Source organism: Enterocloster clostridioformis (assembly GCF_020297485.1).
Taxonomy (GTDB): Bacteria; Bacillota; Clostridia; order Lachnospirales; family Lachnospiraceae; genus Enterocloster; species Enterocloster clostridioformis.
In genome coordinates this window covers 3,918,279-3,975,949 of record NZ_JAIWZC010000001.1, presented here as the reverse complement: position 1 = coordinate 3,975,949, position 57,671 = coordinate 3,918,279, and the positions used below count along the sequence as shown (strand labels likewise).

Annotated in this window: 59 protein-coding genes and 1 riboswitch (2 of these 60 cut by a window edge); of the genes, 17 read left to right on the top strand and 42 right to left on the bottom strand. The window is 48.8% G+C overall.

What is annotated here, in order from left to right:
- Window positions 1–64 carry the 5' portion of a methionine--tRNA ligase gene (gene metG / locus LA360_RS20035; RefSeq protein WP_022202932.1) on the bottom strand. 1,934 nt of this gene lie to the left of the window's left edge, so the window shows 64 of its 1,998 coding nt (coding positions 1–64); its start codon is at window positions 62–64; its stop codon lies beyond the left edge, outside the window.
- Between the two features lie 275 nt (window positions 65–339).
- On the opposite strand from metG, the gene LA360_RS20030 reads away from it, so the two are divergent.
- On the top strand, window positions 340–2,220 hold the full coding sequence (locus LA360_RS20030; RefSeq protein ID WP_057571314.1) for a DUF885 domain-containing protein: 1,881 nt from the start codon (window positions 340–342) through the stop codon (window positions 2,218–2,220).
- A gap of 45 nt (window positions 2,221–2,265) precedes the next feature.
- Here LA360_RS20030 and spoVT read toward each other — a convergent pair whose 3' ends face one another.
- From spoVT to LA360_RS20015, 3 genes are all read right to left on the bottom strand, one after another.
- On the bottom strand, window positions 2,266–2,814 hold the full coding sequence (spoVT, locus tag LA360_RS20025) for a stage V sporulation protein T (RefSeq protein WP_002588952.1): 549 nt from the start codon (window positions 2,812–2,814) through the stop codon (window positions 2,266–2,268).
- A gap of 117 nt (window positions 2,815–2,931) precedes the next feature.
- Window positions 2,932–3,999: a [FeFe] hydrogenase H-cluster radical SAM maturase HydE gene (hydE, locus tag LA360_RS20020; RefSeq protein ID WP_022202930.1), complete on the bottom strand. Its 1,068-nt coding sequence runs from the start codon at window positions 3,997–3,999 to the stop codon at window positions 2,932–2,934.
- Window positions 3,999–4,193: a hypothetical protein gene (locus LA360_RS20015; protein WP_225537631.1), complete on the bottom strand. Its 195-nt coding sequence runs from the start codon at window positions 4,191–4,193 to the stop codon at window positions 3,999–4,001. Before LA360_RS20015 ends, hydE begins: the two co-directional genes overlap by 1 nt.
- Window positions 4,194–4,690: 497 nt before the next feature.
- Here LA360_RS20015 and LA360_RS20010 point away from each other — a divergent pair, with 497 nt between their 5' ends.
- The gene (locus tag LA360_RS20010) at window positions 4,691–4,942 is read left to right on the top strand and encodes a TM1266 family iron-only hydrogenase system putative regulator (RefSeq protein WP_022202929.1); all 252 of its coding nucleotides are present in this window, start codon (window positions 4,691–4,693) and stop codon (window positions 4,940–4,942) included.
- Window positions 4,943–4,959: 17 nt separating this feature from the next.
- Complete coding sequence (locus LA360_RS20005; RefSeq protein WP_002595822.1) at window positions 4,960–5,277, top strand: DUF1622 domain-containing protein; 318 nt, start codon at window positions 4,960–4,962, stop codon at window positions 5,275–5,277.
- Here the strand turns inward: LA360_RS20005 and LA360_RS20000 are convergent.
- The 4 genes from LA360_RS20000 to LA360_RS19985 form a co-directional block, all read right to left on the bottom strand.
- A complete protein-coding gene (locus LA360_RS20000) occupies window positions 5,252–6,103 on the bottom strand; it encodes an MBL fold metallo-hydrolase (RefSeq protein ID WP_002585490.1) in 852 nt (283 codons plus the stop codon). The genes LA360_RS20005 and LA360_RS20000 overlap by 26 nt on opposite strands.
- Window positions 6,104–7,609 carry a tripartite tricarboxylate transporter permease gene (locus tag LA360_RS19995; protein WP_022202928.1) on the bottom strand — a complete coding sequence of 502 codons (1,506 nt, stop codon included), beginning with the start codon at window positions 7,607–7,609 and terminating at the stop codon, window positions 6,104–6,106. It abuts the gene before it with no gap.
- 12 nt (window positions 7,610–7,621) lie between these two features.
- Window positions 7,622–8,086 (bottom strand): tripartite tricarboxylate transporter TctB family protein, encoded by a 465-nt coding sequence (locus tag LA360_RS19990; RefSeq protein ID WP_022202927.1) that lies wholly within the window; start codon window positions 8,084–8,086, stop codon window positions 7,622–7,624.
- Between the two features lie 78 nt (window positions 8,087–8,164).
- Complete coding sequence (locus tag LA360_RS19985) at window positions 8,165–9,157, bottom strand: Bug family tripartite tricarboxylate transporter substrate binding protein (RefSeq protein ID WP_022202926.1); 993 nt, start codon at window positions 9,155–9,157, stop codon at window positions 8,165–8,167.
- Window positions 9,158–9,314: 157 nt separating this feature from the next.
- On the opposite strand from LA360_RS19985, the gene LA360_RS19980 reads away from it, so the two are divergent.
- Entirely contained in the window at window positions 9,315–10,229 is a 915-nt protein-coding gene (locus LA360_RS19980) for a LysR family transcriptional regulator (protein ID WP_022202925.1), read from the top strand.
- Window positions 10,230–10,374: 145 nt separating this feature from the next.
- Here the strand turns inward: LA360_RS19980 and mfd are convergent, their stop codons facing one another.
- The 3 genes from mfd to LA360_RS19965 form a co-directional block, all read right to left on the bottom strand.
- Complete coding sequence (gene mfd / locus LA360_RS19975) at window positions 10,375–13,977, bottom strand: transcription-repair coupling factor (RefSeq protein WP_112481511.1); 3,603 nt, start codon at window positions 13,975–13,977, stop codon at window positions 10,375–10,377.
- A 19-nt stretch (window positions 13,978–13,996) separates the two neighbouring features.
- Complete coding sequence (pth, locus tag LA360_RS19970; RefSeq protein ID WP_022202595.1) at window positions 13,997–14,647, bottom strand: aminoacyl-tRNA hydrolase; 651 nt, start codon at window positions 14,645–14,647, stop codon at window positions 13,997–13,999.
- A gap of 234 nt (window positions 14,648–14,881) precedes the next feature.
- Window positions 14,882–15,595: a biosynthetic peptidoglycan transglycosylase gene (locus LA360_RS19965; RefSeq protein WP_057571309.1), complete on the bottom strand. Its 714-nt coding sequence runs from the start codon at window positions 15,593–15,595 to the stop codon at window positions 14,882–14,884.
- Window positions 15,596–15,833: 238 nt separating this feature from the next.
- A riboswitch (purine riboswitch) is annotated at window positions 15,834–15,929 on the top strand.
- Window positions 15,930–15,988: 59 nt separating this feature from the next.
- On the opposite strand from LA360_RS19965, the gene LA360_RS19960 reads away from it, so the two are divergent.
- Window positions 15,989–17,398 (top strand): NAD(P)/FAD-dependent oxidoreductase, encoded by a 1,410-nt coding sequence (locus LA360_RS19960; protein WP_022202597.1) that lies wholly within the window; start codon window positions 15,989–15,991, stop codon window positions 17,396–17,398.
- A gap of 221 nt (window positions 17,399–17,619) precedes the next feature.
- Here LA360_RS19960 and spoVG read toward each other — a convergent pair whose 3' ends face one another.
- From spoVG to LA360_RS19945, 3 genes are all read right to left on the bottom strand, one after another.
- Entirely contained in the window at window positions 17,620–17,907 is a 288-nt protein-coding gene (gene spoVG, locus LA360_RS19955) for a septation regulator SpoVG (protein WP_022202598.1), read from the bottom strand.
- A 77-nt stretch (window positions 17,908–17,984) separates the two neighbouring features.
- Complete coding sequence (gene glgD / locus LA360_RS19950) at window positions 17,985–19,106, bottom strand: glucose-1-phosphate adenylyltransferase subunit GlgD (protein ID WP_022202599.1); 1,122 nt, start codon at window positions 19,104–19,106, stop codon at window positions 17,985–17,987.
- Window positions 19,103–20,377, bottom strand: a complete 1,275-nt coding sequence (locus tag LA360_RS19945) for a glucose-1-phosphate adenylyltransferase (RefSeq protein ID WP_022202600.1) — start codon at window positions 20,375–20,377, stop codon at window positions 19,103–19,105. The genes glgD and LA360_RS19945 overlap by 4 nt, the downstream gene beginning before the upstream one ends.
- 381 nt (window positions 20,378–20,758) lie before the next feature.
- Between LA360_RS19945 and asnS the strand changes: the two genes are divergently transcribed.
- From asnS to LA360_RS19930, 3 genes are read left to right on the top strand one after another with little or no spacing between them, the layout of a single operon-like run.
- Window positions 20,759–22,150 carry an asparagine--tRNA ligase gene (asnS, locus tag LA360_RS19940; protein WP_022202601.1) on the top strand — a complete coding sequence of 464 codons (1,392 nt, stop codon included), beginning with the start codon at window positions 20,759–20,761 and terminating at the stop codon, window positions 22,148–22,150.
- Between the two features lie 28 nt (window positions 22,151–22,178).
- Window positions 22,179–23,249: a metallophosphoesterase family protein gene (locus LA360_RS19935; RefSeq protein ID WP_022202602.1), complete on the top strand. Its 1,071-nt coding sequence runs from the start codon at window positions 22,179–22,181 to the stop codon at window positions 23,247–23,249.
- 4 nt (window positions 23,250–23,253) lie between these two features.
- Window positions 23,254–25,119, top strand: a complete 1,866-nt coding sequence (locus LA360_RS19930) for an ATP-binding protein (RefSeq protein ID WP_022202603.1) — start codon at window positions 23,254–23,256, stop codon at window positions 25,117–25,119.
- A 45-nt stretch (window positions 25,120–25,164) separates the two neighbouring features.
- Here LA360_RS19930 and LA360_RS19925 read toward each other — a convergent pair whose 3' ends face one another.
- The 8 genes from LA360_RS19925 to LA360_RS19890 all read right to left on the bottom strand — a co-directional run bounded on the left by LA360_RS19925 (window position 25,165) and on the right by LA360_RS19890 (window position 32,686).
- On the bottom strand, window positions 25,165–25,665 hold the full coding sequence (locus LA360_RS19925; protein ID WP_022202604.1) for a TRAP transporter small permease: 501 nt from the start codon (window positions 25,663–25,665) through the stop codon (window positions 25,165–25,167).
- 13 nt (window positions 25,666–25,678) lie between these two features.
- Window positions 25,679–26,362 (bottom strand): cyclase family protein, encoded by a 684-nt coding sequence (locus tag LA360_RS19920; protein WP_022202605.1) that lies wholly within the window; start codon window positions 26,360–26,362, stop codon window positions 25,679–25,681.
- 17 nt (window positions 26,363–26,379) lie between these two features.
- Window positions 26,380–27,408: a TRAP transporter substrate-binding protein gene (locus tag LA360_RS19915; RefSeq protein WP_022202606.1), complete on the bottom strand. Its 1,029-nt coding sequence runs from the start codon at window positions 27,406–27,408 to the stop codon at window positions 26,380–26,382.
- Window positions 27,409–27,427: 19 nt separating this feature from the next.
- Window positions 27,428–28,705, bottom strand: a complete 1,278-nt coding sequence (locus LA360_RS19910) for a TRAP transporter large permease (protein WP_112481510.1) — start codon at window positions 28,703–28,705, stop codon at window positions 27,428–27,430.
- 348 nt (window positions 28,706–29,053) lie between these two features.
- Window positions 29,054–29,989, bottom strand: coding sequence for a sigma-54 interaction domain-containing protein (locus LA360_RS19905; protein ID WP_242997615.1), 936 nt, complete (start codon window positions 29,987–29,989; stop codon window positions 29,054–29,056).
- Window positions 29,990–30,212: 223 nt separating this feature from the next.
- The gene (locus LA360_RS19900; protein ID WP_225537629.1) at window positions 30,213–30,992 is read right to left on the bottom strand and encodes a PrpR N-terminal domain-containing protein; all 780 of its coding nucleotides are present in this window, start codon (window positions 30,990–30,992) and stop codon (window positions 30,213–30,215) included.
- A gap of 106 nt (window positions 30,993–31,098) precedes the next feature.
- Window positions 31,099–32,205 carry a hypothetical protein gene (locus tag LA360_RS19895; RefSeq protein ID WP_022202609.1) on the bottom strand — a complete coding sequence of 369 codons (1,107 nt, stop codon included), beginning with the start codon at window positions 32,203–32,205 and terminating at the stop codon, window positions 31,099–31,101.
- A gap of 127 nt (window positions 32,206–32,332) precedes the next feature.
- A complete protein-coding gene (locus LA360_RS19890) occupies window positions 32,333–32,686 on the bottom strand; it encodes a family 4 glycosyl hydrolase (RefSeq protein WP_416824156.1) in 354 nt (117 codons plus the stop codon).
- A gap of 28 nt (window positions 32,687–32,714) precedes the next feature.
- On the opposite strand from LA360_RS19890, the gene LA360_RS30060 reads away from it, so the two are divergent.
- The 4 genes from LA360_RS30060 to LA360_RS19870 all read left to right on the top strand — a co-directional run bounded on the left by LA360_RS30060 (window position 32,715) and on the right by LA360_RS19870 (window position 35,768).
- Complete coding sequence (locus LA360_RS30060) at window positions 32,715–33,134, top strand: AraC family transcriptional regulator (RefSeq protein ID WP_318653992.1); 420 nt, start codon at window positions 32,715–32,717, stop codon at window positions 33,132–33,134.
- A 75-nt stretch (window positions 33,135–33,209) separates the two neighbouring features.
- The gene (locus LA360_RS19880; protein ID WP_002585465.1) at window positions 33,210–33,476 is read left to right on the top strand and encodes a hypothetical protein; all 267 of its coding nucleotides are present in this window, start codon (window positions 33,210–33,212) and stop codon (window positions 33,474–33,476) included.
- Between the two features lie 15 nt (window positions 33,477–33,491).
- Complete coding sequence (locus tag LA360_RS19875; protein WP_022202611.1) at window positions 33,492–34,319, top strand: MerR family transcriptional regulator; 828 nt, start codon at window positions 33,492–33,494, stop codon at window positions 34,317–34,319.
- A gap of 78 nt (window positions 34,320–34,397) precedes the next feature.
- Complete coding sequence (locus tag LA360_RS19870; RefSeq protein ID WP_057571302.1) at window positions 34,398–35,768, top strand: MATE family efflux transporter; 1,371 nt, start codon at window positions 34,398–34,400, stop codon at window positions 35,766–35,768.
- A 186-nt stretch (window positions 35,769–35,954) separates the two neighbouring features.
- On the opposite strand, the gene LA360_RS19865 is transcribed toward LA360_RS19870, so the two are convergent.
- From LA360_RS19865 to LA360_RS19850, 4 genes are all read right to left on the bottom strand, one after another.
- Complete coding sequence (locus LA360_RS19865) at window positions 35,955–37,304, bottom strand: glucose-6-phosphate isomerase (protein ID WP_002585462.1); 1,350 nt, start codon at window positions 37,302–37,304, stop codon at window positions 35,955–35,957.
- 154 nt (window positions 37,305–37,458) lie between these two features.
- Window positions 37,459–38,208 carry a hypothetical protein gene (locus LA360_RS19860; RefSeq protein ID WP_022202614.1) on the bottom strand — a complete coding sequence of 250 codons (750 nt, stop codon included), beginning with the start codon at window positions 38,206–38,208 and terminating at the stop codon, window positions 37,459–37,461.
- Window positions 38,209–38,445: 237 nt separating this feature from the next.
- Complete coding sequence (locus LA360_RS19855; protein WP_057571300.1) at window positions 38,446–39,027, bottom strand: transposase; 582 nt, start codon at window positions 39,025–39,027, stop codon at window positions 38,446–38,448.
- Window positions 39,028–39,536: 509 nt separating this feature from the next.
- Window positions 39,537–40,232: a 5'-methylthioadenosine/adenosylhomocysteine nucleosidase gene (locus tag LA360_RS19850; RefSeq protein WP_057571298.1), complete on the bottom strand. Its 696-nt coding sequence runs from the start codon at window positions 40,230–40,232 to the stop codon at window positions 39,537–39,539.
- Window positions 40,233–40,376: 144 nt separating this feature from the next.
- Here LA360_RS19850 and LA360_RS19845 point away from each other — a divergent pair, with 144 nt between their 5' ends.
- Complete coding sequence (locus LA360_RS19845; protein WP_112481509.1) at window positions 40,377–40,619, top strand: TIGR03905 family TSCPD domain-containing protein; 243 nt, start codon at window positions 40,377–40,379, stop codon at window positions 40,617–40,619.
- Window positions 40,620–40,748: 129 nt separating this feature from the next.
- Here the strand turns inward: LA360_RS19845 and LA360_RS19840 are convergent, their stop codons facing one another.
- Both LA360_RS19840 and LA360_RS19835 read right to left on the bottom strand, forming a co-directional pair.
- Window positions 40,749–41,306 carry a DUF6147 family protein gene (locus tag LA360_RS19840; RefSeq protein WP_112481508.1) on the bottom strand — a complete coding sequence of 186 codons (558 nt, stop codon included), beginning with the start codon at window positions 41,304–41,306 and terminating at the stop codon, window positions 40,749–40,751.
- The gene (locus LA360_RS19835; RefSeq protein ID WP_022202811.1) at window positions 41,284–42,057 is read right to left on the bottom strand and encodes a hypothetical protein; all 774 of its coding nucleotides are present in this window, start codon (window positions 42,055–42,057) and stop codon (window positions 41,284–41,286) included. Before LA360_RS19835 ends, LA360_RS19840 begins: the two co-directional genes overlap by 23 nt.
- Window positions 42,058–42,233: 176 nt before the next feature.
- On the opposite strand from LA360_RS19835, the gene LA360_RS19830 reads away from it, so the two are divergent.
- Entirely contained in the window at window positions 42,234–43,298 is a 1,065-nt protein-coding gene (locus tag LA360_RS19830) for an undecaprenyldiphospho-muramoylpentapeptide beta-N-acetylglucosaminyltransferase (RefSeq protein WP_002585454.1), read from the top strand.
- Between the two features lie 2 nt (window positions 43,299–43,300).
- On the opposite strand, the gene LA360_RS19825 is transcribed toward LA360_RS19830, so the two are convergent.
- From LA360_RS19825 to LA360_RS19760, 14 genes are all read right to left on the bottom strand, one after another.
- Entirely contained in the window at window positions 43,301–43,852 is a 552-nt protein-coding gene (locus LA360_RS19825) for an RNA polymerase sigma factor (RefSeq protein WP_022202812.1), read from the bottom strand.
- A gap of 5 nt (window positions 43,853–43,857) precedes the next feature.
- The gene (locus LA360_RS19820) at window positions 43,858–44,274 is read right to left on the bottom strand and encodes an HIT family protein (protein WP_002585452.1); all 417 of its coding nucleotides are present in this window, start codon (window positions 44,272–44,274) and stop codon (window positions 43,858–43,860) included.
- 42 nt (window positions 44,275–44,316) lie between these two features.
- Window positions 44,317–44,937 (bottom strand): rhomboid family intramembrane serine protease, encoded by a 621-nt coding sequence (locus LA360_RS19815; protein ID WP_022202813.1) that lies wholly within the window; start codon window positions 44,935–44,937, stop codon window positions 44,317–44,319.
- 179 nt (window positions 44,938–45,116) lie between these two features.
- Window positions 45,117–46,577 carry a DUF6382 domain-containing protein gene (locus tag LA360_RS19810; protein ID WP_112481507.1) on the bottom strand — a complete coding sequence of 487 codons (1,461 nt, stop codon included), beginning with the start codon at window positions 46,575–46,577 and terminating at the stop codon, window positions 45,117–45,119.
- A complete protein-coding gene (locus tag LA360_RS19805) occupies window positions 46,567–46,959 on the bottom strand; it encodes a hypothetical protein (RefSeq protein ID WP_002585449.1) in 393 nt (130 codons plus the stop codon). The genes LA360_RS19810 and LA360_RS19805 overlap by 11 nt, the downstream gene beginning before the upstream one ends.
- The gene (locus tag LA360_RS19800; RefSeq protein WP_002585448.1) at window positions 46,956–47,507 is read right to left on the bottom strand and encodes a hypothetical protein; all 552 of its coding nucleotides are present in this window, start codon (window positions 47,505–47,507) and stop codon (window positions 46,956–46,958) included. Before LA360_RS19800 ends, LA360_RS19805 begins: the two co-directional genes overlap by 4 nt.
- A gap of 21 nt (window positions 47,508–47,528) precedes the next feature.
- Entirely contained in the window at window positions 47,529–48,524 is a 996-nt protein-coding gene (locus LA360_RS19795) for a hypothetical protein (RefSeq protein WP_112481506.1), read from the bottom strand.
- A gap of 55 nt (window positions 48,525–48,579) precedes the next feature.
- Window positions 48,580–50,559, bottom strand: a complete 1,980-nt coding sequence (locus LA360_RS19790; RefSeq protein WP_022202818.1) for a DUF5702 domain-containing protein — start codon at window positions 50,557–50,559, stop codon at window positions 48,580–48,582.
- Window positions 50,559–50,738 carry a Flp1 family type IVb pilin gene (locus LA360_RS19785; protein WP_002585445.1) on the bottom strand — a complete coding sequence of 60 codons (180 nt, stop codon included), beginning with the start codon at window positions 50,736–50,738 and terminating at the stop codon, window positions 50,559–50,561. Before LA360_RS19785 ends, LA360_RS19790 begins: the two co-directional genes overlap by 1 nt.
- Before the next feature lie 18 nt (window positions 50,739–50,756).
- Window positions 50,757–52,037, bottom strand: a complete 1,281-nt coding sequence (locus LA360_RS19780; RefSeq protein ID WP_022202819.1) for a hypothetical protein — start codon at window positions 52,035–52,037, stop codon at window positions 50,757–50,759.
- Between the two features lie 7 nt (window positions 52,038–52,044).
- Entirely contained in the window at window positions 52,045–52,905 is an 861-nt protein-coding gene (locus tag LA360_RS19775; protein WP_112481504.1) for a type II secretion system F family protein, read from the bottom strand.
- A complete protein-coding gene (locus tag LA360_RS19770) occupies window positions 52,844–54,043 on the bottom strand; it encodes a TadA family conjugal transfer-associated ATPase (protein WP_112481503.1) in 1,200 nt (399 codons plus the stop codon). Before LA360_RS19770 ends, LA360_RS19775 begins: the two co-directional genes overlap by 62 nt.
- A gap of 34 nt (window positions 54,044–54,077) precedes the next feature.
- On the bottom strand, window positions 54,078–55,082 hold the full coding sequence (locus tag LA360_RS19765) for a P-loop NTPase family protein (RefSeq protein WP_112481502.1): 1,005 nt from the start codon (window positions 55,080–55,082) through the stop codon (window positions 54,078–54,080).
- 56 nt (window positions 55,083–55,138) lie between these two features.
- Complete coding sequence (locus tag LA360_RS19760; RefSeq protein WP_022202823.1) at window positions 55,139–55,681, bottom strand: prepilin peptidase; 543 nt, start codon at window positions 55,679–55,681, stop codon at window positions 55,139–55,141.
- A gap of 305 nt (window positions 55,682–55,986) precedes the next feature.
- Here LA360_RS19760 and LA360_RS19755 point away from each other — a divergent pair, with 305 nt between their 5' ends.
- From LA360_RS19755 to LA360_RS19745, 3 genes are all read left to right on the top strand, one after another.
- Window positions 55,987–56,340, top strand: coding sequence for an ArsR/SmtB family transcription factor (locus LA360_RS19755; RefSeq protein WP_022202824.1), 354 nt, complete (start codon window positions 55,987–55,989; stop codon window positions 56,338–56,340).
- A 35-nt stretch (window positions 56,341–56,375) separates the two neighbouring features.
- Window positions 56,376–56,690 carry a YaaL family protein gene (locus LA360_RS19750; RefSeq protein WP_002585438.1) on the top strand — a complete coding sequence of 105 codons (315 nt, stop codon included), beginning with the start codon at window positions 56,376–56,378 and terminating at the stop codon, window positions 56,688–56,690.
- A gap of 68 nt (window positions 56,691–56,758) precedes the next feature.
- On the top strand, window positions 56,759–57,671 hold the 5' portion of the coding sequence (locus LA360_RS19745; protein ID WP_089775519.1) for an alpha-amylase family glycosyl hydrolase. Its footprint extends 428 nt past the window's final position; the window shows 913 of its 1,341 coding nt (coding positions 1–913); its start codon is at window positions 56,759–56,761; its stop codon lies off the right edge, out of view.

The window sequence follows — 57,671 nt, the reverse complement described above, 5'->3', positions numbered from 1 at the left end:
GCTTGCCGGAAGCATAGGCAATGGCCGTGGTAATATAATATGTTTTTTTACAATCCTGACACATATGATTAATTCCCTCTTTTTCTGAGCGGAAGCTAAGGGCCGGGGCAGAGCAGTTCTTAAAAATGCTCCGGCGGCCGCAGCGCCCAATCCGCTTATTTTAATAGTTTTAAGTATAAGCGTTTCCCCCATGTTCGTCAAGACGTGCCCCCTGTTTTTTCCCTCTTTGGAAGGCCCTGCCAGTTTTTTCACTGCTCATAAGTTGTAATTTCCGCTCATATACTATATAATGTCGTAATACAAAACAGAACAGACACCCCAATGGAGGATTTGTTTAGAATGAGACAACGAAAAACCATATTTTTACAATATCTTTTATCCCTGCTCCTGGTTATCTGCCTGACAGCCGGATGCGTGGCGCCCGCGCGTCCTCAGGCTTCCGCTCCTTTGGCAAAGGAATCCGCTGCACAGGAAAGTCCCCAGTCCTATGAACAATATGAGAAAAAGACCATTGATGCCCAGGCGTCCTTTGACCAGCTGACCAACGGCCTGTTCCTGGACGAAGTTGACAATTCCCTTATCACGCTTCACTACACCCTGGCCAATCCGGCCGCCTACGGCATCACTGACTACGATAAAACCCTGGGGACCGTATCCCTGGAGGACAGTAAACAGGCTCTTAATGATGCCAAATCCCTGAAAGTACAATTAAATGATATTGACAGCCGCCTGCTCCGTGAGGACCAGCTGCTCACATACAATATCCTGTTATCCTACTTAAATACCATGTTGGACAGCGAAGGTCTGGAGCTCTACGACCAGCCTCTTTCCTCCTCCCTGGGCATACAGGCGCAGCTTCCCATACTTTTGTCCGAGTATGTATTCTACAATAAACAGGACGTAGAGGATTATCTTTCCCTGCTATCCTCCATTGACACCTACTATGACAGCATCATCGCCTTTGAAAAGGAAAAGGCCGATGCCGGACTGGGGCTGTGCGACACGGTCATCGACCGTATCCTCAAATCCTGCAACGCCTATCTTCTGGATGCGGACCACAGCTTCATGGCAGAAACATTTGCGGAGCGTCTGGAGCAGGTGGAGGGACTGACAAAGCAGGAAAAGGAGGATTTCATTGCCAGGAACCATACTGCCATTGACGAACACTTCGTGCCTGCATACCAGAGGCTGATTGAGGGACTGACTCCCCTGAAAGGAACCGGAACCAACGATAAGGGGCTGTATTACTTCCCCCAGGGCAAGAAATATTACCAGTACCTGGTGAATTCGTATACCGGCACTTCCTATCAGGATATCCCGGCCCTGAAAAAAGCCATGAGCGGCCAGATGATGGATGACCTGACCGCCATGGATGAGCTGCTGACTGAAAATCCCGCCTTGGCGAAAAAACTGTACTCCTACTCCTTCGCCCTCACCGACCCCAACCAGATTCTGGAGGACCTGAGAAAACAGTGCGCGAAGGACTTCCCGGCCATCGAGGATTACACATGCAGCATTAAAAATGTACCCGCTGCCCTGGAAGCCACTCTGAGCCCGGCCTTCTACCTGACCGTGCCCATTGACCGCCCCCAGGACAATTCCATCTACATCAACAACGGAAGCACCAACACCGCCAGGAACCTGTACTCCACCCTGGCCCACGAGGGTTATCCAGGCCACATGTACCAAACTCTCTATTTCAACAAACATAACACCTGTAACCTGCGTAAGCTCCTGAGCTTCAGCAGCTATTCAGAAGGCTGGGCCACCTATGTGGAATACTATTCCTACAGCCTGAACAACGGACTGGACCCGGACCTGGGAGAGCTGCTCCGGCACAATGCCGCCTTCACCCTTGCCCTGTACGCCATCCTGGATGTAAATATCCACTATGAGGGCTGGGACATCAGGCAGGTGGAGGATTACTTAAACCACTACTTCCGCATCAGCGATTCCTCTGTCATTACCACCATCTATTATGACATTGCGGAGAATCCGGCCAATTATCTGGAGTATTATGTGGGCTACCTGGAAATCCTGGGCATGCAGCGCGAGGCCAAAAAAACCCTTGGAAGCCGCTACACCAACATGGAATTTAACCGCTTCCTGCTGGATATAGGCCCGGCTCCCTTCAGCGTCATTAAACCTTATTTTGCGGAGTGGCTGACGCAGCAGAATACGGATGGAAAACAGAAACATCCCGGCACAGGGCCGCGATAACGCTTCCCCATGCCGGGATACCACTGAAAATTCCATATATAACGGTTAACCTTCCATCTGCCGTCCCAAAAACCCGGCAGCCGTGGATGCCAGCTTCATCTCGGCGTCCCCGAACTTGGCCCTTGGCTCACGGCTCATGAGAGATACGGCACCAATGGCGTCGCCTTCGCAGATAATAGGCGCCACCACCTGTGCGCTGATTCCCTCCAGTTCCTCGTCCACTAACTGGATGAATGCCTTGTCTTCCCTGGCAGCAATGACAGTACTGCGCTCATTGATGGCCTGTTCCAGCTGGCGGCTGATATTTTTCTGGAGCAGGTCCTTCTTGGCCCCTCCTGCCACAGCTATGACCTGGTCCCTGTCCGTGATGCATACGAAAAGGCCGGTGGACTGTGCCATGGCCTCTGCATACTGCACGGCAAATGAGGTGAGCTCCATCATAGGCGAGTATTTTTTAAGGATGATTTCTCCTTCCCTGTCTGTGAATATCTCTAACGGCGTACCTTCCCTGAGCCTCAATGTCCTCCGAATTTCCTTTGGAATGACCACACGGCCCAGATCATCAATTCTTCTGACTATTCCTGTAGCTTTCATAAACAAAATTCCTCCATTTTACTTTCTGTCATTTATCTTCTTTGTTGCCCGTAAATGTAGTATCTGTAAAACAGAGGAATTTATACTTAAAGTAACCTTCAAAGTAAATATGAGGCTTTAAGGGCAGGGACTGCTTTTTATTTTTTTGTGGTCGCCCCGGTCAGTGACCACTTTGTATCCTATGGACGCCATTCTGTTTTTTAATTCTTTAATATTGGCCGCCGCCTCCACGCCTGTGCTGATTTTATTGTCGTAGAGCATGTACTTTTTTCTTACTTCCAGCGGAGACAGGTTTGGCATTACCACATTGGCCCCTGCCATCACTCCCTGCTCCCTTCCATCCGGCTCTATGGTCCCCAGGGCCGTGGTGGCGGGCAGAAGCACATCCGGCAGCATGAGCCGTACAATGGCCAGCAGCAGAAGGGTCTGGCGCAGGGTTCCGGCCGGCCTGTCCTTAAAGGGGGTATCGTGATGCGGGATAAAAGGACCGATTCCCACCATCTCCGGCTGAAGGCCGTGTATAAATTCCAGGTCCTGGGCAATATGGGCCGTGGTCTGATACGGCGAGCCTGCCATGATTCCGCAGCCGGTCTGATAGCCAATGGCTTTCAGGTTATGCAGACATTCCTTCCTGTGCTCAGAAGACATCTGAGGCGGATGGAGACTGGCGTAATGGCATGGGTTGGCTGTTTCGTGGCGGAGCAGATAGCGGTCTGCCCCCGCATCAAACCAGCGCTTATAGGTATCGTACCCTTTTTCACCCACAGACAGTGTGACCGCGCAGTCCGGATACTGCTTTTTAATGCGCTCTACCAGATACGCAATCTTCTCGTCCGTAAACCACGGATCCTCGCCGCCCTGAAGCACAAAGGTCCGAAATCCCAGTCCATAGCCGATACGGCAGCACTCCATAATCTGCTCTGGTGACAGCCTGTAGCGGGAAGCCTTCTGGTTGCTTCTGCGTATACCGCAATAGTAGCAGTCGTTTTTACAATAATTAGTAAACTCCATAAGCCCCCGGACATATATCTTATTTCCGTAATTAGCAAGCGCTGACTCCCTGGCCTTTCCATACAGATATGCGTCATCTTCCTCCCCTATGTTATCAAGCAGGAAAATAAATTCCTCCCCGGAAAGCATACGGGACCCGGCCAGTTTATCCACCAGCGTAATCACCCGATCCATCATGCACCTCTTTCCATTCTTTCTTTTAATCCCAAAGGCAGGACACAGGTATATGTCCTGTTCCTCAACGTTAACGGATACAGTCTGAACTCCACCACAAACGCCTCATTGAGATGTTCCTCGCTCAGTATCTCACCTGTTGGGCCAAACAGGGTGGTCTTTCCCGCGCCGTTGGCTCCCGGGACGGACAGCACCCGGGTGCCCGGAGCAGGCCCTCCCGCCTCAGATTCCGCCTTTTCCGTAAACCGCTATATTTAACATGTTTTTTCCTTCCCCTCTTGTTCTAACATACAAAAACCTCTCTCTGAAATTCAGAGAGAGGATATCATCCGCATACCACGGCTTCACCGGCAGGCACATATGGGTGACTTATGCCAGCCATGCCGGCACACGGCACGCACTGACAAACCACACAAACCGGTTCCCGCACAGCCGGGACAGTTCCGCTCTCTCTTTATCTCAGGGTTGCTTCGCATCAGAGAAAGGTTCTATTTAGTTACTATCATCATATTCCAGCCAGAGGGAAAAAGCAAGGGTTAAAAAATTATCTTGTTCTGTGCCTTGTTTGGGCTTTACGAAAGGCCGATGCCCGTGATATCATAACCACAGATAACTCCGGCTCGCGCAAAAGCATGTATCTGGCTGCGGCAGAAGCCAGCCGGGTAGAAAACAATAAGGGAGGACATACTTTATGGAAGACCGTCTGGCTGTCATCAGCTGCATTATCAGCAATCCCGGCTCCGTGGCAACGGTAAATGAAAAATTCCATCTTCAGTCCGGTCTGATTATTGCCCGCCTGGGTGTTCCCTGCCGGGATTACGGGGTCTCCGTCATCAGCGTGGTTCTGCACGGAACCCAGAACCAAATCAGCTCCTTTGCAGGGGACCTGGGTAAGGTGGACGGTGTAAAGGTAAAATCCATTCAGATGCCGGTCAGCAAGTAAAAGAAAGGGGCAAATCCATGGAACATTTGGAATGGCTGCTGTCTCTGGCAGCAAACACCGCAATCATTATTTTTGAATTTATCGGCGTGGGTATCATCATATACTCAGGTCTTACAAGCTTCCTTAAATTCCTCCGCAGGTCCCCCGACACCAAGATTTATCTGGCGAAGGGCCTGGCCATGGGACTGGAATTCAAGATGGGAAGCGAAATCCTGCGCACGGTAGTGGTCCGTGAGTGGAAGGAAATAGGAATTGTGGCCGGAATCATTGTGCTGAGGGCCGCCCTTACCTTCCTGATTCACTGGGAAATCAAAGAAGAGGAACGGACCGAATAAGGGCCTCCATGCGGTCCAGACGCTCATGCATCAGCTCATGCCAGATGCTCTCATCCACAAACGGATTATGGGTATCTGTAATCTCCCCTATCAGCGGGATGATTCCCACCTGATTGGTGTGGGAAGGAAGGCAGATGTCCACATGAAGCCGGTCCATCATCCTCAGGCTTTCGCAGAACTCCTTCTGAAGGCTCAGGGGCAGTCCATTCTGTTCCAGGAACTCCCTGGACAGGGTGTTAAGCCCTACCCCGCCGTGGATTCCGCAGGTATAGATCCTGCCGTCCTTCTCCTTCACGTCAAATATCATAGAGGTACAGCCCGGCGTGTGTCCCGGCGTGGAAATGGTGCGTACGGAAACATTTCCCTGTACAATAGGTTTGTCATCCAGGTAAATCTCATCTGGTTCAATATCTCCGCAGGTATATCCGTCGCTGCAAATCAGATCCTTACGCTCATGTATCATAAATAAATCCCTCTCTCCCAGATAAACTCTGGCTCCGGTCAGTTCCTTCATGGTCCTGGCTGCTCCTATATGGTCCGCATGAGCGTGGGTCAGAAGAATTTTCTTAATATCCATTGGGTCGTATCCCAGGCTTCGGATGCATTCTAACATCAGATAGCATGTCTCATGCATAGCCGTATCTATAAGAATCAGCCCCGCTCCTGTATCAATGAGATAGCAGGCCACCCAGTCATTGCCAGACACATAATAGACGCCCGGCGCCATCCGAAAGGGCGGCAGATAACTGACCCAGGGGGTGCGGCAGCACCGTTCCATCAGCTTCTGGGGAGGAAGGCTCGTGGCCGAAGTACTGTTAAGCGGCATTTAATTGGCCTCCTTTTGTTTACTATTTTTTGTTTTCGCAGGCAGCGCGCAAAACATTGGCGAAAATACGCACCCTATTCCTATGAGCATCAGCACGCAGGATATGGGTCTTGTGAAGAATGCGGCTGCACTGCCTGAATACTGAAATGCCTTCAGCATATTGCTCTCCAGGGTAGGTCCCAGGATAAACGCCAAAATCAAAGGCGCTGTGGGCAGTCCTCCATAGCTCATCATCAGACCGATGACAACAAACACCAGCATCATACCGCATTTGTATAAACTGCCGGAATCCACGTATGCGCTCACAAAGGAAATGATGATAAGAGCCGGATACATATAGTGATACGGAACCTTGAGAATCAGTGGAAATACCCGCATCCCCAGAGCCTGGAGAATCAGTATCAGCACAGCGCATACCATAACAGTGGCAAACATAAGGTAGACCACATTTCCGCTGTTCTTAAATACCATGGGCCCCATTTCCAGTCCATGAATCGTAAGTGCCCCAATCAGAAGGGCTGTGGTGGAATCACCGGGAATACCCAGGGCTGCCATGGGAATCATGGAACCGCCGATGGCCGCGTTGTTGGATACCTCAGAAGCCCAGATTCCGTCAGGACATCCTTTACCGAACATCTCAGGCGTCCTGGAACCATTCTTGGCGCTGGAGTAGGCCACAAGGTTGGACAGTCCCGATCCCATGCCGGGAAGGAAACCGATTCCCAGGCCAATGCCAAAGGAGCGGACAATGTTCACAAACTGAGCCTTTATTTCCTTTAACGTGATTCCCAGGCCCTTGATTGACTTTGTGTCCACGTCCGGCATAGCGCCGAATCCCTTGCCGTATTCCTCCACGATTCGGGCCACCCCAAAAATACCAATCAGTACAATGGTCATCCCCAGACCGCTCATAAGGTACATATTGCCGAACACAAACCTGGGCTCTGCATCAATGGGAGAATATCCCACAGAGGCAAACAGCAGGCCGACGGACGCGGAAGCCAGTCCCTTAAACATATTACCCTTGGAAATGGCCAATACCATGGTTATAGCCACGAAGCAGAGTGAAAAATACTCCCACGGACCCAGGGCAAAGGCAATATCTGCTATTTTCTGGCTTAACAGGGCTCCCAGTATGGCGCTGAAAAAGGTTCCCAGGAAGGATGCCACCATGCCGATGGCCAAGGCCTTGCCAGCTTTGCCTGCCTGGGCCATGGGATAACCGTCAAAACAGGTTGCCACCGCGGAAGCAGATCCGGGTATTCCCAGAAGTACGGATCCGATAAATGCCCCTGAACATCCGCCCACCCATAGGGCTATGAGGAATACCACTGCACTTGAGGCATTCATGGTATATGTAAGCGGCATGAAAAGCATGACGGCCAGAGTTCCGGAAAGTCCGGGAATTGCCCCGAATATAAGACCGATGACCGTTGCCCCAAACATCAGAACCAGATTGAAGGGCTGGGTAATCTGCCCGGCGATATAAGGTAAAAATTCTATCATACGTTCCCCCTCCTATTCAAACAGCATGCCTGATGGCAGTGTGAGCCCGAAGGCATATACATAAATCACATAAATGATGACTGCCACCGCCACGGAGAACAGCAGCCTTCCCTTAAGGGTGGATGAACCGCCTCCTGCAAACATGGTTGTGAGCACATACAGGGCTGCTGGTGTGGCAATCAGATAACCTGCCGCTGTCATGGCGGCTATGTAAGCTGTTATTATAATAAGGGACGCCCCCATTCTCATCCATCCTGCTTTTGCCATATATGCCTTCTGTTCTTTCTTGCTCAAGGTGCTCTCCGCCAATATACCCAGACCGCATACAGCGAATCCGAAAGCCGCAATGGAGGGCAGCATCCTTGGCCCTGGATAGGCGGCTGTAATGGGGGTGGAAAAGGTAGTGGTCATCAGGAACACCACGGCTCCCAACAGGATTAACACAGCGCCTGTTATCTGGTCTCTTTTTATTCTCACGGCATCTCGCCCCTTTCCTGATATTGCTTATACCTGCTTTTCTTCATCATGCGCCTTATGCGCATGTCTTCATTCCAGTTATTTCCTAAGCCCCAGTTCCTCCACCACGGCGTCAATCTGTCCCTGCATTTCCTTTAAGGTGCTCCCACCTTCCTCCAGGCTTAAAAATTCCATCTCCATTCCAGCAGGCGCCAGAGTCTTTACCACCTCCGCGTCATTGGCAGCGGATGCATAGTAATCGTGAATCCTGGATGCCAGCTCCGAATCCATGTCCTTTGGCCCTACCAGGACCACATTTAGCATCTTGAAGCTGAAATCCACGCCCTGTTCAATAAAGTCAGGCACTTCTGGAAGCACGCTGCTGCGTCCGCCCTCATCGGAATTAGAGATGGCTCCCAGGGCTCTGGCCTTACCGGATTCCACATACTGCTTTGCCTGGTTTGCATTTACAAAACAGGCGTCAATGCTGTTTCCCACCAGAGCAGTCAGCTTCTCTGTATCGGATCCTGCCTCCACATATTTGACATCGATTCCCGCTGCCTTTGCAAACAGCCCTGTCTGGATATGTACCGTTCCGCCGGTTTCCACGCCGAACATGACCTCACCCGGTCTTTCCTTTGCAGCCCCAATCAAATCATCCAGGGTCTGATAAGAAGAACCGCCGGATACCACCAGCACATTGTTGGCCTTGTCCTTGGGAACCGCCACTCCAATGACCGTAAAGTCCTCTGTGGCTGATTTATCGTACAGTCCCGCTGCTGTTTTAATCAGCATGGTCAGATGCCACTGTGTCAGGGTGGAGCCGTCCTTTTTTCCGGCTGATGCTTTCTCACACGCGACTACTCCGCCGCCGTCCGTATTATTCACAATGGTGATGGTGGAACCGGACTCTCCTGATACCTTGTTAGCCAATGCCCTTGCCATCACATCGGTTCCGCCGCCGGCTTTGGCCGGTACCTGAATCTCCACATTCTTGGCCCATTCACCGTCCTTTGCGGCACTGCCTCCGCATCCCGTCACCGAAACCGCCATGATTCCTGCCAATATCATCCCTAATACGCTTTTCTTCATGCTTCTGTCTCCTTTTTTAAATTGTTAGAATTCAACATAATTTTCTCGTTTCCATTGAACTCTTTATTGGTTTTGATTATAATGACTGTAATGACTTATTTCAACTTATTGATTTTTATATAATCTCTTAACATAATTAAGTTCAAAAGGAGCCCCCATGGATTTACGCCAGATTGAATATATTGTTGCCATCGAACAGGAACAGAGCATATCCAAGGCAGCTGAAAAGCTGTATCTCACCCAGTCGGCCCTGAATCAGCAGCTGCTGCGTCTGGAAAAGGAGCTGGGTACTCCGCTGTTTGAGCGCAGAAAACACAGCATGATTCCCACCCTTGCGGGCCGTATTTACCTGGCCACGGCCCGCCGCATGGTGGACATGAAACGGGAGACCTACAAAATCATCAGCGACATCACAGAAGAAAACGCCGGCGAGATATCCATAGCCTATACTCCGGAACAGGGTTCCCTCATGTTCTCCTGCATATATCCGTATTTTCGTGAAAAATACCCCAATATCACGTTCAGCATCAGGGAAGCCAGGGTAAAAAAGATGGAACAGATGATACTTCAGAAGGAAGTCACCATGGCCAGCCTTACCTATTTTGGAAACCAGAAGAACCCATTCCTGGAATATGTGGACATGGGTGAAGAGCTTATGGTGTTGGGTCTTCCTGTCTCCCACCCTCTTGCCCATCTAGCGGGTGATGACAGCTTCCGGACCTTTCCGGAGATAGATTTAAAGCTCCTGCGGGAGGACAGCTTCACCCTGATATCCAGGGAGACCAGAATGAGGGACATGATTGACCGTGCTTTTGAGGAAGCAGGCTTCCGTCCCAGGATTCTGTTTGAATCTGTCAGCACCAGGACCGTGGTGAACATGGTGCGGCAGCAGATATGTCCAGCCTTCTTTCCCCAGTCCTACGTGGAGCCCGAAGCCCCCATCGCCTACTTTTCCGTCCGTCCGCGGCAGACATGGATGCGCTGCATGGCCTATCTGAAGGGGTGTTATCTGACCAAACCGGAAAAGTATTACATTGAGCTGGCAACCCGGTATGTACAGGGATGTCTGTAGGACGGGCCATGGTCATGCCGGTGCTGCGCGGCGTAAACGGTATTCGTAAATAACCGCAAACAGTCTGATTTTCCAAAATAAAAGCAGCCAGAACTGTGATATGAGCATATCAATATCACAGTCCTGGCTGCTTTTTTATGGTCCTCTATATGCGTATCCCGTATATATCTTTCAGAATCTCTTCCGCCTTCCCCATCATCTCAAGGCTGTCCTGGTTCTTATTCCTCCTGTCAATATAGTGGAAGGAAGGCACATCCCCGGGCACCAGTTTTAAATCCCCCTTGTAGGACCTCACCAGGTCCGGAATCTTCTCCACCCGGAGTCTGGCCTTCTGATACATGGTAAGCCTTACCTCCTGTCGGTTAATAACCACCTCTGTCACATATGCCCGGTGGGCCAGAGCCCTGATAGCCGCTATCTTAAGCAGGTTCTCCACACTGTGCGGTATATCCCCAAAGCGGTCCATAAGCTCATCCTGCATATCCATGTACTCCTCCTCTGTCTCAATGGCGGAGATACGTTTATAGATATCCAGCTTCTGGTATTCATTCTTGATATAACTTACGGGAATGTATGCATCAATGTCGCATTCCACAACGGTCTCATAGGAATCCTCCTCCAATGTCTCTCCCTTAAGGGCCAGCACGGCCTGGTTCAGCATTTTGCAGTACAAATCATACCCCACGGCTTCCATATGGCCGTGCTGTTCTGCCCCCAGCACATTGCCCGCGCCCCGGATTTCCAGGTCCCGCATGGCAATCTTGATGCCGGATCCCAGTTCCGTAAATTCCCGGATGGCCTGGAGGCGCTTCTCAGCCTCTTCCCTCAAAAGCTTATCCCTCTTATACATGAGAAAGGCATAGGAGGTCCTGTTGGAACGTCCTACCCGGCCTCTCAGCTGATACAGCTGGGACAGCCCCATGCGGTCCGCGTCGTGGATAATCATGGTATTGGCATTGGGTATATCCAGGCCGGTCTCAATGATAGTGGTGGATACCAGAACGTCGATTTCCCCGTTGATGAAATCCGCCATAATCCGTTCCAGCTCATGCTCCCGCATCTGGCCATGGGCAAATGTTACCACCACATCCGGCACAAGAGCCTGTACGCGGCCGGCCACCTCATCAATATCCGTCACGCGATTGTATACATAATATACCTGGCCGTTCCTTGCCAGCTCACGGTTGATTGCCTCACGCACCATCTCCTCATTGTATTCCATCACATAGGTCTGGATGGGCATCCTGTCCACCGGAGGTTCCTCCAGCACACTCATATCCCTTATGCCTGCCAGACTCATATGAAGCGTCCTGGGAATCGGCGTGGCTGTCAGGGTGAGTACATCTACATTTTCCTTCAGGTGCTTGATCTTTTCCTTATGGGCAACGCCAAACCGCTGCTCCTCGTCAATAATCAGCAGTCCCAGGTCCTTAAACTGCATATCCTTGGACAAAACCCGGTGGGTGCCGATTACAATGTCCACCATTCCCTTGCGCAGGTCCTCCAGCGTCCTTTTCTGCCTGGCCGGCGTACAGAATCTGCTCAGCATATCCACCCGCACCGGAAAATCCTTCATCCGCTGAACGAATGTATTGTAATGCTGCTGGGCTAAAATGGTGGTCGGCACCAGGTACACCACCTGCTTGCTGTCCTGGACCGCCTTAAATGCCGCCCTCAGGGCCACCTCTGTCTTGCCGTACCCCACATCGCCGCAAATCAGCCGGTCCATGATTTTCCTGCTCTCCATATCCTTCTTCACCGCGTCAATGGCATCCATCTGGTCATCGGTCTCATCGTAGGGGAACAGTTCTTCAAACTCCCTCTGCCACACCGTATCCGGCCCATACTGGAATCCGGCCTTCTCCTGGCGCGCCGCATAAAGCTTCACCAAATCCTTGGCAATTTCCTGGACAGCTCCCCGGACCCTGGTCTTGGTTTTATTCCACTCAGCCCCTCCCAGCTTGTTAAGCTTGGGTTTCTTGGCCTCCGCCCCCGCGTATTTCTGGATACTTTCCAGACGTGTGGCCGGCAGATACAGATTGCCCCCGTCCCCATACTCAATCTTGATATAGTCCTTTATGACCTTATCCCGCTCAACCTTCTCGATACCCTTATATATACCCAGGCCGTGCTCCTCGTGGACCACATAATCCCCCACCGACAGCTCGGTGAAGCTCTGTATGGCCTTGCCCTGGTAATTTGTCTTTTTACGGCGCTTTCTTTTTTTCTCCACGCCGAACATATCGCCTTCTGTGATAAATACAAACTTCAAAAGAGAATATTCAAATCCCCGGTGGAGATTGCCGTAGGTAACCAGTATCTCTCCCGGCCGGACCTTGTTGGCAGCGGCATTTACAGCAACCGGATTCCCGGAATCCGGACTGCCGGTACTGTCTCCTCCCCCGTTCCCGCTATCCGTTTCCCGCACATCCGGGCAATAGGCCCTTAGGTCATATTCCCTCAAGTCGCTGGCAAGCCTGCTGGCCCTGGTCCTGGAAGGAGACAGCAGGATAACCCTGTAGCCTTCCTTCTTCCATCTGGTCAGGTCCTTAATAAGAATCTCGAAGCTGTTCTGGTATGAGTTTACATTTTTAACATCTATGCTGAATTTCTGATTCACCTTCATGCCCGGAAGCTTCTGGTCCAGCCCCGTAAGCATAACCGCAAACGGTTTCTGCATCCGGGCCAGGACCTCGGCCGCAGGATGGAGAAGCCCGGTCTGGCCCGGCAGCAGATAACCCTTCTCCAGCCTGTGCACCATGCTTTCCCTGAATTCCAGCTCCACGGTCTCGCCCTTTTCCTTTAATCTGGCAGGCTCATCCAGATAAATTACGCTCTCACCCTGGGGGAAATATTCCAGGAAGGAAACCGTATCAGGGCAGAAATACCGGATATAGGCGTCCAGCCCGCCAATTCTCCATCCCTCATCCAGTCCGTTTCTCAGCTCCTCGATGATGGTATGGATTCTGTGGGCCTCCTCCGGCTTATGCTGCTCCCTTAACGCCTTCTCATATGTCTTTTCTTCCTTTTCCAGCCTTCTGATTCCGGCTGCCAGCTGGTCCCCTGAGAGCACCACCTCCGCTGCCGGATAAATGGTGATACTCTCTAACTGCTCCACCGAGCGCTGGCTTTCCAGATCAAAGGTACGGATAGAGTCCACCTCATCATCCCACAGCTCAATACGCACCGGCACTTCCTCGGTCAGCGGAAATATATCCACGATTCCGCCCCGTATGGAGAACTGCCCCATACCGTCTACCTGGGCCATCCTCTCATAGCCCATGGCAACCAGGCGTTCCTTCCAGGAATCCAAATCAATCACCTGTCCGCTCTCCACCGTGATGGACTGTTCCCTCAGATATTTAAGGGGCAGCAGATGGTCCATAAGGCCATCCATGGTGGTGACCACCACGCCCTCCCTGTCCTCCATGAGGCGGCGCAGCACAGCAATCCGCTGTCTGGTCATCAGGTTTCCATGAATGTCCGCGCTGTAAAACAGCAGGTCCTTGGCAGGATACAGCCACACCTGACTGGTAAAGCTGCGGAAATCATCGTAAATTTCCTTGGCCCTGGTATCGTCATAAGTCACCACCAGCTTCCAGGCAAATGCGCTTGCCTCTCCCAGCTCGTACATCAGATGTACCTTCTGTGAATCCAGGGTCCCTGTTACCTGCAGCGGTCCCTTTCCGGATTTCAGTGCCTGAACCAGATTATCATACTCCTGTAATTCCAATAATGGATTTTCCATTTTATCCCTGCACCCCTTATCAGCCCTTATGGCCGTTAAACTGATTCATTGCAGCGTCAGCGCCCTGAATAATCATCATCTCCACTGCCCCGGCCGCTTCCCGGAACGCGTCCTCCATGACAGCACTGTCCTCCTTAGAGAACCGGCTTAGCACATAGTCAGCCAGGTCCATTTTCTTAGGTTTATCGCCCACTCCCACCTTAATGCGCGGAAACTCCTGGGTACCCAGGTGGGCAATGATGTTTTTAATCCCGTTATGGCCCCCTGCGCTGCCCTTTTTCCGTATTCGCAGCTGCCCCACATCCAGGCTGATATCATCATATACAATAATAATATGTTCCGGATCCACTTTATAGAAATCAGCCGCTGCCCTTACGCTCTCGCCGCTCAGGTTCATGAAGGTCTGGGGCTTTAAAAGCAGCACCTTCTGTCCGCCGATGATTCCTCTTCCGTAACATCCCTTAAACTTTTTCTCCTCCACAGTGGTGCCCAGACGGTCTGCCAGCACATCTATGACCTCAAAGCCCACATTATGTCTTGTCTTTTCATACTCCCTGGTGGGATTGCCCAAACCCGCAATGATGTACATTACCTCGTCATCCTCCTTATCACCTTCTGCCTTCCTGCCAAATCCCAGCCGTTCTTTTATTCTCTCCCATATTCCGCTCATTTTCCGTCACTTTGCCTTCCCGTTTTATGATTTGCCCGCATTTTCCATATTCCTATATTTATAACACGCCTTTAAGCGTTAGATACAAACCACATGGGGTATCTAACGCTTTTTTCTGTTCCATCATTCTATCAGATTACGCTTAAAATGTAAAGCAGATGAAGGTTCTTTCCTCCAGCTTTCCTCCGTCTGCCAATCATATTCCTGTCATCACCGGCTGCCATATTCCCATCATCACCGGCTGCTTCCAACCGCCATGGTTTCCAAAGCCCGTTCCTCTGTAAAATATCCGCATTTCACCAGACGGTCCAGAACCTGCTGCTGGCGTCTGGCTGCCAGTTCCTGGCTCACAGTGGGCGCATAGCAGGATGGGGCGTTGGGGATCCCGGCCAGCAGTGTGCTCTCATAATCCGTCATGTCCTCAGGCTCCTTGCCGAAGTAGCCATTGCTTGCATCCTTCACACAGTAATATCCGTTCCCATAATAAATGGTATTCACATACAGCTCCAGAATCTCATTCTTGCTGTAGTTCCTCTCTAAATCAAATGCCACCAGGACCTCCGCCGCCTTGCGGACCAGCTCCTTTTCCTGGCTGAAATACATGTTCTTGGCCAGCTGCTGTGTCACCGTGCTTCCGCCTTCCACAAAGGACCCTGCCTTTATATCATTGAATACAGCCCTTCCAATGGCTATCACGTCGATTCCCGGATGGTTATAGAACCTGTGGTCCTCCACGGACAGCACCGCATCCACATAAATCTCAGGAAGCTGGTCAAAGGTGGTGTAGTTTTCCTTGGCACGTATGGACGCCACCTTATCTTCAAGGCTCACACTGTCAATGGCCTCCCGGTACAATCCGTAACCCTTCACGGCCACTGTCACGCTGAAACACAGAACCACCATAAGCATTACAGCTGCCGCCCACTTGATACCTGTACGCACCTTCATTCTTTCACCCGCTTTCTCTTCTGAATCATATATTATGGAATCATCTTATCTCATATATGTATCATATCATAAGAGAATACAATAATCTTTGAATTTGCCTTAATATACCGTGACTATTCTCTGACTATTTATGAAATTTTTTCTAAAGGTCTGATTGGTTTTTCTTAAGGTTTCCGGCCCTTATTCCATAATGGATTTTAAGATATTCCGCCCTTGCATAACACCACATACTATGCTAAACTATAACCGTTGTGATGCCTGTATAAGTTCATGATTGGATGAACGTTTCTACCAGCTACCGGAATAGTTGACTACATGCTTCTATTTTGCATACTGGTTTTTTTTGTGCCATGAAACCAGGCAAATCAGGCAGTGAAAGAAAGGAGTTTTCCTATGAATCCATCCACAAATTACGACGTAATCATTATTGGAGCAGGTCCCTCCGGCATCTTCTGCGCGTATGAATTAATCCAGAAGAAACCCGATATGAAAATTCTCATGGTAGAAAAAGGACGCCCCATCGAAAAGAGAGTCTGTCCAAAGCGTACCACCAAGGTATGCGTGGGCTGCAAACCCTGCTCCATTACCACCGGCTTCGCGGGCGCAGGCGCGTTTTCCGACGGCAAGCTGTCCCTGTCCCCCGATGTGGGCGGCAACCTTCCGGAAATCCTGGGATATGATAAAACGGTTGAACTCTTAAAGGAATCTGATAACATCTACTTAAAATTCGGCGCTGACACCAATGTATACGGCGTTGACAAACAAAAAGAAATAGAGGAAATCCGCCGCAAAGCCATCGGCGCTAACTTAAAGCTGATCGAATGCCCCATCCGCCATCTGGGAACCGAGGAAGGGTATAAGATTTATACCCGGCTTCAGGAGCACCTTCTGGCCCAGGGCATTACCATGGAATTCAACACCATGGTCAGGGACATCATCATTGAGGGCGATACCGTAAAGGGTATCATCACGGACAAGGACGAGACTTACTATGCGCCTGAGGTGGTTTCCGCCATTGGACGGGAGGGTTCTGACTGGTTCTCACATATCTGCGGAAACCATGGAATCCAGACCCAGGTAGGCACTGTGGACATAGGCGTGCGTGTGGAAGTCCGGGATGAGGTCATGAAGTTCTTAAACGAGAACCTGTATGAAGCCAAGCTGGTATACTATACCCCCACCTTCGACGACAAGGTCCGCACCTTCTGTACTAATCCTTCCGGGGAGGTGGCCACAGAATACTACGAGAACGGCCTTGCAGTGGTAAACGGCCATGCGTACAAATCCCAGGAGTATAAGACAAATAATACCAATTTTGCCCTTCTGGTGAGCAAGAACTTTACCAAGCCCTTCAACGAACCCATTGAATACGGCAAGCACATTGCCCAGCTGTCCAACATGCTCTGCGGAGGAAGAATCATGGTTCAGACCTTCGGTGATTTCCAGAGAGGACGCCGGACCACAGAGGAGCGTCTCTGCCGCAACAACCTGATTCCCACTCTGAAGGATGCCGTGCCGGGAGACCTGTCCCTGGTATTCCCCCATCGTATCATGACGGATATCAAGGAAATGCTTCTGGCCCTGGATAAGGTAACTCCCGGCATTGCCAGCGACGAGACTCTTCTCTACGGCGTCGAGGTCAAGTTCTACTCCAATAAAGTAGTTGTCAATGCTGACTTTGAAACCAGTATCAGGGGACTGCGGGCAATCGGAGACGGCGCCTCCGTCACCAGAGGGCTCCAGCAGGCATCCGCAAATGGCATAAGCGTGGCCAGGAGTATATTAAGGCAGATGGGGGGCTGAATATAGAGACGCCCATAACAGATGGACGCCGGCAATCTGCTGTCATACACGGGGCGGAAAATCCTGTGTGGCGGTTTTTACAATTCCAAAACGTTTGGATTCCCCCTTATTTTAAGGGGACTCCAAACGTTTTTTGGTTTTTTTAACACAAAAACAGGAGCCGTCCCGGTTAACTTCCCGTTATCCGGAAAACAGCTCCCGTTCATTATTCTGTCTGTATCTTATGCCGTTCCATCCGCTGCCGCCTCATTCTCCAGCAAGGTTGTCTCGTATTTATTCAGAATGATGGTCTGAATCATATCCCTTGTGTTGGAATTAATAGGATGAGCAATATCGCGGTACTCTCCGTCCGCTGCCTTGCGGCTTGGCATGGCTATGAATAAACCCTTCTCCCCCTCAATTACCTTGATGTCATGAATGACGAATTCGTTGTCCAGTGTGATAGAAACAATTGCTTTCATCTTGCCTTCCTTCTCAACCCGTCTCACTCTCACGTCTGTAACCTGCATGTTTTCTACCCCTTCCGTCTTATCCCGCCGGTCCCCCGCTCTGCGCTCCCCGTGCGATTTGCGGGGCTATGTGCGTATTATAATGTATACCTTTCGTTTTTCTCCACAACGATTTTGATGTTCTCCGGTGTGCCGATGTGTGTGGTGTTGGCACGGATGGTATCCCTGCTCTCTACGATACAGTTCTCAATCACCGTGTTGTCACCAATATAAACGTCATTTAAAATAATAGAATTCTTTATTACACAATTGTTGCCCACGTATGCCTTTTTAAAGAGAATGGAGTTTTCAACTGTACCATTCAGGATACATCCGCTGGATATCAGGCTGTTTCTGACCAGAGCGCCAGGGTTGTACTTGGCAGGAGGAAGATCATCGATCTTAGTGTATACATCAGGATACTGCTTGAAGAAGTAATCCCTCACCTCAGGTTTGAGGAAATCCATATTTGTCTTATAATAGGAATCCACGGAAGCAATGTTGCTCCAGTAGCCGTCCAGCTTATAAGCATAAATTCTCTTAAGATTTTTATAGCGCACCAGAATGTCATTGACCAGGTCATACCTGTCTTCTGCAGCGCAGCGCTCCAGCAGTTCAATAAGCTGCCTTCTGCGGATAACATAGATACCGCAGGAAATGGTGGTGGCGTCAGATGCCATGGGCTTCTCCTCGAAGTCCGTGATACGGCCGTCATCATTCAGCTTCACACAGCCGAACCGGGTCACATCCGTGCCCTCTTCCATGTCCTTGCAGACAACGGTAATGTCTGCCTTTTTCTCAATGTGATACTCCAGGACCTTATTATAATCCAGCTTGTATACGCCGTCGCCTGCCGCTATGACCACATATGGCTCATGGCTGTTTTTTAAGAATGTAAGGTTCTGGTATAATGCGTCCGCTGTTCCCCTGTACCAGTCGCCGTTCTCCGGTGTGATGGATGGGGTAAATACAAAGAGTCCGCCCTGTTTACGTCCGAAATCCCACCACTTGGAGGAACTTAAGTGTAGATTCAGGGACCTGGAATTATACTGTGTAAAAACTGCCACGTTCTGGATGTGGGAGTTTGTCATGTTGCTGAGTGCAAAGTCAATGCTGCGGTAGCTTCCTGCAACCGGCATGGCAGCCACTGCCCTCTTATTAGAAAGTTCCCGCATCCTCTTGCTGTTACCGCCTGCTAATACGATACCGATTGCTCTCATTTTACGCCACCTGCCTTTATAATGTAATTTCCGCCAGCCAGTAATCCGTCAGGATAATCGCCTACGGTTGTCTCGCCTGCTATGGCAGTGTTCTTGCCTACCTTAACCCCGTCAGGAATCACAGAATTCTCACCAATGGTCACCAGATCGAACTGATATACCTTGGGGTCATATGTACTGGGCGCATACTCTCCTATACCCAGTTCCACACCAGAGCCAATCCTTACATTCTCAGCAATGATGGCCTTGTTCACAACGGTACCCGCTCCGATGACGGTACCCTGCATTATAATGGAATCCTTCACCACGGCTCCCTTGGCAACGGTGACGCCTGCTCCGATAACGGAGTTCATTACCTCGCCGTAAATCTCAGTTCCCTCACCGATAATGCTTCTCTCAATATTTGCCTCATTGGAAATAAACTGGGGCGGAATCACATCATTCTTGGTGTAAATCTTCCAGTATTCCTCATACAGATTGAACTCAGGAATGATATCAATGAGTTCCATATTGGCCTCCCAGTAGGAGCCCAGCGTACCTACATCCTTCCAATAACCATTATATTCATATGCAAATATCCTGTCGCCTCTTGCGTGGCAGTATGGAATGATGTGTTTGCCGAAATCGCACCCCGGCTCTTCCTTCATCTTAATCAGAGCTTCCTTTAATACAGGCCAGCTGAATATGTAGATACCCATGGATGCTAAGTTGCTTCTGGGAACAGGAGGCTTCTCCTCGAATTCCGTGATGCGGTTAGACTCGTCCGTAATCAGGATGCCGAAACGGCTGGCCTCCTCGATGGGTACTGGCATGGCAGCAATGGTGATATCTGCATTATTGGCTTTATGATAATCCAGCATTACCTCATAATCCATCTTGTAAATATGGTCACCGGATAAAATCAGAACATATTCCGGGTTATAGGATTCCATATACTCCAGGTTCTGATAAATGGCATTGGCAGTTCCTGTGTACCAATCGCTGCCTTTGCTGCGCTCATACGGAGGTAAAATGGTTACACCACCAACGTTCCGGTCTAAATCCCATGGTACTCCAATTCCAATATGAGAATTTAAACGTAATGGCTGATACTGTGTCAATACCCCGACCGTGTCAACTCCGGAATTGATACAGTTGCTCAGCGGAAAATCAATGATTCGGTACTTCCCCCCAAAAGATACAGCCGGCTTGGCTACTTTTTGTGTTAGCACGCCAAGGCGGCTTCCCTGTCCGCCTGCTAATAGCATAGCTATCATTTCTTTTTTAATCACGTTATCACCTCTTGCTGTTAAAATTTTTGTATTTTAATTATACCACAAACTTCGTAAATAGTACATAAATTTTTAAATTTATTTCATCGTTTTTGTGCATTTTTCCGACATTTTTTCCGTTTTTAACCATTTAATGTTGATTTATCTATATCTTGTACCTCTCTCAAAATTTACCACTAAATAACTCCCCCTCGTCCCCGTCTAAACATCATGATAATCTAATCATATTGAAAATACAGGCTTCGCACCTGGCTCCGGGGAAAGTTAAGCCTTGAAACATGGCGGGAAATATCATATAATCACGTATATGTAGTTACCGTCCATTTCCAGGGGAATTGGGGATACTGAATATATAGATGAGAGAAAAGGAGAATATCAGTCATGGATCTGATTACCGTAAGAGAACTTTACAAACATCCGGAGGAACATCTCGGCAAGGAGATAAATGTGGGAGGCTGGGTTCGCAGCCTGCGTGACTCCAAAGCATTTGGCTTCATTGTTGTCAGTGACGGAAGTTTTTTTGAAACATTGCAGATTGTCTACCACGATACCCTTCCCAACTTCGCGGAAGTTTCTAAATTAAGTGTGGGAACAGCCATTCTTGTCAGGGGAACCCTGGTAAGTACTCCCCAGGCCAAGCAGCCATTTGAAATTCAGGCCGCCGAGGTCACTGTGGAGGGAACCTCCTCACCGGATTATCCTCTTCAGAAGAAGCGTCACTCCCTGGAGTTCCTGCGCACCATCTCCCATCTGCGTCCCAGGACCAATACCTTTCAGGCTGTATTCCGTGTGCGCTCCTTAATTGCGTACGCCATTCACCAGTATTTCCAGGAGAGAGATTTTGTCTATGTTCACACGCCTCTGATTACCGGCAGTGACTGTGAGGGCGCCGGGGAAATGTTCCAGGTAACCACCATGGATTTAAACAATATCCCAAAGACAGAGGACGGCAGGGCGGATTTCAGCCAGGACTTCTTCGGCAAGGCCACCAACCTGACCGTCAGCGGGCAGCTGAACGCTGAGACCTATGCCATGGCCTTCCGCAACGTATATACCTTCGGCCCCACCTTCCGCGCCGAGAATTCCAATACCACCCGCCATGCGGCTGAGTTCTGGATGATTGAACCGGAGATGGCCTTTGCTGACCTGGATGATAACATGTGCCTGGCAGAAGGTATGCTAAAATATATCATCCGGTTTGTATTGGAGCATGCGCCTGAGGAAATGAACTTCTTCAACCAATTTGTGGACAAGGGTCTTCTGGACCGTCTCCACAATGTGTTAAATTCCGAGTTTGGCCGGATTACCTACACCGAGGCCGTGAAGATACTGGAAGAACATAACGATGAATTTGACTACAAGGTATCCTGGGGCTGTGACCTGCAGACAGAGCATGAGCGCTATCTGACAGAGCAGGTATTTAAAAAGCCTGTATTCGTAACCGATTATCCGAAGGAAATCAAAGCCTTCTATATGAAGATGAATCCTGACAACAAAACCGTGGCAGCCGTAGACTGTCTGGTTCCCGGTATCGGCGAGATCATCGGCGGCAGCCAGAGAGAGGACGATTACGGCAGACTGACATCCAGGATGGACGAGCTTGGCCTTAAGAAGGAGGACTATGACTTCTATCTGGATTTAAGAAAATACGGCTCCACACGCCACGCAGGCTTCGGCCTTGGTTTTGAGCGCTGCGTCATGTACCTGACCGGAATGTCCAACATCCGTGACGTAATCCCATTCCCAAGAACAGTAAACAACTGCGAATTATAAAGACCCCAACATTTGACAGGAGGCAGACATGAAATTCATCCACACCGGGGATATCCACTGGGGTATGTGTCCCGATGCAAACAAGCCCTGGGGCAAGGAACGCGCCCAGGCCATCAAAGATACCTTCCGGATAATCATAGAAAAGGCAAAAGAGATGGATGTGGACTGCTTATTCATCAGCGGAGACCTGTTTCACAGGCAGCCGCTGATGAAAGACCTTAAGGAGGTCAATTATCTCTTCTCCACCATTCCTGCCGTAAAGGTCATCCTGATAGCAGGCAACCATGACCGCATCAGGGAGAACTCTGCCCTGTTAAGCTTTACCTGGAGTCCCAACGTGACCTTCATTATGGATGAAGATCTGACCTCTGTCTACTTTGAGGACATTAACACGGAAGTTCATGGTTTCAGCTATCACACGGCCGAAATCAAGGCGCCCCTGCTGGAGGATATACAGGTTCCTTTAAACAGCCGCATTCAAATCCTCATGGCCCACGGCGGCGACACTGCCCACCTGCCCATTAATTTCAACAGCCTGGAGCTGTCCCCATTTTCCTACATCGCCCTGGGACATATCCACAAACCTCATGTCCTGGCGGACGGAAAGATTGCTTACTGCGGCTCTCCCGAACCTCTGGATCTGACCGAGACCGGTTCCCATGGCTTTTATGCGGGAGAGATTCATCCTGTCACCAGGAAACTGATAAACCTTCAGTTTATTCCTGCTGCCAGCCTCCAGTACATACCACTGGCCGTGAATGTGTCCAGGGACACTACCAACGGAGAGCTTTGCGACCGCATATCAAATGAGATTGAAAACCGGGGTTCCCAGCATATTTACCGGTTCCGAATCAGGGGCATGAGGGACCCTGACATTGAATTTGACCTGGAGCAGCTCACAGTCAGATACAGGATTGCGGAAATTATTGATGACTCTGAGCCTCAGTACGATTTTTCAGCACTGTTTGCCGAGCATTCCAGCGATATGATTGGATTCTATATCCAGGCCCTTCAAAAAGAAGATATGAGCCCGGTGGAAAAGAAAGCCCTGTATTACGGGGTAAATGCCCTTCTTCATACCACCGATGAAAGGAGCTGAACCCATGAAGATATTAAGTCTACACATCGAGGGATTCGGTAAATTCCACGACCTGGACATTTCCTTTAAGGACGGGCTGAATGTAGTGTACGGCAAAAACGAGGCCGGCAAATCCACCCTTCACACCTTTATCAGGGGAATGCTCTTTGGTATAGAGAAACAGAGGGGCCGGGCAGCCAGGAATGATGTCTACAGCAAATACGAGCCCTGGAAGGGAAGCGGCACCTACGAGGGATGGATGCGGCTGGAGAGCGAAGGCCAGATATACCGTATCCAGAGAAGATTTCAGAAGCAGAACAAGGAGCTGACCATTGTCAATGAAACACGGGGCAGAGAGGTTGAACCCTCCCGAGCCCTTCTGGACCAGCTGCGCTGCGGCCTGTCGGAAACAGCCTACGACAACACCATCAGCATCGGCCAGTTAAAATGCGCCACGGACGGAGGCATGGTGGCTGAGCTGCGCAATTACATCGCCAATCTCAATACCTCCGGCAGCATTGCCCTGAATATAACCAAAGCCACCGCATACTTAAAAAGCCAGAGGCGGGAACTGGAGAATCAGATGGTTCCTGAGGCTGCACGCAGTTATACCGCCCTTTTGGGGGATATACGCAAAACAGAGCAGGAGATATCCGCGCCCCAGTATGCCAACCAGTTAATTGCGTACCGCAACAAGAAGAATGAAATCAGGAAACAGCTGGACAGCTGTCAAAAGGAAAAGGAAGGACTGCTTGAAAAGTCTGCCAAAGGACGGCAGATTCTTTTAAACAGCCAGTTTACTGATCAGGAATCCGTGCAGAAATACATGGAGGACACCAGAAAGCTTTACGGCGAATACCAGAACACCCTGGCTGCATGCAGCAGGAAATCCAGGACTGTCTGCGCCGTATTCATGTTCCTCATCACCCTGGCCTTCGCAGGAGCCTCCGGGCTGTGCCTGGCGGCGCCGGACCTGGTACGCTCCCTTGTGCTTCTACCATTTCCTCTTACGGCCGCAGCAGGGATATCTGGCGCCATTGCCCTGGCTGCCTGCATAACCGGCATCCTTAAGCTGGGCAAGAACCGCCGGTTCCGAAAGGAGCTGGACACCAGCACCCGTCTTCTGCAGGAAATATTCGCCCGCCACCTGGGTGACTCCAGCATTTCCCAGGATGCCATGAACGCATTGGAGGGGAGGATGGCGGAGTTTCTTCGGCTCAGCAAGGCCGTGGAACAGTCGGAACAGACCCTGATGCAGTTATCAGAAGAAATTGCAAAGCTCCAGTCCAGCGAGGACCAGTTTTCCGGGGAGATAGAGCAGCAGCAGCGTATCCAGTGGGAACTGGAGCAGAAGCTGGAACATCTGGCTGACTGCAAGACCAGAGCCGAAGCCCTGAAACATGTGCTGACGGAAAACGAGCGCATTCAGGAGGAACTGGACGCCATCGATCTGGCCCAGGACACCATGACCGCTCTGTCCACCTCTATCCGCGATTCCTTCGGATTATACCTGAACAGGGAGGCTTCTGACCTCATATCCGGTATCACCGGTGGAATTTACACCAGCATGAGCATTGACGAGAATCTGGATGTCTTCATGAACACGCCGTCCAAGCTGGTTCCCATAGAGCAGGTCAGCAGCGGCACCATGGACCAGATTTATCTGGCCCTGCGCCTGGCTGCCGCCAAGCTGGTCCAGAACGGCAGAAGGGATACCATGCCCCTGATTTTTGACGACAGCTTTGTGCTGTATGACGATGAACGCCTGAAGACAGCATTAAAATGGCTTGTGAAGGCATATGATAATCAGATTATTGTGTTTACCTGCCATCAGAGGGAGGCGCAGCTGCTGACGGCGAATCAGGTGAAGTATCATCTGGTGCGGATATAGAGCCGAAAAACGGGCAGCCTGCCGGCCGCCCGTTTTTCGTCCGCCTTATTCTGTTTTAATTGTATCATTCCTAAAGTACTTCCTGCAACCGTATATTTTCCATACGGCAAATATAACCGGCAGCGCACTTCCTATCAGAAAACCCATGTTGATTATCCATAAAGGATATTTAACTACAGCTGTTTTTTCATTTGTGGAAAGCTGCATTAATATGATATTAAGACCCCAGTTAGTCGTCAGGACTCCAAATACCAGCCCAAGGGTATACTGAAGAATTTTTAAACCTCCATACGCCTTTCTGTTATCAGATATTTTCTCCTGAATAAGATCCAGACCGATTAACTCATCGCCCATAAAAGCCAGACTGGAACAAATAAATATAGACCATACAAACAGCATTTTCAGTGTTTCATCTGTCCAGGGCGCCGGCGCTTTCAGAACATTACGGGCAAAGACAGCATATGTCTCAATTAAAATCATTATAATTCCCACATAACCAAATATACTCTTTACCCCTGAATCAAGCTTTGAAACCAAACCCTTCATGTCCATTCCTCCTTTAGGGTTGTTCTGTCACTGCTATCACTCTTATCTGGGACCCATCCGCGTTTTTTGTGTTAAGCGGCAGCGCAATCAGCTGACAGGTTGGCTGTCCTACCTCCCATAAATTAGTAAGGTATTCAATCATTAATATTCCTCCTTCTTTCAGGACGAAATCATGTACCGGCTGCACGATAGGATCCTCTGGTTTTGCAGTACGGATTTTGCGTATTTCATAATCTTGCGGGAAGTCAAATCCGACCACCTTCGGATTATAGTCCCTGATCCACCTTCCTCCGTCAGCGCTGACCCAGCAGGAATTATCCCAAAACTCCACGGACTCCCAAGATACCTTTCGCCCACGGTCAGAACGGATTATAATCGCATCATAATGTTTATCCTTGAAAGGTTCGTTTGCCCTTTCCAGCATCTGGGCGGTTATTGCCTCATTATCACCCACAAATGATAAATCCAGAATCAGACAGTCCGAAATACACCAATCACTGATCGGATATGCGTCCAGATTCTTGCCATTTGGGTCATGATGGACAGGCGCGTCAATATGGGTAAACCAATGTGACTGCAAATTATATTTCGTTGTCTGCCAACGGTCTTTATTGGCATGGGATGTGGCCAGTTCAAACTTGATTCCATAGCGCCAATGTTCCACTACCGGCAGGGTGAGGTCAGTTATTTTTCTCATATTCTATAGTGCCCCCTTTAATTCTTCTGGATGATGTCGAGAAGCTCAGTACCATTTTCATCTGTAAAAACCTTCCAGGCGCTCACTGCAATCTCTTTAAATGCTTCCTTATCGGGATTTTCCACAATCTCACATCCGTTGTCCAGCAGCACCTGTTTTGCCTCTATTGTCTTTTCCTCGTTGGCTTTCCTTTGGGCCTCTTTACCTGCATTGGCTGCGTCCATCACAACCTGCTTCTGTTGGTCACTTAATTTGTCCCATGTTTTTTGGCTGATTCCCATCATGAACGGGGTATAAACATGGTCTGTCAGCGTTATATACTGCTGTACCTCGTAAAACTTTCTTGAAACAATTTCATGAAGCGGATTCTCTTCCGCACTGACCGTGCCCTGCTGCAATGCGGTATATAACTCAGATGCGTCAATGGTTGTGGGCAGGGCTCCCAAAGCCTTCCATGTCTCCACCTGTACGGTTGCAGGCAGAGTCCTCATCTTAATACCGCTTAAATCCGCCGGTGTCGTAACCGGTCTCACATTATTGCTGAGTTCCCGGAAACCGTTCTCCCAGAAAGCCAATCCCACGATTCCCTTTTCAGCAAACTTCTCAAATATTTTTTCCGAAGCGGCTCCATCTACAGCTGCCCTGGCCTCTTCCAGATTATCAAACAGGAACGGAAGCTGGAATACTTCTACCTCCGGAACCAATCCTGAAAAATAGGCGGTACCAGATACCCCAATATCAATTGTCCCCTGCTGAAGTCCCTGCACCATGGATGTTGCATCTCCCAAAGCTGTATCATAATAATCCGTCGCTTTCAAGGTCCCGCCGCCATTCTCATTGATATAGTCTACCATAGCCTTTAACCCGGTACCGGTGGGCGTGTTCTCCGCCACAGAACCGGCAAATACGCTAAGTTCAATTGATGCTTCTGCTGTTTTTGCTTCTGTCCCTCCATTATCAGCGGAAGCTGGTTGATTTGCTTTGCCGCAGCCTCCCATACCTAATACAGCTGCTGCCAATAACATATACAGTGCAGTCTTTCTCATAATAAAATCCTCCTATGTTTTATTTCATTAACGCTGGCAGTAATGTTGAAATGCCAGGTATTAATACAATCGCTATGGTTCCTGCTATAATTGAAGCAATAAGTACCGGTAGATGCGGTATGATTTTATGAATGGGCTGTCCGCCTACAGAAGATGCCACAAACAGGTTAATTCCTACCGGAGGCGTCACCAGTCCAATACATAAGGTAACCACCATAACCACACCAAAATGAATCAAGGAAATTCCATACTGGGTTGCTGTAGGAATCAATATGGGAGCAAATATCAGCAATGCCGGTACTGCATCTATGAAACATCCCGCAATAATCAGAATGAATACAACAGCAAACATAAACACTGTTGGGCTTGATATTACAGAGGTAAATCCTTCTGCCACCATCTGGGGTATTCCTGCCCTTGTCAGGACCCATCCAAATGCCTGGGTAGCTGCTACTATCAGCATGATACCCGCTGCTGTCTTGACTGATTTGAATACCACCTTGCCCAGGGATTTGAAATTAAGCTCCCTGTAAACGAACAAACCAATGATAAGGCAATAGAAACAAGCAACGGCAGATGCCTCTGTTGGAGTAAACAGCCCGGAATAAATGCCGCCTAAAATAATGGCAGGCGCAAGTATCGCCCATATAGCGTCTAAAAATGATTTTGCCGCCCGCTTCAGACTAAAATGGCCTACCCCCTTGTATCCCTTTTTAATACATTGCCATACTACTACCGCTGTGACAATTACCCCAAGAAAAAGGCCTGGTACCAGTCCTGCCAGCAGCATATCCCCCACAGATTCCCCGGATGCAACTCCATATAGAACCATAAGTATACTTGGCGGAATAAGAGGTCCAAATATTCCTCCCACGGCCTGGACTGCGCTGGCGTAGCCGCCGTCATACCCCTCCTCCTGCATGGATGGAATCATGATTCCCCCAACTGCCGCGGTAGTCGCCGCTCCGGCGCCTGTCATGGCTGCAAAAATCATGCTGGCTACTACCGTAACAATAGCAAGTCCTCCCGGCAGATGACCTACCACTGTTCTGGCAAAGTTCACAATCCGTTTTGAAATACCGCCGGATTCCATGAGTCCGCCCGCGATTACAAAAAACGGTATGGCCATTAGTGTAAATGAGTCCACCCCTTTCAGCATCTGCTGTCCTATGATTATCATAGGTACATCCATAAAAAGTGCCATGTAAAGCACTGCGGACAGACACAACGAATATGCAATCGGAACCCCCAGAAAAAGTAATACAAAAAATACTCCCATTAAAACTACAATATTCAAGAATCTCTCCTCCTGTCTTATATTTATATCATTCTTATATTTTTTAAAGCAATAATCGTGCCAAATTATATATTCTTTCCAATTTTTTTCCTCAGCTTTTTTCAGGGATATAAATAATACACAATAAAACTTATTTACAACAAATAATCTTAATTTTTTGTATTATTATGTTGTATACCCGTTTCAAAATGTTTCTATTGGATTTCATTCATGTCTCAACGCCAATTACCAGATAATATTAAAAAAGATGCTCATATCAGTCAAAATGAGCATCTTTTCCGTGTTTTGTTAATTTTTTCTCAATTGTAGCAATAATTCGTTGTTTATGATGAATTTTGCAACGCATCACTACTGCAACCCATATTTTTTCATTTTCCTCCATAAAGTAGAACGGTCAATTCCCATGGCCCTTGCTGTCTCGCTCCTATTATATCCGTGTTCACTTAACAGGCGCTGAATGTATTGTTTCTCCTGCTCCCTTTTGCCTTCCGCATACATCATATAGGAAGGACCAGTTGTCATCGTCCTCTCTGAATACTCAGTTATTTCTATATCATCCTGCCCCAGTGCTGCTGCCATTTCTTCTTCTGTTATCATAAATCCGCTATGAACCACGCTCAACCGCTCAGCTATATTCCTAAGTTCCCTGATATTGCCTGTGAAAGCATATTGTTTAATGATCTCCTCTGCTCCTGCGGACAAAATAGGCATTTCATAACCAAACTGATTACTGTAATATTGAAGATAGTAATGAAAGAGAAGGGGAATATCCTCACTCCGTTTGCGCAGCGGAGGGATGTATAATCTAAGAACATTCAAACGGTAAAGAAGATCCTGCCGGAATTTCCCTTCACTCACCTGTCTTTGCAGATTTTTATTGGTGGCCGCAATAATTCGTACATCCACAGATATAACTGAGTTGCCGCCAACACGGCGCACCTCCCGTTCCTGCAGCACACGAAGCAGTTTACTCTGAAATGTCAAAGGAATCTCTGCTATTTCATCCAAAAACAGTGTACCTTTATGGGCCATCTCAAACAATCCCATCTTTCCGCCTTTTTTTGAACCCGTAAAAGCCCCCTCCACATAACCGAACAATTCACTTTCCAACAAGCTTTCCGGCAATGCTGCGCAATTAACTGCCACAAAAGCATTTCCCGCCCTCTTGCTGGCATTATGTATGCTCTGTGCAAAAAGCTCCTTTCCGGTTCCGGTTTCCCCTACCAGCAGAACATTGGAGGATACTCCCGCATATCTTCCGGCATTCTCGATGGTCCTATCCATAATATCACTTTTATGAACAATGTCCTGAAATGTATACCGCGCAGCCAATCCTTTATCGCTCATCTGACGTCGTATCTGATTCTCCATTTGCTGTATTCTTGAGGCATTCATAAAACTGACCACCAGCCCCGGCATGGAATTTCCTATTTTTACAGGAAGGAAATCAGTGGACAGAGAAGTGCCTTCCCTAAGATATACTCTGTCCGCTATTCTTTCACCAGACTCAAAACAGCGTTCCGCTTCCTCCTGCATAAACGGAGCAATTTGCCTTAGATAAGCCCCCCCCCCCCAATAATGTCTGCACATTCGGGAACAACTTTCTGGCTTCTCTGTTTGCTATCTCAATCTGTCCTTTATCATTAACATAAAAAATTCCTGCATTTGAAATTTGAGTAATGATTCTGAAAAGCTCAGACTTTTCTTTTTCTTTCTTCACCTCTTCCGCTATGTGAACCGCTTCTTCCAACACATTGAAAATGGTTTCGCGGCTGACCTTTATAGTCACTACCGGAAGATCCGTTCTTGAGTTCTTGAGATAAAGATATGCGGAATAACCGCCAATAATACAGTCACACCCCTGGCTTACTGCCTCGGCAACACAGTATTCCAAATCATGTCCCTGATCAACCGGATGATAGGAGATTTTCACTCCGGTAATCTCTTCCATATGTTCATATTGATACATATGAAAAAACCTCCCTACAATTCCCACCTTCCTGCAGTGATACATCTTCTTGGCCTCGTAGAGAGCCTGAACTATATCGTAACCTGTAATTGGGATATTAATAACGGGTTTAGTGGGATACTGGCGTTTCAGCTCTTCAAATGTAAAGTTACGCCCAACAAGAACATCGTATTCCCTCTCCATTTTGTACTGACGAACCATATCAACCGTCATCACTTTAAATTCCACAGTGACCTTGTCCTTTTCAGGATAATCCCTGTATACCTCCTGTACTACCGGTTCTAATTCCGGATATGGCACTACGAATAGTATATCCAACCTGGTGCACCCTCCTCTGTTTATTGTAATTACATCTGCCGCGCCATAAATTACGCAGGTCCTGCAATCTGCAGGACCTGTGTACATAGCTGTTATATTTAAAATGTTATGGCCGCCCCAAATCCTGTCCCGCATCCTGATATATCTTAATGGCCTCCGTAATATTAGACGCCGAACCAGCCTGTATGATTCGGGAAAGCTGGGCCAATTTTTCCGGCTGCAGGAATTCCCTCCCCAAATACGGACCGTAGGTATCTGCTATGCGTATATTCTGTTCCCTGATACTGCTCTCCAGATTGCGTAGATTCGCGGACACTTCATCCAGCTCCTGCCTGAGCCTGTCCAACTTATCCTTATGACTGGCTATGATTTCATCTGAAATGATGGTTTTTGTCACATTCTCAAAAGTACCCAGGGCATCTTTTTTCCTGGAAGCAATCTCCGACAGCTCCTGTTCAACGCAGGCAATCTCATCGTCATATTTTTCAAGGTCATATAAATCCTCACTGCCGTCCTTCTGAATGGTTCTGGTAATGACCTTTATTTTCTTCTGGTTCGCTCTCAGGTGATTGCGTATATCCCGCCCCCGCTTAAGCGTATCCTGGTAACGAAGTCTGGTCTTATTGCCAATCATCACATAAAGTCCGCCAAACAGGAGGATATCCACAAAATACACAGCCGCCAGATACCAGATAACTCTCTGGGGAATCAAAAAATAGATACCGCACGGAATTCCCAAAAAGCAGATTACCAGGGTAAGCAGAAAAATCATAATTTCCCTGAAGCCTCTGGGATAGTACAGAGCATAATAAAATGTGGTCCCACACCAGGCGGGCACCCGGTTCTTCTGGAACAATGTCCTCATCTGGACCTTCAGGTCCCTGTTGTGTTCCCGCAGCTCGCTGGTCTCCTCGGCAATCCGTTCCTTTACTCCCTGGCTCTTGGCCTTCTCCCGTTTTGCCCTGGCCTTCTTGAGACGTTCCTGTCCTTTTCCAAGCTCCTGGTCATAGCTGGAATTAATCTCATCCAAACGCTTCTTAATCGTCTGGTTCACGGAGTCAGACACAGCCTTCCTGGCAGTCTCAAGCTCCCGTTCTTTCATCTCTTCCTCATCCGCCAGCTGACCGGCCGTATTCTGGTCACAGTTAAGACGGTACACCGCATCCCTGGCATCTGCCAGGAACTTTACATAATCCGTAATTGCCTGTCCCACCTGCATTTCCTCCTTATGGGAACATTTATCATTACGTATAGCTTACTACAAATAATCCCCACGGGCAAGGGATGTTACAAAAAATTCAAATATGGCCGAAAAATGTACTGCTATTTAACAATATTTTTTAGCGTTTATACGAACTCCATCCTTCCGGAAGATACTTTTTCGTTCCATCCAGCATATCCTTTACAAGCAGCCGTATATCCTGTTCTTTGCACTTCCTTCCTTTAACCTGAGGATCATTCATAAATGCCTTGACTACCAGCTCCTCATTGCAGGTGAGAGCTGCCTCCAGTATGGCTTCATGATTCTCAAACGCCGGCATGATAAGCTCCTTCACACACTCAGGCAGGTCTCCGGCCAGAATGGGGCGGATGGCATCCCGTTCAAAGACCGCATTTGTCTCAACTACTGCCTGTACCGGCCCACAGAGGTACAGTGTCTTTACGCACAGAGACATGGGGTTGGTATAATTGATAATCCAGGCATCCGGGGAATTTTGTTTGATGGCTTCTGCAAAACGTACATATATAGGGATGGTGCGCAGGGCTCTCATCAGGCCTCCCGGCCTTCCCCTGTCCACCCAGCCCAAACACAGGAAGGTGGATGAAGCGGCTTCCTATATTATCGACCATTATGATGAATCTCTGTCCCTGGAGATGATATCGGACCATTTTTATGCTGACAAATGTTACCTGAGCCGGATTTTCAAGGAGGCGTCCGGATTCACGGTTAATGAGTATATTAATATGATACGGATCCGCCATGCCAGAGAGCTTTTGTCCAGCAGTTCCATGAGCATCACGGAGGTATCAGAATCCGTTGGATACGAGACCATCACCTATTTTGAACGTGTATTTAACCAGTACGCCCAGACCTCGCCTTCCAGATACCGAAAACAATACCGGTTAAAAAATGACTTTTAAAACACCGGATTAGATGTTATACTAAAACATCAGAAACCTATATGTCCGCCAATCGTTTGCGAAAGGAGAAGCTTTATGTTCAGAATGTGGGGAAAATTAATGAAAGACAACCATCTGCTAAAAGATACTGTGGTCTGCATATCTGACTATTCCTTATCCAGAACTCAGATGGTCTTTGATTCCCTGGATTCTATTTGTTATGAATTTGATCTGGAAAAACCCATCTGGCTGGACTCTACTGTAAAGGAATTCAAGTATCATGATAAAGCCAGATTCACACAGGATAATTTCATTGAATCAGTAGATTTCGATTTTCTGGAGATTCAGGTAATCGAAGAATAAAGCGGAGATTAAATCGTGAAAAACCTTTTCACAATCGGAGAAATGGCCGAACTGTTCGGCATCAACATACGCACCCTGCGGTATTACGATGAAATTGGCATCCTGCACCCTGAGACAGCGGATCCGGAGACCGGGTACCGCTATTACTCCACCCGCCAGTTTGAACGCCTGAATACCATCAAGTATCTCCGGGCCCTGGGTGTATCCCTTAAAAAAATTTCATTATTTTTTGAAAACAGGGACGTGGATATCATGCTGGGACTTCTAAAAGAACAGAAGGATGAAACCCAGGCAAAAATCAGCGAACTGATGCAGATTGAACAGAAGCTGGAATACCGTCTCAGGGCCCTGGAGGATGCCATTCATACACAATGCGGTGAAATCAGGACCCTTCATTTTGACCAAAGACAGATTGCGTACCTGAGAAAGGATATCAAGCTGGGAGAGGACCTGGAATTCTCACTTCGGGAGCTGGAAAGAGCCAATACCCTGGAACCTGTGATGTTTCTGGGCAAGGTGGGAGTTTCCCTGTCCTCCGCCAATCTGAAGGCCCGCAAATTCCAATCATTTTCAGGTATCTTCGTACTTCTTGAGAAGGAGGACCACTATCAGGGTAAGGAACAGTATCTGCAGGCCGGGGATTATGTAAGCGTGCGGTTTTCCGGCACGCATCAGGAAGCGTCGCAGTACTATATTCTGCTTTTGGAGTATATGAATCAGATGGGATATTCCTGTTGCGGGGATTCCGTGGAGATCACGCTGATTGATGCGGGTTTTACCAATGATACGTCCCGTTATGTGACGGAAATACAGATTCCATTCTCAAAAAGTACGGAAAAATAAATATTTATTATTGACCCTCCAGTTACTGGAGGGTTTATTCTTATTCTTAGTAAATGTTATATTGAGGAGAGATTCATCATGAAAAACGACAATCTGCTGACCGAGGGCAATGTATTTCACGTACTTCTGGCATTCTCCGTCCCATTTCTGGTTGCCAATGTGATACAGGCTCTTTATGGGGCTGTGGACCTGATGGTCATCGGGTGGTACTGCACGCCGGCGAGCGTGGCCGCTGTGTCTACCGGAACCCAGGTAACCCAAATCATCACCAGCATGGTATCCGGCCTGACTCTGGGCGGCACGATTCTGGTGGGAAAATACACCGGCATGAAGGATGAGGAAAGGACCTGCCGCACCATTGGGACCACTCTGTCCGTATTTGCAATTGTGGCATTGGTGCTGACCGTTGGAATGCTGATTTTCAAAGACGCCATACTCGCTGCCTTAAAGACACCGGCGGCCTCCATGGATGAGGCCAGACAGTATGTGACCATATGCTTCTGCGGCATATTCTTCATCTGCGGCTACAATGCCATAAGCGCCTTACTGCGGGGATACGGCGATTCCCGCAGACCCATGTACTTTGTAGCATTGTCCTGCGCGCTCAACATTGCGGGCGATATCATTTTCGTGAAATATCTGGGATTGGGCGTAGCCGGCACAGCCCTGGCAACCGTCCTATCCCAATCCATCAGCATGATATGTTCCATTGTCTACCTTAACAGGAAGAAGTTCATATTTACCTTTACCCTTAAGAACCTGCGCATTGACAGGGACAGGCTGAAGGAGCTGGCAATGGTGGGAATTCCCATCTCCTCCCAGGAATGCATGGTGCGGCTGTCCTTCCTTTACCTGACCTCGGTCACCAACCGCCTGGGAGTGAACGCAGCCGCCGCGGTTGGCATTGCCAGCAAATATGACGTGTTCGCCATGCTCCCTGCCACTTCCATCGCCAGCGCCCTGGCAGCCATCACGGCCCAGAACTACGGCGCAGGGAAGCCGGAACGGGCAAGGCGGTCCCTGACGGCCGGAATTGGCTTTGCGGTACTGGCATCCTCTGTCTTCTTCCTGTGGGCCCAGCTGTCTCCCCAGACCATGATTGGACTCTTTAACACCAATCCTGATATCATAGAGGCGGGAATTCCCTTCTTCCATTCCTGCAGCTTTGATTACCTGGCTGTTTCCTTTGTATTCTGTCTCAACGGGTTTATGAACGGCCGTTCCAAGACAGTGTTTACCATGGTCAGCTGCTGTTTCGGAGCCCTGGCCCTCAGAATGCCTCTCATATGGCTGGCCTACACCTATTGCCCAGATAACCTGTTTGTCATCGGACTGATTGCGCCTGCTGTATCAGGCTTTATGGCCGTATATACCATGCCTTTTGTAATACGGCAGCTAAGACAGGACAGAAGCGGGCGCAGGAAAGAGCTTACGCTTCGCAGTGTCTGACGCGGGCTAACCCCTCCCCACCCCCATTCTCCACCCTCTCTTCCAAACTTTGAGCAATCGAAAAGCCGCCCTGCTGACTCACCCCATCAGCAGGACGGCCTTTTCTCTATGCCGTATCTCTATTAAGCTTTCATCCGACTAAGATTTACGGTATGACTGACCAGCCCCCGCCGGCCCGGCCCGCCATTACAGCCTCTTAAGCAGTTCCTCTCTCTGAGCCTCATATCCTGGCTTACCTAACAGTGCGAACATGTTTTTCTTATAGCTCTCCACACCTGGCTGGTTAAACGGATTCACGCCCAGAATATATCCGCTGACACCGCAGGCGAACTCAAAGAAGTAGAACAGCTCTCCCAGACAGAACTCGTTCTGCTCCGGAATCTTAACCATCAGGTTGGGTACATTGCCATCGGTATGGGCCAGGATTGTTCCGTTCATGGCGCTCTTATTTACAAAATCAACACTCTTTCCCGCCAGATAATTCATGCCGTCGGTATCCACGTCTTCCTTATTCAGAAGAATCTCTGCCGGAGATTCCTCTACACTGAGAACTGTCTCAAACATGATACGTGATCCGTCCTGGATGAACTGGCCCATGGAGTGGAGATCCGTGGTCAGATCCACTGCCGCCGGGAAAATGCCTCTCTGGTCCTTGCCCTCGCTCTCGCCGTAGAGCTGCTTCCACCACTCGGACACATAGTGAAGGCTTGGCTCATAATTGGCTACGATTTCAACTGCCTTGCCCTTGCGGTGCAGGATGTTGCGCACAGCCGCATACTGAAGGGCCGCGTTGGATTCATATGGTGCATCTAAGGCTTTCTGCCTGCCTGAAGCAGCACCCTCCATCAACTTATCAATATCCGCTCCACTTACTGCAATCGGAAGAAGGCCTACAGCCGTCAATACGGAGAAACGTCCGCCCACGTCATCCGGCACAACGAATTCCTCATATCCTTCTTCGTCTGCCAGGTTCTTAAGGGCGCCTTTAGCCTTGTCAGTGGTTGCGTAGATGCGCTTGTTGGCTTCTTCCTTGCCATATTTTTCAATAAGCATTTCCTTAAATACACGGAATGCGATTGCAGGCTCTGTGGTAGTGCCTGACTTGGAAATGATGTTGACGGAGAAATCCTTGCCGTCCAGTACCTGCTTTAAGTCATGGATATATTTACTGCTGATGCTGTTTCCTACAAAATAAATCTCAGGTGTCTTGCGAACGCTCTTGGGTAACACATTGTAAAAGCTGTGCGACAGAAATTCAATGGCTGCTCTCGCTCCCAGATAGGAGCCTCCAATACCTACCACCAGCAGGACGTCAGAATCATTTTGAATCTTTTCCGCTGCTTTCTTAATCCTTGCAAATTCGTCCTTATCATAATCTACCGGCAAATCGATCCATCCCAGAAAATCATTACCGGCACCAGTCTTCTCCAGCAGGGTCTCCTTTGCACTCATGACTGTGGTCTTAAAATTGGCCATCTCTTCCGCAGAAACGAATCCTGCTGCCTTGGAATAATCAAACATAACTTCCTTTCCCATAACTCGCGCTCTCCTTTTCTTATGTCCATGGACCATATGTCCATGATTCTATCAGTGCTGCGGTAAAGCCGCTTATCTCTTAAATTATAACATAATTTCCCTTATAATACCATTTCTTTCTGACTCTGGAAATAAATTCCTGAAAGTCAGCATTTTAGGAAATGAATTCTTTCAGTAATTCCCCCAACATTCTTTTTTGTTCCGGATTCAAATCCTGAAGCCAGTTTTCCTTTGACTTCTCTTCCTGCTTTTCCCTGCTGGCAGCAGTCTGCTCCAGCCCCCTTCTGTTATTACTATTTGAACGGCGGTCTCTTCCTATGGAACGCAGATTAGCCGGCTCCCTGCGGTCCTCCTCGGCTGTAACGGCAGGCACATGCTCCGCTGTGCCTTCCCGGTTCATTCGCGGCCACATCACATTTTCCAGGTAGTCCTGAAGGCAGGTGAGAAGCTGCTGTCTCCTGGATTCCAAATTCACTCCGTAATCCACCAGCATGGTAAACATGCCGGCCAGGATGCCTGTGGTGCCGTACAATACAATATAGTAGTTATCACTTCTAAACCAATAAGAGAGAAATGCTGCCCCGCCGCCTGCCAGGAAGCAGAGAAGTGTCAGCTGCCCCGACAGGTTGTCCAGTCCCTTGACGGACATACCAAAGGTCCGCAGGCTGTACATCTGGCGCTCCAGATAAACGCGTGTGTTATTCATTCCCTGATTCATACGATATGTATCCTCTGCATTCTGTTTCAATCCGCGCAGATATTTGTTCTTAGTCAGTGCCATGTTGGTGCTCTCTTTAATTAATCGTTTGTAGAAGCTTCCCGCCATCAGCCTGGTAAATACCCCAGCCAGGCAGATTGCCGCCAGCACATACAGTGCCTTTCCTGTTTGTAAAAAGCTCATCATAGTAAAAGCTCCCCTTTCTTCCCGGATTCCATCCCGTTTCTATAATAATATTATTTTTTGGCCCGGGCTGCTGGCTGCAGCCGATGCCTGGTTTGGGAACCGCCCCTGCAGTCAGGCGTTTCCCGGTAAAGTCTATTATAGCAACGGATTTTGATTTGGGAAGTTGAGAGTCCCTAGAATCGTTCGCCAAATTCTCCTAAAAAACGATTCTGAGAGGTGAGATTTTTCTTTAGACAGTTAAGGTATACGCCAGGTTTCTCCCTCTGTATCCGGGCGCATCTCCTGGCTGGATTCCCGGTTTCCACGGTTCCCATCTGACGATTCCATTCTGGTTGCAGCAAAATACCATACACCTTCCGGCAGCTCCAATCCGTCCAGGAAACCGTGGTCATTTCCATAGGCTGCATCACACCCCACCCACTGGACCTGGAACCGGCCGCTCTTAATTACCTGGTTGAGCATGCGCTGGGCTATCTGGTTTTTGGTGGCAAATGTCTCTTCTTCCGGGATATGGCATTCCTCACGCAGCCTGAAAAAATCCCCGCTGAACCATTCCTTTGGGATGTACAGTTCATAATCCACAAGCCCATATCCTTTGTCACCGGCGCAGGCAAGGAACACCCCGGACTGGCAGTTTTCCGTTTTCCCCAGGCAGCCACAGTACTGCCGCTTTACACCGGCGGAATGCTTCCCTTTTTTTACAAAGCTTGTGTCATCCACGGACAACATGCCGCAGCCTGCCCCAATCTGCCTGGACAGGAGCTCATACTTTTCACCGGAAAAGTGAAGGGCGACTGGCTCAATCGATTTGCGTTCCAACGGGCTCAAAAGCCCCTGTATAAAGGTTTGGAATAATCTTCGTTGTGGCTGCAGAGAAAAGCAGGGAAAATAATTCTGAAGATAGTGTTCCAGTTCCGTTTGGAGTAAGGAATCATTATTTTCATCGGAATACCAAGCAGCTAATGCAATCGGATCGAACATCGTAGGATTCATCATAGTACCAGCCCCTTTTTCTTTTTATACCAAAAAAGGGGAAACACGCCACTCAGGGAGTTCGCTGTAGTATTAGTACTGGTCCGGATATTTAACCCCTTCTTTTTAAAAGACTCTATCTGACTTTTACCCCAAATACTATCCACTTCTTTTTCTTTTCCATACCATCCTCCCTCTTATAAAACAGACCTCTGAATCTTGTCATATACAGAGGTCCGATTATTTATGAGTCATGCGTCTGTTGTTTGTGGGTCGCTATTTATAAGTATATTATTTATAAATCTGTTATTTGCAAATACAAATAAAACAAATCTGACTGTTAATCAACGTTTTTCTTATCGAAGGGAACGTACGATCTCGGTAAGCAGATTCACGCTGTGAACAATGGCCTTAGCCTCAAAAGCAGGGTAATCTACCGAGGCACTGTCATCTGCCTTATCCGAAATAGCCCTCACAATAAGGAAAGGGATGGAGTTAAGGTAGCAGGCCTGGGCAATGGCTGCCCCTTCCATTTCTGTACAATATCCTCCAAAGGTATCTGTCAGCCACTTCTTTTTTTCCTTATCAGAAATGAACTGGTCTCCAGTCACCACACGTCCCACAAAGGTGTGGATGTCCGGATTCACCCTGGAACAACACTCCTCAGCAAGATTTATAAGACCTTCATCTGCCTTAAAAGCCAGCGTCTCCACCCTGGGTATCTGTCCCGGTTCATAGCCAAATCCGGTTGCATCCATATCATGCTGAAGTGCATCGCTGGAAAGCACAATGTCCCCAATATCAATTTCTGCCTTCAGAGAACCTGCAATTCCCGTATTCACCACACCTGTTACACTATATATATCTGCCAAAATCTGGGTGCACATAGCTGCATTGACCTTGCCAATGCCGGAGCGGACCACTACTACCTCCTTCCCCTCCAGCTTTCCTTTATAAAAGTCCATGGCAGCCCTTGACTCCACCTGTACATCTGTCAACTGCGCCTTAATCATAGCCACTTCCTCGTCCATGGCTCCAATAATTCCTAGCATAATTACCTCCTTCTGTCTTGTACTATTCTTCTATTATATAGGATGCCTGAAGATTTTCAAGTTCAAAGCTTGTTCTCACTTGACATTATCTTTTGCATAAGGCATAATCGGATATACACGAATTTATTACAGGAGGCACTACACATGAGATTTAAAACACAGGGGGTCTGTTCCAGGGAGATATCCTTTGAGGTAAAAGATAATAAACTTACCAACGTCCAGTTCGTAGGCGGCTGCTCCGGCAATACTCAGGGCCTGTCCCGGCTCATCGAAGGCATGGACGTGGATGAGGCTATCCGAAGACTGGATGGAATCCAGTGCGGTCCCAGGCCTACATCTTGTCCGGATCAATTGGCTCGGGCGTTGAAGCAGTTTAAAAGGCGGTAAATATTCTACTAATCTAATACGCTAAATTTAGCTACAAATACTTACTTAAGTTCTTAAAGGGCATTGTTTCTCTATGGATCCAATGCCCTCAATTTACTAAGTCTATTCACAGAAATACAATTAACATACCTAATCAACCCAAACTCCATCCGTTGCAGGACTAAATCCTTCAAATTCCCCATCATACACAGCAACAAACACTCCTCTTAAACGGTAATAATATCCTTTATCCTGATTCTTAAAGGTAATATTCAATGAAGGACGATTTAAGCCTTCCTGATAATCTTTCGCATAAAATTCAGCATCGTAATATGTCACCTGCCTCCATCGTTCTCCCGCCACATCCCAACGTTCTAAATAAATGGTAATATATACTTCGTCTGCAGAAACATCTAGATATGCCGTTGCTGACCCTGCAATATTACCGTTCCCTTCATTGGTAATTGTCACATTTGCTTCTGCAAAAAAATTCCCTCTAGCCTTTGTTGAGTCATATCCACTTGAACTTCTTACAGATTTTGGTAATAAATTCGACTCTGCCTCAACCATCCGTTGAGCATTAGAATTATATGGCATCGCGATAACTGGCATATTTATAGATATAGATAATACAACTGAATATATTATTATTGATAAGTACTTTTTCATTATCTTAATCATCTCCTTAGTTTGTAATTCGTTTGACAATTTCAATAAACTCCTCTTTATTCATTATTCCTATTGCTCTACAATATACTCCCTTAGATATAAAAGATGCTTTATATCTCAAATTCCCATCTTCTAAAACTTCACTCTCAATGCTTATGTCCTTATCTATCCATTTATTATGTACTTTAAACTCATTCTGTTTATCATAGTCGCCCCCATAAACACTGGATGCCTCTCTATCTGACTTTGATTGGCAAAAATAAAAAAACTGTTTATTATAAATAAATTCCATATCTGCTCTATCATTATCTATATACAACGCTTTAAAATCCATATCCCCAGGAATAAATCCTAATTTTAACGAATTGATTTCCAACTCATCCTCAATAGCCTTATATGCCTCCTCCTCCCCATTAACGGCTATCTTATTAGAATCATTATTATATACTATATTATTCTCGTCTCTAACCCTCTCCCGATAAAAATACGATTTCGTCCCCATAGCCACCATACATCCACTCCCTGCCACAAGACAGGCAATTAAACCAATCGCAGCCAACCGCTTCCATCCAAATCTCGGTTTGATAACCTTGGGGTGCTCTGGTTGGTCGGATTCCGGTACATTCTTTGACTCAGCCTTTTCTTCCTGTATCCTTGCCCAGATTTTTTCAAACTCATCTGATGATGGGGACGGAATGGGAAGGGGGACGGTCATATTCTTGACTGCTTCAAATTCTTTTAACAGTTCTTCATCTGATATATCATCCGTTCCCCAAATCGGGCAGTCCATAGAATTGTCCTGTTCTGAATCTCTTTTATAATCTCCCACGTGACACCTCTGTTTACCAAATCTCCTAAAGTTCCCTTTGCCTTTAGGGTTGACTTTTTGCGTTTAATGCTTACTATAATAGTAGACGTTTATGAATGCCGGTTTCCCCAGCATATCATATTCTTTAGGAGGTTTTTATGAAAAAAATCATTTTAACCGGCGGCGGTACTGCCGGACACGTTACCCCCAATCTGGCCCTGCTCCCTTCATTAAAAGAAGCTGGTTACGAAATCCGCTATATCGGTTCATACCAGGGTATGGAACGCAAGCTGATTGAAAATGCGGGCATTCATTATGATGGCATATCCTCTGGCAAGCTGCGCAGATACTTTGATATCAAGAATTTTTCCGACCCGTTCCGCGTTGTCAAGGGTTACGCGGAGGCCAGACGGCTCTTAAAACGCCATAAACCGGATGTAATTTTTTCTAAGGGCGGTTTTGTTGCAGTTCCCGTGGTTCTCGCTGCCAAGCACTATAAAATCCCTGTCATCATACATGAGTCCGATATGACGCCAGGTTTGGCTAACAAAATCTGCATTCCCTCTGCCCTTAAAGTCTGCTGTAACTTCCCGGAGACCCTTAAGTACCTTCCATCTGACAAGGCCGTACTTACAGGCTCCCCTATCCGTGAGGAACTGCTCCAGGGCGATCGGCTGTCCGGGCTCACTTATGCCCACCTGACTGCCAGCAAGCCTGTACTTCTTGTCATTGGCGGAAGTCTGGGCTCTGTAGCTGTAAATACGGCGGTCCGCAATATCCTCCCCAGGCTTCTGCCCAGCTATCAGGTAATACATATCTGTGGCAAAGGCAATCTGGATGAAAGTCTGATTGGAACTGCCGGATATGTACAGTATGAATACGTTGATGCTCCCCTAAAGCATCTTTTCGCGGCTGCCGACCTTGTCATATCAAGAGCTGGGGCCAATTCCATCTGCGAGCTTCTGGCACTGCGCAAACCGAATCTGCTCATCCCCCTGTCAGCAGCGGCCAGCCGCGGAGACCAGATTCTCAATGCCAATTCCTTTGCAAAACAAGGATTCAGTAAGGTTCTGGAAGAGGAAGCATTGTCTGACGACTCTCTGCTTGACGCGATTAACGATTTATACCTAAACCGTAATTCCTATATACAGTCCATGGAGCAGAGTAATTTGAACAATGCCGTTAAAACAGTTGTATCTCTCATTGAATCATGTGTGAAATAACGTTAGGGCCAATTATCATTTTTTAGCAGTTCTTCAAGGTACTTTCTGATACGGCTGACTCTGGAATAACATGCCTTTTCTGTAATATTCAGCATAGCGCATACTTCCCTTGTCGGCCGTCCCTCTATCAATCTGAGCGTCGCGACCTGACGCCAGTTTTCAGGCATCCTCTCGATTTCCTTAAGAAGCGCCTGACATCTCTCTTTGCTGACTACAAAATCCGGCAGATTGGCAGCCTTATCGTGTGCCGGATAATCCTCACTGTTATATGCCTCTTCGTCCAATTCCCCATAGCTCCTGTACTTCATCTTTCGGTGAAAATCCATACACCGGCTCTTCAGAATACGTATCAGCAGCGCCCTCTTACTTTCCTCGGACATATCCAGGGAATATTTATACCGGGCATATGAGACAAATGTATCCTGTACCACATCCTCAATATAATCCACAGGAATATCGTTTACATAAGCTATCCTTCTCAGGTATACCTCATATTCCAGATACATTTTCTCAAACAGTTTCTTATCTTCTGTATCCATCTTCTCAATCTTCATTGCAATTACAGACAGCCTTTGATTTTATCCGCAACCTCTGCCAGTTCCTCTGGCGAAGCCTTTCCCGGAGTCCAACCGACAATGGCTGGACCTCTCTCATATCTTGGAATCACATGCATGTGGAAATGGAACACAGTCTGCCCGGCTGCCTCTCCATTATTCTGAACCAGATTGAATCCCGCGCATCCGAGAGATTTCTTCATCGCAGAACCAATCTTGGCACCCAGAGGAAGGACTTTGGCGGCTATATCCCCATCCAGTGAGCATACATCTGCAAAATGCTGTTTTGGAAGGATAAGAGCATGTCCTCTGGACGCCGGTCCCAAATCCAGAATCACGCGAAAATCCTCATCCTCATACAGAGTGGCTGACGGAATCACCCCGCCCGCTATTTTACAAAAAATACAATTGTCATCTGTCATTCTGAAAATCCTCCTTCCGCTGCGGTTAACACAGCCTGCATTCTATCCAGCCATACCGGAAATTCTGGCAGCATGTTTCCTCCTGTAAAGCAGGATGCCTAAAATGAAGCCGGAAATCAGGCCTCCTATGTGAGCTACATTGTCCACTCCTGTTGAAGTAAACCCATGATAAAGGGTCAGCAGAACCATAAAGCCCAGCTGCCTGTTGGTTAGTCCGTCCAACTGACCGTGATGAATGGCAATCACATAGACCAGACCGCCTATCACACCGAAGATTGCGCCTGAAGCTCCCGCTGACACACTGGCCGCTCCTGTCCGTACCTGAACAGCCAGAGATATACCGTTGGCAGCAACACCGCTGGCAAGGTAAAATATCAAATATTTGATATGACCCAGCGCCTTTTCCATCTTCTCGCCAAGCACCAGCAGAACCAGCATATTATTTGCCAGATGGCTGACTCCGAAGTGCAAAAACATGGCAGTAAACAGCCTGTAATACTCTCCACCAAGGATGACAAACGGCGCAAATACCGCACCATGTTTTACCATGAATACGCCATCCTCCGTGGAGCCGATGGCCTCCAGATACAGAAATACCAATGCGTTGACTGCTGCCAGCGCAATATTGACATATGGCCTGTTCCTGTTTATACCTGTAACCATCCGTATTCCTCACATCCTTAATGATATATAATCTTAGCATACTTTAAAGGACTTGTTAAGTGGCTTTGACGCAATAAAGTTATTTTTTATGCCCCCACCCCTTGCTATCTGCTATTTCCGCAACCAAAATCATACTATTGTTTTAAGATAGAAAGTACATACAGGACTGCTCTGTGCAGCTAATAAAAAACATATCCGCAGTCAGCCATAAATATCTGGTCTCCCGGCTCCAGCTGTGTTGTCTCGTTTGCCTCCAGCAAACGGCCTCTGACCCTGGTGCCATTGGTAGAGTTAAGGTCTGTTACAGTATAACGCCCATTATTTTCATCTAATCTTATGTGAAAGCGGCTTACTGTATCTTTAAGCAGCACATAATCGGCTAAATCCTTGTGTTTGCCAATCACAAAGGGAAAATAGGATATTACAATGTCTTCATCCGAACCGTTGAGGGCGGATAAGCGCCGTACCTCTTCCCCTTCTGCCGGCCGCTCTGATAAAAGAACAGTCTGAAAGGATTCTTCGGCACTGTTTTGTGGGATTTTCTGGGAATATTCATTTTTATTTTCATTCGTATACACGGGAGAAGGCTGAATGTCCAAATCCTCATCTTCGTCATCTTCGTCCTCATACAAAATTCTCCATGGGTCCTGCTCCTCGCCTGAGTCTGTATCATCTCCATTATCAGCCCTATGCCCAATGAACAGCCCGTATATATTGATGGCTGATAATATAACCAGTAAGCCTCCGTCTATTGCTGCTAACATTTTCCAATTATCGAAGACCGCTGTCATCCCTCTGAACAGCCACAGTGCCAATGGACAAAGAACTGCCACTGACAGCCATAAAATAAACTGCCGTATGAAAATGTTTCCTTTCCTTTCATCCTTTTCCTTCTTTTCCCGGTCCTTCCCCCCGTCCTCCCCCTGTTCTTTCTTCGTTTTCACACTTTTTCCTCTGCCTTGCCCTGTATCAGCCTCTTTCCCCTGTTTCTCTTCATCTTTTCCCTTTTGTTCCTTCTCCCAATTATCCCTTCCCTGCACGCCTCCCTTCTTCGCAAAAACTTCTTCCTGCTCCCTAAATAACACTCTTTTCTTCCCCTTCCGCCGTTCTGACGCAATCAGCCCCAGCAGATCGTCCATTCCGCAGTTTTCCTTAAGGCTTTCCTGATAAAGCCCATAAGCCAGAACGACACACTCCCTGTCTTTATGGTTTATCCTCTTCAGAATGTATTGCAGAAGGCGGCTCAGTTTCTCCTGAAAATCACCCTGAGCGCCGGGAACCAGGCACAAACCGGTCTGGAACAGTTCCGGCTCCACATAAATATATTCCGGTTCCAGCAAAACACCGCCTGCGTCTAAAAGATATTCCTCCATACCATTCAATGCTGTATGTATCTGAATTAATAACTGGCATATCTCATCCCCGGTTATAAAACGGGTCTCCAGAAGGCGGCTTAACGGTTGTCTGGAGGTGATGTCATAACAATACGAAGGCCGTCCATCCTGATATGTTATGTACATCCTCAGCAGCCCGCGAATCTCATTGTGGGCCAGCATTCTGGCTTCATATCCGGCTGTGGTCTCTGCCATCCCCGCTACCAGGTAATTGCGTTTTGCTTCTCTCCTGTAGCTAATTTCCATCTTCTTTGACCAGCCCTTCAATTAAAGTAATCTTGCGCAGGAATATCTCCGGCCGGAACCTTCCCGCCTCAATCTCCCTTTTCCATTTCCCATCTCTGCTTACTCCGTATATCCTCTGTCCTTTTTCCTTTATCATCAGATTGCAGTCAGTAAAAAACATGAGACGGCCCATATGTTCCTGTGCCCCGGACACAGAGGCTTCCAGTTCCCGCACGCTTCCATGACGTCCCTTTTCCACCGCCTCATGCAGACCCATGGCGGCCTTGGTCTCATCATGAATACGGGCTGCCTGCTGGAGCATCACCGATACGGACAGCAATACCATGGCCATAATCCATGCCGCCTCAACTGTAAGACTTGCCTTAAGCGTTTTTTCTTTCATATGAACATCACCCCGATTCCCGCCGGGATCAGAAACGGAAGAAGAGGAATGCGAAGCCTTCCCCTGTCTGTTCCCTGCAGAATCCCTTTAAACATCAAAACCACGGATAGCAAAAAGCATACACCTAAACCGCCTGCCAGCAAAACCAGATTTTTCACTGCCCCCAGATAAATGCCTGATACCAGAAAGAACCATCCGTCCCCTTTCCCCACAGCCTCGTTTGTTATCCGGGACAGAAGAAGCAATCCTCCTCCTACAGCCATGGCCATGGCTGTATCTTTAAACTGACCCGCTATAAAACCAAACGGCAGATGGGAGACGGAAATCTGATATCTGACTGCTGCCTCCAGCATAATATACATACATCGCACAACGGCTCCTGCGGCTCCCGATATCACAATCAGGCTGAGCTTTATCCTGTGATTCCTCATATCCTGCCACGCTCCAATTAACAGCATCATAAGGAAACCGCAGCGCAGCATTACTCCCGCTATTTCATGCCATACTGTTAACTGTTCTGACAAATCACCATTCAATATCCCCAACAAGCGGCACCCCCGTCTCCCAAATTATTTTCCTCTGCAATAAGAACACTCCCCAAAATATTCCACCTGAGACAATGGAACTGCCTGAACATACGCAATGATGGACCGGCAGCTTTTAGACAGATGATAGCTTGTGCCGTATGGCATGACATACACCGTACCAGCGCTCCCCATACTGCCGCTCCCTGTACCTCCGTTCCCTGTACTTCCGCTCCCCGCGCCACAAGTCCCGCAGGGAGAATACCTTCTCCCCGATTCATTCCGCAGTTCCCCAACAGTACCAAAATCCACCGCTTTTAAATCATTGTAAAGATAATGGCAGGTCCTTAAGCGGTGGTAACGGGTGGAATTTTTCCCGATATATACTGTTTCGTCATCTTCTCCATCCCCATCCCTGCCGCCATCTCCAAAACGTCCCCCATCCGCTCCGTTCCACATTCTGCGGCTGCATACCTGTTCCACGGGAATGCTGTTGATTCCTAATACGGAAAAGGGAAGACGCATCCGATATCTCATCACTATATGGACCATTTCATCCGTCCCTATATCCGTTCCCTCAAATGATACGGCTTCCACCCACTCTCTGTTAATCCCTCCCAATATCCTGGCTGAAGCATATGCTGCTGCCAGGACAGAGGATGCTGTATCCTCTGCCCTCCCCACATCCACCTCTGCACCGCCCTCCTCTGCAGTGCGGAAACAGTATTCCACATAGGCATGCTGACTCAGTTCCTCCCCCACGGATTCCATTACTGCCTGTATCTGTCTCTGGCGGTCCAGCATCTTCATAGGCATAATGAGACAGAAACATAAGAACAGGAACAGGGACAGACTGAGTGCTGCCTCTATGGACAAACTCCCCTGCATCTGACAGGAGCTCCATGATAATGCCCCTTTTTCATGGGACAGTCGACAGCGCATACGTACTTGGAGAGGTGCGTTTGCATTTTTATTTGCTGTTTTGTTATCTGGACAATACGATTTTAATTTTATATTCTGCACCAGAAAAAAGGGCATCATCATGAACCTCCTTTCCCCATTTCTGAAATCTTAGCAGCTCTTATTTCTATGGTATCTACGGACTTTTGTAATCTTCCAGGTAACTCCCGGCTACAGCCATGCGCGTGTCATATGCGTAACCCTCCTCCCGCTCCTGACTTTTCCACAATCCATTTGAAAAAAACACATGTTTTCCACTGACAAGAGCTTCCGCATTCACCGTACATACACAGTTTGCCAGAGAAAATCCCGGCTGTTTCCTTGCTGTAACAACCTGCATTACATCCATCATCCGGTAAACCAGGTCCGTATCATAACCTCCGAAAATAAGTATCCGGAGATAACCTTTATAATCAGTTCCACTTCCATTCCCATCCCCTCCTTCCCCATCAATCAAACGCCCGCTCCTTCCCATCTCCAAAAGTCCTGCCAAATCCATTTTCCAGTCGGAGGCCGTCTTAATGACCGGTACCCTTTTTCCCTCCAACAGGCACCGCACATCCAGCAGCGCCTCACCAAGGGCCCACACTGCCATGATAAAAAATGCCACCACCCATACAAGAGGCAGTATCCCCGTCCCTCCCACTATGGTCAGAGCCAGACTCCGTGCCTCCTGGCGTTTTCCGGAATCCGACAGGATATGTACCAGATTGAGTCCTTCCCTAAAAGCAACCAGACGCGCCGCCACACCGCTTAAGTTGTCCTTATCCTTCTCCTTTCCATGAATGATGTATTCCAGCTCATAAAACTCCCCCTTCTGCATCTCCTTTTTAAACCCTTTAAAAAAGCGTATATCATATTCTCCTATAATCAGACGCTGTATCAGCGTCCTGACTCCGGTCAAAAAGCCGGTGCTTTTGGAATCTCCGCCGCCGTCTGTTTTCCTCTGGACAGACGGTGTGCCGGAAAGCCTGATGTCTGTGCCGGAAACAACGGTTCCTTCCGGCAATACCAATTCCAGCATCCCTTTTCCTGCCATATTGGCTACCTGTTCCAGAAAGCCTTCCTTTTCCTTATCGCGGACCCCGAATTCCACTCCCAGCGAGAGCATACCATACTGGGACCAGCGCGCTCTCACCGGTTGCCACAAGGCGGCCTCGTCCAACTCATCGTCCTCATCCTCCGGCTCCCAGTTACTGATATACTCCATTACCTCCTCAGCCATATCTATCATTTCCCCAATCCACCGAATCCTGTCCCGGCTCAGATTTGTCAGCGCCTCAACCTCCCTGCGGCGCTGTCCGTCCTGGGCCGCATATGACTCATACTGACTGATTTCCTCCTCCAGGGCAGCCCGCACATCGTCACTCAGGTCATTGGTTTCCTCCAAAAACCGTTCTCTGCTGTCTGTCAGCTTCTTATACAGTTCATCCGCCCTTTTCTCATACGTCTTTACCTGCCCTGGAAGCCGTTCCAGTTCCCGTATCATTTTATTGGTCTGGGATACGAAACCGCCTCCATCCAGCCGGTCCAGGCAATCCTTTCCCTGTTCCCACCGTTCCCTCTGGGCCAGAAGCGTACTGTTAATTGTCTCCAGCGCCTTTTCCACTCTCACAGCTTCCCTGGAATGGGCGGAATACAATTCCGACACGCGGTTAACGCTGTTTCCCTCCTTCCAGGCCCCCGACAGCTCTATTGCACCTGCTTCATCCAGCTCGTCCCAATCTACATCCAGCAGCCCATACTTCATATAATCCAGAATTTCCTGTTCAAAATATCTCCCGTCTCCCTGGGTCAGACCCGTCATATCGGTTATCCGGATCTGGTCCGCCTTCATAGGATACCAGTTGCCGGCCTCCATATAGGGCCTCATAAATTCCCTGAGCTCCTTCTCCAGCGTCTCTGCCTTGTCATACTCAAGGCCCAATATCCGGTATTTATCCCACAGTTCCCGGTGGTACTGGGCCATAAGGGAATCTGCGGATGAGTCCACTGCCATCCGCAGATAGCATCTGGCGCCTGCTGTGCGGGCCGATTCCACGACCACGCACAGCAGCGAGCAGACACTGAACAGTATCATTGCCAGGAATACCGTAATCTCACCTTTCCTGCACATTAATACACCTCTTTTGACTGGCTGTTTATCTCCTTAAAAATATTTTGCAGCAGGGTTGTTATCTGCTTTTTAAAGATAATGACCAGGCCTATAAGCACCACCAATACCAACACCAGCTCAATCACCCCCACGCCCTGTTCATCCTTCCAGAACTCCCTTAATTCTTTTCCTAATTCCATGGCTCTCCTCCTTATGCTTTACTTGAATTCCATCAGCGCCGGAACAGCTATCATAACCATGACCACTGACAGTAGTATGAACAGCGGAAGCAGCAGTTTTGTTCCAGCTTCCTCCCCCAGGCGCCTGGCCTGATGTTTTCTCTGTTCAAATGCATCTGTCATCTCTGTACGCAGCAGATTCCTGAGATTCTTTGAACCGTTTTTACGGTTTTGTTCCAGCAGACCTCCCAACTTCATATAAGACTGGAGTCCACACCGCCTTCCAAACTCCTCAAATGCACTCCCCTCCGGCACTCCCCCCTTCATCTGGCAGCTGGTCTCATACATTTCCTCATAGACATACCGTTTCCTGCGCCTTCCCTGCTCCACCATCATGTTATATTCCAGGGCAATCTTATCCCAGGCCGTCCGGATACTCATACCGGCGCCCAGAAAAATGGTCAGCCTGGACAATACCTCCGGGTAATCCAGTGCCAGCTGGCGTTTCCTCGCCTCTGCCCTGTTTTGCAGCCCGGCCCGGTCCTTTAGAAAACATAAGACGGCTCCGGCCGCTCCCAAGCCCATCACCGGAACAAAGACAGACTCTTCCGGCAGACTGTATTGCAGGCTCCGTCCCTGATACTCCTTAGGAAGCTTCATATAAGCTGTAGTGGACTGCAGTTCATCCTCCTTCTTGAGGAACTCGGCAAATGCCGCCTCCGTCTGTTCCTGTTCCGTAAGCACCGGTGGCTTTACGCACACGGACAGTTCATATTCTTCCGGCCATTTCCCCTCTGTCATACGCACATGCAGGTTGATTCTGATTCCCTGCTCGTCAATCCCCCTCTGTTTCATCTCATGGACATGCAGTTCACCAAAAGAATCCAGAAGCTCCGGCTCATCCGATTCCCACCTGAGCCTTATTCCATAGCTGTCCAGATATGTAAGCAGGTTCAAATCCTGCCTTACATCCTCAAGAGACGGATTATTTCCCAATATAAGCTTCGGAAGCTGTTCCATCACAGCCTCGTACGCCTTAAGGGCCTCCTGTTTCGTATATACCCGTTCTGACAGAACCATTTCCACAGGAACCGCCTTCTCCTCAAGACCCTCCACCATCAGGCTGTATGTCTGATTCCCCTGTCCATAGCTTCCCCTGGCCAGGGTATTGCCTTCCAAAAGATCGCTGTCTGTGCGCTGCCACAACTGTGCCGCCATTCCCAAGAAAAGGCCGGCTGCCAGGCATATAACCTGTTTCCGCCCAATCCGGGCCCAAAGCCTCCCCCCAGGTCTGTTTCTAATCCTTATCGTCCGCTCCACCTGCCTTTCACACCTCAATGTCCAGTATCTTCCCGGCCATAACCAGCGCGCCCGCATAGGCTGCCAGACACATGGTCATCACTCCCCGGCCCATCCAGGTGCCGTACATCACGCTGAAAAATCCAGGGGATGTAAGATCAATATAGAGTACAATCAAAAACGGTATCAGATTCATGATTTTCTGTTCAAATATCCTGGAAGCAAGCATGGTGTGTATCTCCTCCTTAACCTGCACCTTATCACGGATAATTCCAGCCGTCTGGCGGATGATTTCCACCAGCTCACCTCCGCTTCGTTTAGCCGCGGACAGTACCTGGGCAAAATTATCCACATCCTCCAGTCCGCTGCGCCGGCCAAAATCCATGAACAGATCTTCTGCCGGACGGTTCATCCGGATTCCATCGCACAGGATCCGGAACTCCTCTGTAATCATCTCCTTCTTTCCAAACAATACTTCCAGCTCCTTTATGCTGAGGGCAAGTCCATTTTCCAAGGAATACCCCGCGCTGAGAAAGGAGGACAGCACCTGGATTCCCTCCTTAAACTGTAATTCCAGCCGCCTGGCCCTCTCCTTCTTTAAATCCTCCCTCCGATATAAAGGATAACAGGCTCCAAAGGGTATCAGAATCAGGAACACCACCGCACTGCGGTAAAATACATAGGAGGCCAGCCCGCAGGCCCCTATCCCGCAGGCGCCGTATAACAGCCACTCCCTGGCTGTAAGCCGGTAGGTGCTGTAATCCACCCTGTCGGGAGGCCGGGCCCTGGGAGCCCTCTTTTCCGGTTTGCTCCTGGCAATCTCCTGCCTAACCAGGTCCCGCCTGTGTCCCGGCCCTTTTCTGACGAAGCCGGTCCTCCCTCCCGTCATATTCAAACAATGGCTCCAGTTCCACCTCTCCATTCTGCAAACCTCCTATTCTCATAATGGATAAAACTCTTCTCTTTCCATCCTTCAGCCGTCCCAGATGGACCATGATGTCCAGAGCCGACACAATCTGGTTCCTGATTGCCGCCAGCGGAAGGTCTGCCGCCATCAGCACCATGGTCTCCAGCCTGCTTATCATGTCCCGCGGGCTGTTTCCATGACCCGTGGAAAGACTGCCGGGATGGCCTGTGTTCATGGCCTGGAGCATATCCAGGGCCTCTTTTCCCCTCACCTCGCCCACTACGATGCGGTTGGGGTTCATGCGCAGGGCCGCCTTGATTAGCTGGCTCATGGTAATTTCCCCTTCCCCCTCCGTATTGGCGTTTCTTGTCTCCAGGCGCACAAGATTGGGAACCTGCGTTATCTGCAGTTCAGCAGAATCTTCAATGGTAATTACCCGCTCACCGGAGGGTATGAAGGATGACAATGCGTTTAGGAATGTGGTTTTCCCGGAGTTTGTCCCTCCGCTGATGAACATGTTGCATCCCTCCTCCACCAGCTGCTCCAGAAAGCCCGCGGCCTCCGCGCTTATGGCTCCGAAACGAATCAGCTTTTCCATGGTAATCGGGTCCGGGAATTTCCTTATAGTTACAACCGGACCATCCAGGGCCACAGGCGGAAGCACCACATGGACTCTGGAGCCGTCCTCCAGCCTGGCATCCACCATGGGAGAGGATACATTCACCACACGGTTGACCCTGCTTACAATCTGTTGTATGATATCCTCCAGCTGTTCCGGCTTCTCAAATTTCCTGTCCCACAATTCCATCCTTCCGTTTTTCTCCATAAATATCTTTCCTGCTCCATTAACCATGATTTCCGATACGGAGCTGTCATCAATAAGCTCCTGCAGGATATCCAGACGGCGGAAGCTGTCAAAGAGGCTGCCCCGCAGCCAGAGCCGTTCTTTTAACGGCAGGAACATTTCCTGTCCCATGTCTCCTATGGCCCTGTCAATCATCTCCATCAGTTCCCCGTCGTCCATATGGTGGCTTTCCTGCAGTTCTTCCATGACGCGTTCCCTTATGACCCACCGGACACCTTCTCGGTTCCTCCTCCTTGTACTCTCCCTCTCCTCCATGGCTCACGCTTCCTCCTCATTGTTCCTACACCCCCTAGCTCTCCGGCTGCTTCCCGTTCAAAAGCTGCCTTACATAATCCCCCATCTCTCCCCATGTCAGCTGTTCCAGGTACCCCTCCCGCTTCATAATACCTGTATGTCTGGGCAGTCTCAGTTTCTGAATCCTGTCCCTGACCCCGGCATCGTCTGCTTCCTCCAGGTATTCCTCGAATTCCTCTATCTTGGCTGCTGATATATAGTCCTCCCTGACCGGCATATACACCACATCACACATGGAGAGAATGGGCAGTGATCCCCTTCCCATCTGGCCCACGTCCACCACCAGCCTGTCATAGCCGCTCTCCCTCGCAATCCTGTCTATGAGCTGCGCCATGTCCTCCGGCGCCACCTGGCTTAAGTCCTCCGCATATCTCACCGGAGGTATATAATCCATATTTCCCCAGTTGCTGATCATAGACTTTAGCTTCATCCAGTTATACCCTCCCTGCCGGTACAAATACAGCACATCCGATAAATCAGCCTTGTACTCACTGTTAATCAGCCTGGAAAGCCCTGAATATTCCTCCAGGTTCAGATACAGCACCGTCTCCTTTTTTGCCATCACCTGCCCTATGGTTAGGGCCAGCGAGGACTTAAAGCACCGGTTCACAGGGGAATATATGCCCATGACCAGGGCCCTGGTCCCAAGAAGGGCCAGCGACGGCTCCACAGGCCGGCTGCAGTAGGAAGCCAACACCTCACGCATGATACAGTCCCCGGACTGGTACTTGTAGATGGACGGAAATACATCCAGCCCATCCACCAGCTCCCCGTCACACAGAACCATGACCTGCTTTGCCTTCACATCCCCCACCAACGCCCGGGAGCACTCATCTACCAGCAGGATTTCTATGGGATGTTCTTCCCCATATTCTCTGAGCCTGTCCAGGCTGGAAAACGCCATGGCTGTAAACGGAATCTTTTCCTTCTGATTCACATAATCCGCCAGCCGTTCCCCAAAGGCGGGGTCAGCGTCATAGACTGCCAGAATCTTTACCATATATTTACTTCTCACCTCGTTTCTGCCTGGCGCATATGCGCCTTAACACCCATCACTCATCCCTTCCACAACACTGTAATAAGAGTCCCCGCAAAAAAACAGGCTCCCAATGGAATTACGCACTTATATCCATCCCGCTCCGGGCAGTAATACGCCTCTATTTCTTTACTCTGAATCAAACGCCTGATATAGGCAGTCAAATACAAGAATCTCTGACAAACGCTGCCCTCTCGCAGCATCTTTCCGAGAGCCAGAACAGCTCCCAGACACAAGCCAATCACTACGGACCAAAATCCTCTTTCCAAGCCAAAACAGCCTGCCACAAGGGCCATGAATTTAATATCCCCGGCTCCCACCATCCGCAGCAGGAAAAACGGGAAACCGGCTGCAGCCGCCAACACCAGCCCCATTATAAAAACAACAACGCCTTCAGCCGCGGCTGCCCAAAAGCCAACGCTTCCCGCTCCGGACACGCAGGCCTCCGCCGAAACAGCCAGTCCTGCCGCCGCCACGGCCTCCAGGGCCCTGTTAGGTATCCGGTAATACCTGATATCCATAAAGGCGCAATAGGCCATCATGCCATACAATGCATATGACATAAAACAATGTAAACTGAATACACTACCCCCTTTCTCCGTTCCATCTTTCACTTTTTTCTGAGGAAATTTCTGCCTGAGCCAGGCAACACAAAAATAATGATGTAAATAAAACCATTGAGATAAATCAGACTGTCATGAAATAGACTGTGTTGGATGTTGTTCCATTATGAGGGATTTTCCGGCAAATGTCAAGGGTGAATTTCAGCGAGTTTTATGCATTTCATTTCCGATTTCCTTGACCTTCCTCCCTATACATGGTAAAATGAAGTTGGTTCAAATTTTTAAACCAAAGGAGGAAATGGCAGATGACAACTGCCCAGGAATTACAGAAACGTTTTCATGCCTGTATGCCGCTGTTCATTGCCCTGGGCGATGAGATGCGTCTGTCCATCATAGAGGTACTGACAGAGGAAGCCCTTGACAGCAGGCAGACACCTGGCCCCATCCATTTCGAGCAATACGGTCTCAATGTAAACGAAATCACCAGACGGACCAGCCTTTCCCGCCCGGCCATATCCCATCATCTCAAGATACTAAAGGAGGCGGGCATCGTAGGCGTACGCCAGGAAGGAACGGCCAATTATTATTACCTTACCCTGAGGGAATCCAACCGCCGGCTGATGGAACTGGGTTACAGACTGGAAGAATTCCTGTATTGAGAGCCTGTATTAAAATTTAATTCCGCAGGCCATACATGCATAAGATGGCATTTTCCAGATATACTACTTCTATCAATATCTGGGAGATGAAGCATATGTTTGACATCATGAAAGCAGTCAGGGAGACTGCCGCCGCCAGGTCCGCAGTGACCAGGGCGCGGCGTCCCAGACCTGAACTCATCCGCCTGCGCGTGGAAATCGAACGCACAAAATGTGCCATCGAAGCCGCCAGGAACCACTTTGAGCAGGCCGTGGACCCTACCCTGATAGACTGCTATATCTACGAACTGAACGCGGCCCAGCTGCGCTACCAGTTCCTGCTGCGTAAATTTAAAAGCCAGGAGGATTAGTACTTACAGTACTATCCCCCTCCGGGCGCTGTAACATATAACTACATAAAGATTGCGAGGAAAACAACATGAGCACCTGGTATGAACGGGGAGTGTTCTATCACATGTATCCCCTGGGGATGACTGGCGCCCCCAAACACAATGATGCAACCGAAGTAACCAACCGTTTTAAAGAATTAGACAAGTGGATTCCCCACATCCGCTCCCTGGGCTGCAGCGCCATCTACATAGGCCCGGTTTTTGAATCCGCCAGCCATGGATACGATACCAGAGATTATAAGCTGGTGGACCGGCGTCTGGGCGATAATGATTCTTTCAGAAATTTTGTGGCCCAATGCCACCAGGAGGGCATAAAGGTAGTAGTGGACGGCGTGTTCAATCACACGGGACGTGAATTTTTTGCCTTTAAGGACATACAGGAAAAGCGCCGGGATTCCCCCTATAAGGACTGGTATAAGGGGGTGAACTTTGACTGGCAGAGCCCCTGCGGCGATTCCTTTGGATACGAAGCCTGGCAGGGACATTTTGAACTGCCCTGCCTGAACCTCTTTAACCCGGATGTAAGGTCCTATCTCTTTGACGTCATCCGGTTTTGGATTGATGAGTTTGACATTGACGGAATACGCCTGGACTGCGCCAATGTGCTGGACTTCAACTTCATGAAGGAAATGCGCAGCCAGACAGAGACCATGAAGGAAGATTTCTGGCTCATGGGCGAGGTGATTCACGGGGACTACAGCCGCTGGGTTAACAGTGAGATGCTCCACTCCGTCACCAATTACGAACTTCACAAAAGCCTTTACTCCGGCTTCAATGATCACAACTTCTTTGAAATTGCCCACAACGTAAGACGGCTGGAGGCCATCGGACGCCAGCTTTACACCTTTGTGGACAATCATGACGAGGACAGGATTGCCACAAAGCTTAAGCTCAGGGAGCACCTGTTTCCCATATACCTCTGTCTCTTCACACTGCCCGGCA

Coding starts and splice junctions, on each gene's coding strand:
- LA360_RS20030 (WP_057571314.1), top strand. CDS start 340: ATGAGACAACGAAAAACCATATTTTTACAATATCTTTTATCCCTGCTC.
- spoVT (WP_002588952.1), bottom strand. CDS start 2,814: ATGAAAGCTACAGGAATAGTCAGAAGAATTGATGATCTGGGCCGTGTG.
- hydE (WP_022202930.1), bottom strand. CDS start 3,999: ATGGATCGGGTGATTACGCTGGTGGATAAACTGGCCGGGTCCCGTATG.
- LA360_RS20010 (WP_022202929.1), top strand. CDS start 4,691: ATGGAAGACCGTCTGGCTGTCATCAGCTGCATTATCAGCAATCCCGGC.
- LA360_RS20005 (WP_002595822.1), top strand. CDS start 4,960: ATGGAACATTTGGAATGGCTGCTGTCTCTGGCAGCAAACACCGCAATC.
- LA360_RS20000 (WP_002585490.1), bottom strand. CDS start 6,103: ATGCCGCTTAACAGTACTTCGGCCACGAGCCTTCCTCCCCAGAAGCTG.
- LA360_RS19995 (WP_022202928.1), bottom strand. CDS start 7,609: ATGATAGAATTTTTACCTTATATCGCCGGGCAGATTACCCAGCCCTTC.
- LA360_RS19985 (WP_022202926.1), bottom strand. CDS start 9,157: ATGAAGAAAAGCGTATTAGGGATGATATTGGCAGGAATCATGGCGGTT.
- LA360_RS19980 (WP_022202925.1), top strand. CDS start 9,315: ATGGATTTACGCCAGATTGAATATATTGTTGCCATCGAACAGGAACAG.
- mfd (WP_112481511.1), bottom strand. CDS start 13,977: ATGGAAAATCCATTATTGGAATTACAGGAGTATGATAATCTGGTTCAG.
- pth (WP_022202595.1), bottom strand. CDS start 14,647: ATGAGCGGAATATGGGAGAGAATAAAAGAACGGCTGGGATTTGGCAGG.
- LA360_RS19965 (WP_057571309.1), bottom strand. CDS start 15,595: ATGAAGGTGCGTACAGGTATCAAGTGGGCGGCAGCTGTAATGCTTATG.
- LA360_RS19960 (WP_022202597.1), top strand. CDS start 15,989: ATGAATCCATCCACAAATTACGACGTAATCATTATTGGAGCAGGTCCC.
- spoVG (WP_022202598.1), bottom strand. CDS start 17,907: ATGCAGGTTACAGACGTGAGAGTGAGACGGGTTGAGAAGGAAGGCAAG.
- glgD (WP_022202599.1), bottom strand. CDS start 19,106: ATGAGAGCAATCGGTATCGTATTAGCAGGCGGTAACAGCAAGAGGATG.
- asnS (WP_022202601.1), top strand. CDS start 20,759: ATGGATCTGATTACCGTAAGAGAACTTTACAAACATCCGGAGGAACAT.
- LA360_RS19935 (WP_022202602.1), top strand. CDS start 22,179: ATGAAATTCATCCACACCGGGGATATCCACTGGGGTATGTGTCCCGAT.
- LA360_RS19930 (WP_022202603.1), top strand. CDS start 23,254: ATGAAGATATTAAGTCTACACATCGAGGGATTCGGTAAATTCCACGAC.
- LA360_RS19925 (WP_022202604.1), bottom strand. CDS start 25,665: ATGAAGGGTTTGGTTTCAAAGCTTGATTCAGGGGTAAAGAGTATATTT.
- LA360_RS19920 (WP_022202605.1), bottom strand. CDS start 26,362: ATGAGAAAAATAACTGACCTCACCCTGCCGGTAGTGGAACATTGGCGC.
- LA360_RS19915 (WP_022202606.1), bottom strand. CDS start 27,408: ATGAGAAAGACTGCACTGTATATGTTATTGGCAGCAGCTGTATTAGGT.
- LA360_RS19905 (WP_242997615.1), bottom strand. CDS start 29,989: ATGGATAGGACCATCGAGAATGCCGGAAGATATGCGGGAGTATCCTCC.
- LA360_RS30060 (WP_318653992.1), top strand. CDS start 32,715: ATGGCTTCTGCAAAACGTACATATATAGGGATGGTGCGCAGGGCTCTC.
- LA360_RS19880 (WP_002585465.1), top strand. CDS start 33,210: ATGTTCAGAATGTGGGGAAAATTAATGAAAGACAACCATCTGCTAAAA.
- LA360_RS19870 (WP_057571302.1), top strand. CDS start 34,398: ATGAAAAACGACAATCTGCTGACCGAGGGCAATGTATTTCACGTACTT.
- LA360_RS19865 (WP_002585462.1), bottom strand. CDS start 37,304: ATGGGAAAGGAAGTTATGTTTGATTATTCCAAGGCAGCAGGATTCGTT.
- LA360_RS19860 (WP_022202614.1), bottom strand. CDS start 38,208: ATGATGAGCTTTTTACAAACAGGAAAGGCACTGTATGTGCTGGCGGCA.
- LA360_RS19850 (WP_057571298.1), bottom strand. CDS start 40,232: ATGCTAGGAATTATTGGAGCCATGGACGAGGAAGTGGCTATGATTAAG.
- LA360_RS19845 (WP_112481509.1), top strand. CDS start 40,377: ATGAGATTTAAAACACAGGGGGTCTGTTCCAGGGAGATATCCTTTGAG.
- LA360_RS19835 (WP_022202811.1), bottom strand. CDS start 42,057: ATGGACTGCCCGATTTGGGGAACGGATGATATATCAGATGAAGAACTG.
- LA360_RS19830 (WP_002585454.1), top strand. CDS start 42,234: ATGAAAAAAATCATTTTAACCGGCGGCGGTACTGCCGGACACGTTACC.
- LA360_RS19825 (WP_022202812.1), bottom strand. CDS start 43,852: ATGAAGATTGAGAAGATGGATACAGAAGATAAGAAACTGTTTGAGAAA.
- LA360_RS19820 (WP_002585452.1), bottom strand. CDS start 44,274: ATGACAGATGACAATTGTATTTTTTGTAAAATAGCGGGCGGGGTGATT.
- LA360_RS19815 (WP_022202813.1), bottom strand. CDS start 44,937: ATGGTTACAGGTATAAACAGGAACAGGCCATATGTCAATATTGCGCTG.
- LA360_RS19810 (WP_112481507.1), bottom strand. CDS start 46,577: ATGGAAATTAGCTACAGGAGAGAAGCAAAACGCAATTACCTGGTAGCG.
- LA360_RS19805 (WP_002585449.1), bottom strand. CDS start 46,959: ATGAAAGAAAAAACGCTTAAGGCAAGTCTTACAGTTGAGGCGGCATGG.
- LA360_RS19795 (WP_112481506.1), bottom strand. CDS start 48,524: ATGATGCCCTTTTTTCTGGTGCAGAATATAAAATTAAAATCGTATTGT.
- LA360_RS19790 (WP_022202818.1), bottom strand. CDS start 50,559: ATGTGCAGGAAAGGTGAGATTACGGTATTCCTGGCAATGATACTGTTC.
- LA360_RS19785 (WP_002585445.1), bottom strand. CDS start 50,738: ATGGAATTAGGAAAAGAATTAAGGGAGTTCTGGAAGGATGAACAGGGC.
- LA360_RS19775 (WP_112481504.1), bottom strand. CDS start 52,905: ATGACGGGAGGGAGGACCGGCTTCGTCAGAAAAGGGCCGGGACACAGG.
- LA360_RS19770 (WP_112481503.1), bottom strand. CDS start 54,043: ATGGAGGAGAGGGAGAGTACAAGGAGGAGGAACCGAGAAGGTGTCCGG.
- LA360_RS19765 (WP_112481502.1), bottom strand. CDS start 55,082: ATGGTAAAGATTCTGGCAGTCTATGACGCTGACCCCGCCTTTGGGGAA.
- LA360_RS19760 (WP_022202823.1), bottom strand. CDS start 55,681: ATGTCATATGCATTGTATGGCATGATGGCCTATTGCGCCTTTATGGAT.
- LA360_RS19755 (WP_022202824.1), top strand. CDS start 55,987: ATGACAACTGCCCAGGAATTACAGAAACGTTTTCATGCCTGTATGCCG.
- LA360_RS19750 (WP_002585438.1), top strand. CDS start 56,376: ATGCATAAGATGGCATTTTCCAGATATACTACTTCTATCAATATCTGG.